Consider the following 57,671-nt stretch of genomic DNA (forward strand, 5'->3'; position numbering starts at 1 on the left):
ATCCTGCGTCGGGTGCCGCCCGCGCGTCGCGCAGAACTCCACCCATTCCCAGCGAACCCCTCCGAGGGGCGTTGTCACATCAAATTGGTCGATTGCATCACAACTTGTATATAAACGCAATGGCGTTTATTTCCTATGTATAAATGTACCTCTAAACTACGATAATTTTAAAAAACTCAAAGGACTGGGGGTTCCTAAAATATGAGGATTGCTAACATGTGTATAGATCTCTGTCGTCTTACTGCTATTATGCCCCAGCAGCACTTGAATACTGCGCAAACTCACACCATGTTCGTACAAGTGGGTGGCATAGCTATGACGCAAGGTATGAGGCGTCACTTTTTTTATGATCCCTGCTTTTTTGCAGGCGCGATAAAGGATCTTTCTAACGCTGCTTGCCGAATACGGACAAGGAACTTCCGAATGATGGGCGCTTGGAGTTTCAAAGAGATACTCTTTTGGGCGATATCGCTTGTAATAGCTACGCAAGAAGGTCAATAACTCTATGGGCAGTGGCACCAAACGGTCTTTACGGTTCTTACTTTGCACGACTTTCAAAAGCATACGCTTGCCATCAATGTCTTCTAGCTTCAAGTTCAATAGCTCGCTGATGCGTAAACCGCAGGCATAGATCGTCTTCAGGATGGCCAGATGTTTTACGTTGTCTATACATTCAAATATTTGCATTACTTCACTAGGGGAGAGGACAACCGGTAATTGCCGCTCTTTTTTTGGTCGAGGAATATCAATCTGCAATCGCTCATGCCCCTCCACCTTTTCCAGGTAGAACTTGATCGCATTGATGGCTTGATTTTGAGAGCTGATGGCATAACCTTCCTCGATGAGCCGTAGGATGAAAGGCTCGATACCGCAATGGAACGTCAGATGATGCGTTCTACAGAAGGCGTCATATCGCTTTAGATAGCTCAAATAGGTGAGTTGTGTATGCTTGGAATAATTCTTTCTTAGCAATAGCCGATGTACGTTGTCTATGTCCATGGACTAAAAATACCTAAAATAATGAAGGGTATTCGTGTACAAACGACAACAAACGTTTTTAACGGTTAAAAACGGATAATGTATAATTTGTACATTTACAGCAGGTTATTTGATGAAAAAGATGGTCAAAAAATGAAAATGAAGCGAAAGTGTAAGATATGTAGCAATCAGCTTAAAGGTCGTCGAGGTCAATTGTTTTGTTCCTTACGATGCAAAAACTATTATCATGTAAACTTACGGAAGACCACAAGTATAGCTAGCGAAAAGATCGATCGTATCCTTCATCGCAATCGCTCCATCCTGCTCGAATTGATGGGTAAGCATATCACCCAGAAAAAGATACCTCGCATATTGTTAGAGCAAAAGAAGTTCCGCTTCAAATATCTCACACATTTCCATATCAATAGCAAAGGAAAGACCTACCACTGGGTCTATGACTTTGCATGGGTAAGCTTTTCGGACGATGAGGTGATGATCGTTAGAAAGAAGACTCCTCCCACATAGAAGATCAGAGCTATTTTATTTCGCAGTATGCCGCTCTACCCATTTCCTTGCATTGATAAAGGCCTCCAACCATGGCGACACTTCATCTCTTCGTTCTGGGTAATATGCCCAGTTCCACGGAAAGGTCGAACGCTCGATATGCGGCATGGTCACCAGATGACGCCCGGTCTTATCGCAAAGCATGGCCGTATTAAAATCACTTCCATTGGGATTGGCAGGATAGCCTTCATAACCATATTTTGCGACGATCGCATACTGATCCTCGTCATAAGGCAGATCGAACTTGCCTTCACCATGAGAGATCCAAACCCCCAAAGTGGTACCCGCCAAAGTCGAAAGCATCACCGAATCGTTCTCTTGAATTTTCACGGAAGTAAAGGCACTCTCGTGCTTGTGCGAATCATTGTAGGTCATCTTCCCATGAACTTCATGGTCGGGGTTGATCAAGTCCAATTCCATAAACAACTGACAACCGTTGCAAATACCAACCGACAGCGTATCCTCTCTCGCAAAGAAATCGGCAATCACTTTGTTGGCCTTTTTGTTGTATTTGATGGCACCAGCCCAACCCTTGGCAGAACCAAGTACGTCAGAATTGGAGAATCCACCGACGGCTCCCAAAAATTGAATGTCTGCTAGCGTTTCTCGACCAGAGATCAGATCGGTCATATGTACATCCTTCACATCAAAGCCAGCCAAATACATGGCATTGGCCATCTCGCGTTCAGAGTTGCTTCCCTTTTCTCGGAGGATGGCGGCTTTGGGTCTGTCATTGCGAGGAGCTCGCGACGAAGTAATCTCTTCATTTTTGACAGATCCCTTCCCCAGAAGCTTCGGGTTCGCGATGACATCTTCGAGTTTTCCTGTAAAGTGTTTTGGAAAGCTATATTGAAGTGGTTGTTGCTTGTAGTTTTCAAAACGTTCGTCAGCCAGACCATTCGCGGTCTGTTGACGGTCCAAAAGGAGGGAGGTCTTATACCAAACATCTCGCAATCTCGAAACTGTCAACGTAAAGACATGGGTGTCATTGATGATGCTGAGTACATCACTTTCGGTCACAGTTCCAATGTTGAAATATTCGATATTGTTCTCATCAAAAATGTTCGCTACCGAAGCGTCGGCCTGAAACACAATTCCCGCATTCTCTGAAAACAACAACTTGATAGAATCCGTTTCTCCCAGATCGCTCAAGTCGAGCTCAGCTCCCAAGTTGTTGTCTGCAAAGCACATTTCGAGCAAGGTGGTGATCAATCCCCCTGAAGCAACATCATGCCCGGAGCTGATCTTCTCTTCCTTGATCAATTGCTGAAGGACATCAAAGGTCTTTTTAAACTGCGAAGCATCTAAAATCGTTGGTGCTTCATCTCCGATCTTGTTAACGATCTGTGCAAAGGACGAGCCACCCAACTTAAAATGGTCCTGAGAGAAGTTGATGTAGTAAATATGACCGCCGCCTTTTTGAAATACGGGTTCTACTACCTTATTGATGTCATTGCAGTTTCCAGCTGCTGAAATGATCACCGTTCCCGGGGATATCACATCTTCATTAGGATATTTCTGCTTCATTGAAAGCGAGTCTTTTCCCGTTGGGATGTTGATGCCCAATTCAATCGCAAAGTCCGAACAACCTTTGACCGCCTCATACAAGCGCGCGTCCTCTCCTTTATTTTTACAGGGCCACATCCAGTTGGCGGAAAGAGATACACTTTTCAAACCATCTTTTAAAGGCGCCCAAACGATATTGGTCAAAGCCTCGGCAATGGAGTTGCGGCTTCCAGCCACTGGATCGATCAACGCACTAATGGGTGAATGTCCAATGGAGGTGGCAATCCCTTCTTTTCCTTTGAAATCGAGTGCCATCACTCCACAATTATTCAATGGGAGCTGTAAGGGCCCGGCGCATTGTTGCTTGGCCACTCGGCCACCAACGCAGCGGTCCACCTTATTCGTAAGCCAGTCTTTGCAGGCCACCGCTTCCAATTGTAATACCTGCTCTAAATATTGATGGAAGTTATTTAAAGTATAGTCAACTTCGGCATAGACGCTATCTACCGATGTGTCATTCATGATGGTCTTTGGCGAACTACCAAACATATCTTCCAAAGCCAGATCCATCGGCTTGTCTCCTTTTGATGAAGACTCGAAGGTAAATTGATGGTCCTTGGTCACATCGCCAACCTCGTACATCGGAGATCGTTCGCGATCGGCTACTCGTTGTAGGATGTCTATATCGCTTTTTCCTATCACTAGGCCCATGCGTTCTTGCGATTCATTGCCGATGATCTCTTTGGCAGATAGGGTAGGATCGCCTATCGGTAATTTGTCCAAGTCGATCTTTCCTCCGGTCTCTTCAACCAATTCTGAAAGGCAATTGAGATGTCCGCCAGCACCATGGTCGTGGATAGAGACGATCGGATTCTCATCACATTCCACCATGCCACGAACGGTGTTAGCGGCACGTTTTTGCATCTCCGGATTGGAACGTTGTACCGCATTCAATTCGATGCCGCTACCAAAGGCGCCAGTGTCTGCCGAGGATACTGCAGCACCGCCCATTCCAATGCGGTAGTTGTCACCCCCAAGAATGACGATCTTATCATTTTCTTTTGGGTTACCTTTAATCGCTTGGTCCGCCTTTCCGTAACCAATTCCACCTGCTAGCATGATCACCTTATCAAAACCTAGTTTTCTTGCTTGCTCCTCATGCTCAAAGGTCAGAACAGAGCCAGCGATCAACGGTTGGCCAAACTTATTCCCAAAGTCCGAAGCACCATTGGATGCCTTTATCAGGATGTCCATGGGAGTTTGATATAACCATTTGCGTTCTTCCACCGCCTTTTCCCAGGGACGATCTTCTTCCAAACGAGAATAGGAGGTCATATAAACTGCCGTTCCAGCCAAAGGCAATGAGCCCTTTCCACCGGCCAAACGGTCTCTGATCTCTCCCCCAGAACCGGTGGCAGCACCGTTAAAAGGTTCTACGGTCGTCGGAAAATTGTGCGTCTCTGCTTTCAACGAAATAACGCTATCGAATGTTTTTTCTTCGTAGAAGTCGGGTTTGTCCGCAGATCTTGGTGCAAACTGTACCACTTTTGGACCTTTAACAAATGCCACATTATCTTTATAGGCCGAAACGATATCGTTGGGATGTTCGGCAGCGGTCTTCTTGATCAATTTGAATAGGGACGACGGCATTTCTTCTCCATCGATCACAAAGGTGCCATTGAATATCTTATGGCGACAGTGCTCGGAGTTCACTTGGCTGAAACCAAATACTTCCGAATCCGTTAACTTTCGGCCTAGTTTTTTGGAAAGGGTCTCCAGATACTCAACTTCATCATCGCTCAATGCTAATCCCTCTTGTTGGTTGTAGGCCGAAATATCCTCGATATCCAAGATCGCTTCAGGTGTAATGTCAATCGTAAACAACTGTTGATCCAGGCCACTGAACTTTTGAAAGATCATCGGGTCGTAATGCGAATGGTCTTCTGCGCAGGCGGTGAATTCTTCGATCCTTATAATTCCGGCGATGCCCATATTTTGGGTGATCTCCACGGCATTGGTGCTCCAAGGTGTGATCATCGCGGCACGCGGACCAACAAAAAAAGCATCGATCGATGCCTTATTTATCTGTGTTAGGTCGCCAAAAAGCCATTGGAGTTTTTGAATGTCTTCGCTTGTGAGCTCAGTATCGGTCTGAACAGCAAAGACCTTATTCGATGGGTTTCCGAAGAAAAGGATCATAATTATTAGTTGTGTTTGTTGTGCCTGACCGCCGAGGCGGTTTGTAAAGCGCAAATTTAACCATTCAAACGAAATAAATTAAAAAAAAGAAAGCCGCGAATTCAACAAATTGATGTTGAAATCTTTGATGCCAAAAAGAGACTGTATAAAAAGTCGTCATTCCGACCTTGAGGGACTCAGGGGAAGGAATCTGTTAAATTTTAACGGATTGATAGACAGATTGCTTCTCTGCCAGAGGCGAATCGCAATGACCCAATATGGTACTTTTTAGACGGTCTTTAGTTATTTTTTTTTGATCTAACACTTTGCTTATGCAGTTTTTGTTTTAACAATCAAAAAAAGTGTTTTCCGAAGACACCATCCTTTGATAGGGTAGTTCAACTACCATTTTTCAGCGGGCATAAATACTCGCTGAAAAGTAGTTCCGCTAGTTCTGTTCTCCCTTCCCAATATTGGGTCGTAGCGCATTGTTGATGTCGGTTAACTGAGTTTGCCCATTCATATCCAAGTCTGCATTGTTATAACCAGCAGTTCCGACCTGTGGACGAAGACTAGACACATCGGTATTTTGAACTTGTCCGTTACCATCGTTATCGCCTGTGATCATTCCATAGCTTCCGTTGGATAGCAATACCACCGCATTGGTATTCCCTACAACATCCGATGCGTTTGTTGCAAGATCTATCGTCGTTGTAGCAGAGGAGAGCGCGTAGGTATTAGTGGAGAGAATGCCCAAATGATTTCTATGTTGGACAAAAATATAATAGTTCCCTGCAGACTGCATAAAGCTCATCGGAGCGCTGCCGTCGGTGGAGACGATATCGCCATCACGCTGCAACAGCGCCGATTGTCCGTCTACCACTAGCGCGTTGTTTGTCGCATCTCGTAATTCGACCCAGACCCAATCTACAATATCGTCTTGGGCCAATCCTATACCAGAAGCTCCTCCTTGATCAAAAGTGGCCGCTATCGTTGTTGCGGCATCGATATATGGACTTGTGGTTGGAATGACTGTTGCGGCTCTAAGATCATCTCGCATCAGGGTTGTTTCATTGATCATCGCTCCTTCCAAAAACACTTTTGGCGAGAGTGATATGTTTGTAGGAGCTGAATAGCAGGTCCAACTCAGATTGTCTATTTTTACCCGATCACCAGTGGCTGCTTTCCCTGTGAAAACAACGATGACATTCCCTTCGATATTGATATCGTTGATGCTAACGGTCTGCTCAACGTCACTATAGGCCACAGTTCCGACCACACTTCCATTTACTTCTACGTCGAAGGTTCCGCTTCCACCACTAAAAACGCGCTGGGTGGTTACGGTTAGATTTCCGATTCCTTCGGTACTCTGTGGCGCTGTAAGGCTTCCATTTCTTATGGTGATGGCTTTTCCGTCGATCGTTTGATCCGTTCTGGCATCGGTTGCCGTCCAACTGCCGCCATCATCGCCCGTCCAATTGCGCGTGCCATATCCCGAACCACTATCTGGAATATTGATGAAGGTCTCAGAAATACTCACCCCTCCGCCACAACTATTGCCACCGCCACCCATTAACGTAGTACCATTGACGGCAGCGCTTTGGGCAGACATGTTTCCAGCGGCATCTTTTGCCAATACGGTTAAACTGTAGGTTGTACTTGCGGAAAGTCCAGAGATCGTCGCAGTGGTGGTCATTACTGTTTGGTCTAAAACACTATCGACATATACCTCATATTCGTTAACACCCACATTATCGGTCGAGGCCGTCCATGACAGATCCAACGAGCTAGAAGTTTCGTTAGATACGATAAGATTTGTCGGTATCGTAGGAGCTTCTGTATCCCCTCCACCAGTATTCCAGCGGTCTTGGGCAGGCGTGCCACCCCAGATCTGTGTGGCGAGGTATGGGTTGTCGATAAATGGATTTCGATTTCCCTGGGCATAGATACCTGTGCTATCGTGATAGGTGTTACGGGCATCTTCGAGCGGGGACACCGGGTCGGCGGCATTCCAGTCCAACAGCAGGTCGATCATATTGCTGTCGACGGTATTGTTAGACCCAACGGCCACATTAGAAGGTAAACATTGTGATCCATAACGCAGATACATATACATCATCATTCGGGCCACGTCACCGATCCACTCGTCACCTGGATACCAGCCTCCACTTACATTTCCAGAATTGCCAGAGCCACTTGCAAAAAGCTGACTTCCACGGCTTCCATTGCGCTGCACATCGGTAGGGCGTAGGTGATGGGCATCCGATCCAGGACCGGAGGAACCAAGGTCTGGATTTCCCAAAGATCTTGGGTAGGAGTGCTCCCTGTTCCAATCGCAAGCATTACCACCATTAAGGGTCTTGCTTCTAGAGCGGTCGTTGGTACAATCACTGTCAGATCCTGCTTCCCAACCATATAGCAATACCACATTGCTAGTGTTGGTAGCATCCTCATCGGTGATTCTGCTTACATCCCAGATCTCACTGTAGCTTAAGAAATTGGTATGTGTACTCGTGATCTTTGTCGCTAATTCGTCTCTAAGAGCGGTCCCGGTCAAGGTTAGATTTACGTCGTTATAGTAGTCATCGGGAGCGCCATCTTGCGCGTAAGAAAAAAGGCCAACGACTAAAAATAGTAGGGATAATAGTCTTTTCATTCTTGTAGTGATTTAGATCTGGGGTCTATTTCTTCTTTAACAATGCCATGTAAAATCCGTCGTATCCTGATTTTGAGGCAAGTATCTTTCTGTCTTTGACAAAGGTAAAATCTTTTCCGAATTCTGAGGCTAAAAATTCGTTAACCTGTTCTTGGTTTTCGGAGGGAAGTATCGAACAAGTAGCATAGACCATCTTTCCTCCAGGTTTCACCATCTTGCTATATTGCTGTAAGATCTCTTGTTGTGTTTTCTTGATGTTATCGATAAAGGATGACTCAAGTTTCCATTTGGCATCTGGATTTCTTTTTAGTACACCCAAACCGCTGCAAGGAGCATCGATCAGGACCCGATCCGCTTTTTCATGCAATTTCTTGATCACCTTGGTCGAATCGATATGTCGCGGTTCTATGTTATGAGCCCCGTTTCGTTTAGCTCTCCGTTTCAATTCCTTTAGTTTATTCGCATAGATGTCCATGGCGATGATCTGCCCCTTATTTTCCATTAAAGCTGCCAGATGCAGCGATTTCCCACCTGCGCCAGCACAAGCATCGACCACCCGCATACCTGGTTGTACCTGTAGAAATTCAGCGACCAACTGGGAGGATGCATCTTGTACTTCGAAAAGTCCATTTTTAAAGGCCTCGGTTGTGAAGACATTAGCACGTTCCTTAAGCTGTAAAGCGTTTGTATATTTTTTGAGCGGAAACGATTCGATTCCTTCTTCACGAAGTTGTTTTTGTAGAAGCGCTCTGCTCGTCTTAAGCGTATTGGCTCTTAGAACCACTTCGGCCTGTTGGTTCAAGGCGGTGATCTCTTCGGTCCATTTTTTCTCGCCAAGTTCGGAGACTCCTAGTTCATCCAACCAATCGGGGATGGACTGGCCAATTCTTCGATCTTTCTTGGCTTCATCAAACTTTCCTTTGATACGTCTTTCTGGAGTGCTTTGTATCTGTTTCCAGCCTGTAGGTAGTTGATATCCTCTTAGCACTGCCCAAACGGCAAACATTTTCCATAGGTTGGGACGGTCGAAGTGATTTCCAGCTTCTGCAATATGCGCATACAACCTTCTCCAGCGCACGATGTCGTAGACGGTCTCTGCAATAAAGGCTCGATCTCTTGCACCCCATCGCTTATCGCGCTTTAGGAGTTTTTCAACCTCTTTGCTGGCATATTCGCCATTGTTAAAAATATTGAAGAGTCCGTCGATGACGGCCAGCACTAAATTTCTATGTAGTCTCATTAGCTGAAAAAATTCGGCAGCAAAGATAGGTTAAATTAATGGTTTATGATGATTGTGTACTAATGACTTTAATAGCTCTCATCCCGGTAGTTCGGTCTGGGAGTTTTTATTTATATTAACATAAGTTCGTTGTAAAAATCGATTTGCTCAAAAACTGTCACTTCGAGTAATTTTTTTAGAAAAATTGTATCGAGAAGAAGTTTTTGGACGTAAATTGTTTGTTCTCGATACACCACGCCTTGGCATGGCACTCGAACTGACACAATTTCCTTAAGTCGTATCTTATTCAAAAAACCGGTCGGCAAACTCAATAGCATTCTCCGCAACCTTTTTTCCAACCCGTCTGCCTTCGATATCATCGACAGGAGGATGAATGCCGCCCCAGATCCGCGATAAACAGGTTTCTATGGCCGCATCGTAAAAAGTGGCCCATTGCAGGGTAATATCTTCCGAGGGCCCCTCTTCGAATTGAAGGAACTCATTTTTTGTTGCGGTGAAGGTTTCCAAGCCATTGGGAAAATAAGGAGAGCCTGTGATATGGTGTAGCATCACGGCACTGGCAGTAGAGAAAGTAGAATGCCCAGACACATAGCCCGCAAAAGGGGGGGTAGCAAAAGTATAGCGTTGATAGGGCCACCAATTCTCGGCCAATATCCATCCAACACCGGCCGTATCGGTCAAAGGATCATTCACCGCATCGGGTCCTCGCCATGCCTTGATCTTGATCTTGTTCAAATGTTCCTTATTTGCCCCAACTAAAGGATCATCGATTGTAACCAATTCGGTGATGCCCTTGGTTAATTTCAAGCCAAATGGATTGTAATTAGGCAGCTCGGGATTTGAAGATTGCCCGACATCTGCTAGAAAGCGAATCGCAGTGATCGGTCGCACATAGTCATAATGATTTTTGATACTCCAAGCGGCAATCCCAGCATCGTGCAAGGTGCCGGTCATTAAAAAGTAGCTTTTCACATCCCATTCCAATTGCGAAAGCGACGGCCCCTTGCCCTTCCATTTTCGTTTAAAATCTGTGTGATAGGAAACCTTATTCAAAAATTGAAGCCAATGTCCAGGGGGGGATGAGGTATTGGGACCATCGACCCAAAATTCGGCGATGGTTCGCACATAGTCGCCCTGTTTTACTTTGTTCTTTGCATACTTTTTCCCTGTAAAGGGATTTTTTGCAGCTTTTCCGCGTTCGTTGTTTTCTGCACGCTCAAAGTAGGCCTTGTATTCGTCAACGGTCCTGGGAATTTGACCTTCCATACTCGTGATACCCCGTGGCGAAATATCCCATATCTTCGTTTTGTCCGGGTCCAAATAGCTCGACCAATGTTGCACCAATTGAAAGCCCCAACGATAGTTCTTGGAAGAGATGGTGTCTCTAGAATCGAGATAGGGAGGTGCCCCCGGATCTAGATGAATTGGAAACGGGCCTTCCTTATCTTCAAGCGCAAAAGGAATGACCTCTCCCCAAAAGTTGGTCAAGAACTCCGTATTGCCAGGAATTAATAGGAAATTCCAATCCTTTAAGGTTTTATCACTTCCTTTTTCTCTAATATAATGTTGAATCTCTACGGGCTGCCAGTGATTGGGGTCTCTAAGTTCTCCGACACCAGGTAATTCGGGGCGTAGATTTGGGTTGATACGGCGATAACCTTCAGATTCATGACGATCTTCTTCTCTAGAGCCATCGTTCAAGCCCAGTTCCAGCACATAGTTGCCGATATAGTTGCCTAGTGCCTCCGGACTCCCCTCAAGATAATCATCATCCATATATTTTTGATCTCCACCATTGCGCTCAAATTCATCGATGATAAAATCGATCGTACGGCCTTTACTCCCGTAATCTTCGTAGCGCATTCTCAATATCATAAACGCCGCATAATTGATGGCGATATTTCGAAGGCTATCGACATTTGTAGAGATCTTTTTAAATTTTGAATCAAATGGCAACTCCAATCCGCGTTTGTTCTTTCCTAAAAAATAGGTTTCCTGTTTCGAGTCATAGGCCGCCCATGCATCATATATGGCGGCGGATGTATGAAAATAATTCCTCGCCTGTACCGTTGGCCCTTGTCCATCTTCTTGAACGATACGTAACATCACATCCATCCATCGCCTAGCGATCGAATGATCTTCCTGTGAACGACCTTGGCCACAAAGGAAAAGCAAAATCAAGAAGATAAAAAAGCTGAATCTCATGATCGCGAAAATAAAAATTTAAGTGCAGCCACTTCCTCGTTTTCACGCAACCGCCGATAAACAGCAGCGATCAAACGATCTTCAGGCCATTTCTCTAAATAGCTTGCGCTATATTGCTCCGCCTCGCTATACATGGCGGCTTCAAGCGCACAATGGATTCCGAAGCGTAGCGATTGTTTTTCACTCGGATGTTTAAGTTTGACCAACTTCCTTGCTTCGTTAAAGGCTGCTTTATGATCCTTTTCAAAAAAGAAGACCTCCATCTTGTACATTGGTAGATCGGGATTGTTAGGTTGAAGGCTCTCAGCCTTATCGAATAGCGCTATGGCAAGTGGGTAGTCTTTCATTTCTCGGGAAGCCTTCAACCCAAGATATATCAATTCTTCAACTTCTTTTCTTGTATGTTCAATAGCTTTTGAAGTTGATTTCCCTCGAAGTAAGAGGGCCTCATTTAAATATTTTAAAATAAGGCTATCGTTTGGAAAATAATGATCGGCTTCCTCCAAAATGATGGTTGCTTTTTCATGATCATTCCTTAGTAGCGCATTTACTCCATCATCTAAAAGCAGATACGCATATTTTTTATCGTTACCTTCCACAGCAATAGGTTTTAATCGTTCTAAAAGGGCTTCTTTTCGCTGTTCATAAAGGGCGTGATCATTTGGGATCATTTGAAGTGCCTTCAGCATGTAAGCATCACTATGTTGGTAATAGGTTTTATAGACATGTGTTGCAACACGCTCCATGCGGTAAGAATGCATTGTTAAGCTGGACTTTACAATAAATACTGGAAGGGAAAGTATGGAAAGCCCTAAGCAGATCGGTAAAATCTTAACCGCGATCGACTCATCCCTTAATTGGCTAAATATATGAAGAAGAATCACTAGCATTATGATCGCTGGGAAACAAAACAGGTCCCAATCCATAGGTAATGACAACAACGGATTAATGACGATGAGCAACATCATAAAAAGTACGAAGGAAAGCCCCAAAAGTAAGAGGGTTGGCGATTTCCAATCGATTTTTTTTCGACTTTTGAAAAGGACAGCTATGAGGAATAATAGTACTGGTGACCAGTAAAAAAAGGTATTGAATAGGTCTAAAATATGATTCCAGCTTAGCAAGGTGTACTTGTCCAACGGCGCTTCAGGGGCGAATAAGGGTAAGAACAATCGATCGATGGCCGGCGTATCGTTCTCGAGTATCATTGGGTCGATATGATCTTCAAAGACAAAGAAATAACCGTAAAGTCCAAAGATGATCGCTGGCAAAAGGATGCCAAGACCAATTCCTTTCAGGGAGATGACTTTTTTTGTCCAGTTCGCCTTCGGGCTAAATATCAAAAATGCGGTCAAAAGCAAGGAGGGTACAAATAGCAGCATCAACAAATGAAAACGCAAAGCTATCAGCAATAGGATGGGCAGTAGCCAAAACAGTTTCTTGTTTTTGGTCTGTACTATTTTTACCAAGGTCAATAACCAAATCAATGTCAACAAAAATATGAAGCCATACGATTCTAAATGACCAAAATAGACCATAAGAAATGGCGCGGTAGAGCCTGTCAACATCAGAATTATCTGCCAAATCCTTGTTTTAACAAAATATAGAACCGTCCAGAGCCAAATAATGATAAAGCTGCATCCGAAGAACGCATTAAGCAACCTAAATGCTTTTTCATGAGTAATATCGAATAGATATGAGCTTGCGGTGACCAATTTGAAGAAGGTCCATCGCGTTTTGTCATTGTCCAGTTCAAACACAAAAAGGTCTGCGACAAAATTTTTAGGAAAGGATGTGGCAATTTGTTCTGAAAAGGGAATAAAGCTTCGAGCATTGCCATAGTAATCCTGTGCGATTGGAAATGCATAGAACAACAATCCGTAAGTTGCGCCCACAAGGACAACATTTCTGTATCTTAAAAGGGGCATTTTACACCATTTTTGAATGGTCTCTTGTAATCGCTCACTTCCCGATAAAAAGATCGATGCAATGGCGATCAAAGGGATCGTCAGTTTTATACCAATGGGTAAAAAAGCCAAAAAATGCACGCCCCAGAGGCACTCACTGAATAGTATTCCTAATAGATATATAAGCACGATGACCATCGCGACCATGCCGTAGTAAGAAGAAATCGTATTTCTAATTATTTTCAACTTTGTAGAATCCTTTGAAAAATACAAAAGTAACAGCTAATCATCCAATTTGTTCATTTGCGTTGGGAATAATTGTTATTTTGCTGTCCAAATTAGATCAATGCTAACCGATTTAAGATCGTTTTCTAGTTATAAATTAATAGGCCTGGCCGTTTTGGCGAGTATCATCTGTTTGTCTCCAACACTTTTTAACCATTGGGTAAGTTGGGACGATCCCACCTATCTCTTGACCAATCCGCTGATCAGGGATCTGTCTTTCGAAGGGATAAAGAAGATCTTTACCACAGAGCAGATCGCGGGTGCTTATGTGCCACTGGTGGTACTTTCATGGGCGATAGACTACGCTTTAGGCGGTTTGGACCCTACCGTTTTTCATATAACGAACCTCATTATTCATTTATTCAATGTGGTTTTGGTGTTCTATCTTGCCTTCATCTTATCGAAACGTAGATGGGTGGCTTTTGCGGTGGCAGTCTTGTTTGGGATGCACCCGATGCACGTGGAAGCGGTAGCATGGATCACGGCCAGAAAAGACCTGCTTTACACTTTTTTCTTCCTGGGGGCATTGGTGGTATATCATGCTTATAACCAGAAGCGAGACAGCAATGTCGGTTATCTATACTTATTTCTGATACTTTTGTTGTTTCTATGTTCCTTGCTGTCTAAAGGAACGGCGGTCATCTTTCCGCTTATCCTTTTTGTGTTCGATTACTTTTACAGAAGGAAGGATTGGAAACGTTTGCTCTTGGAGAAGCTGCCTTTCTTTTTCGTCGCTGTGATCTTCACCATCGTGGCGATTGGCGCGCAGGAAAGTGGTGGCGCGTTGGAAGAAGGTAAGGCGATGAGCTTTATCGATCGTTTGGCGGTAGGATTTTACGGATATTTCATTTATATGGTAAAAGCGATGCTACCTTATGATCTTAGCGCATTTCATCCCTATGTGAACAAATTGGGACAGCCGAGTCCATGGTACTATTATGCCGCAGCGATTCCTGTAATTGCTACATTCTTGATGCTGGTTCTCAATTGGAAGCGTTGGCGCCTTCTCAACTTTGGCTTTGCCTTCTTCTTTATTTCTTTGATTCCTGTAATTCAGGTGCTTCCTTTCGGCAGTGCCGTGACCGCCGATCGATTCACCTACTTGCCTTATTTTGGCTTGTTCTTCATTATGGCTATCGGTCTGGGTTGGCTGTTTGATAATTTTCGAAATCATCGACGGTTGATCGCGATGTGTATCGCCTTATATTTTGGATTATTGGGATCAAAAACATTCAATTACTCCAAAACATGGAAGAATGGGCATACCTTATGGAGCAATGTCATAGAGATATATCCCAACGATTTCCTCGCTTATGCCAATCGATGTGGTGATCTTCTTGCTACCAAAAAATACGAGCAGGGTATCGAAGATTGCTCAAGGTCGATCCATCTAAATCCGTTGCATGATATCGCCTACTACAATCGCGGGGTCATTTACTCGAGAACAAAGAAGAAGAATTTGGCGGTTGCCGATTTTAATATGGCTATCAGCTTGGACAGCGCCTATATTCCTGCCATTCTGAATCGAGGTATCGTCTACACAGAAAATAATGAATTGCAAAAGGGTTTGTGGGATTTCAATAGAGTGATAGCCCTCGATTCGCTAGAGGAAAAGGCCTACTACAATCGGTCGATAGCCTACAAGAAAATGGGAAAACTTAGTCTTGCGTTGAGAGACCTTGATTTTTTGGTCAATAGAAATACGCCTTTTGCGGAGGTATATTTTCAAAGGGGATTGGTGCTGTTGGAATTTAAAAAAGAAAAGGACGCACTCATGTCTTTTGAAAAGGCATTGCAGCTAGACCCGAATATGACCAAAGTTCATGCGATACGCGGAGGTATTTATTTTAAAAGACAGTTGTTCGATCTTGCACTTTCAGAATTGACCAAGGCGATCATCGGTGGAACAAACAGGGTTGAGGTGTATATCAATCGAGGCATCATTTACATGAATCGCGGAGATTATAATCAGGCATTATCCGATTTCAATCGGGCCGAAAAGATAGCCCCCAACCATTTATTGGTATTTTTGAACCGAGGGGTCTTATTCAAGGCACAGGGCTTGTGCGAACTTGCGATAGAGGATTTCGAGAAATGCTTGGTCTTGGTCCCAGATTATCAACCAGCGATCGAGGAGATCGATCAGTGTGAGACATTACTTTCTAAGAACCGACGACCATAATATTGAAAACTATCCATAGCTATATACACCTTTTTCGAGTTCATCAATATGTGAAGAATCTCTTTGTCTTTGCGCCTTTATTCTTTGTATTCGATCTTAGCCCTGATACCATTGGTAAGGCAATGCTAGCATTTCTTCTGTTTTCTTTGATTGCTAGTGCCGTCTACATCATCAATGATATTTCTGATGTCTATACGGACAGGGCTCATCCAATAAAACGCTTTCGTCCAATCGCTTCAGGAGCCATCGCCGTTCCCCATGCTTTACGAATCACCCTTTTTCTATTGATCAGTGGTATGATCATTGCCTTTTTGTTCGACCGTGATGTTTTTTTCGTCTTAAGCAGCTATTTAGTGCTCAATGTTTTATACACTTTTTGGCTGAAGCATGTCCCTGTATTTGATGTTCTTATCATTGGTCTTGGATTTGTCTTGCGAATTTTAGCCGGCAGTTATGCAACTGATATTGCTGCCTCCAATTGGATATTGGCCATGACCTTTTTACTGGCCATTTTCCTGGTATTTTCAAAACGAAGGGCCGATCTGGTCTTGATGCAACAAGAGGGGCAGAATTCAAAAAAAAATCTGCGATTATATTCGATCAAGTTTTTGGATAGCATCATGGTCTTTCTTGGAGTGGTGATCTGTGTGAGCTATCTCTTCTACACGCGGGATCGCCTGGTGATAGAGCGCTATGGCAATATTTGGGTGTTGCTCACTACGCCTTGGGTGGTATTCGGAGTGTTTCGGTATCTATTTTTCTCAAGGTCACATAGCGAATATATCGATCCTACCTCGATCATCTTAAAGGATTCATGGCTGCAGGGAATCATTACCGGATGGATCATTACCTTTGTGGTCATCAGATTTATATGAAAGCAGGAAAACATCATTCCATCATCCGATCTTGGGGAAATTCTCAGAATACGAAGGGAATAGTTCACGATTTGCAGTCAATACAGCTGCCAAGCACCTTAAGTGAAGTCCCTGATTTTATTACCTACGGAAATGGCAGAAGTTATGGCGATTGTTGCCTGAATAAGAACGTACTCAACGTGCGTAATGCCGATAAAGTGATTTCCTTCGACTCAGAAAATGGAATCATTCACTGTCAATCGGGGATCCTATTAAAGCAGCTATTGGAAATCATAATTCCTAAAAAATGGTTCTTGCCAGTGACGCCCGGTACCAAATATATTACTCTAGGAGGCGCCATTGCCGCAGACGTACACGGGAAGAACCATCATGTGGAAGGCACCTTTTGCAACTATGTGAATTGGTTGCTGCTGCTGCTACCCGATGGCACCGTTTTAAAGTGTTCAAGAGAACAACATGCCGATCTATTTCATGCGAGTTGCGGAGGCATGGGCCTTACCGGAGTAATTCTCGAAGCCGAGTTCCGTTTAAAACCAATAAAAAGCGCTTTCATCCAACAGGATTTGAGGCAAACGGATAGCCTCTCGGAAACCATCGATCTCCTTGATGCCAATAATAAAAGCACCTACGTAGTGGCTTGGATAGATGGTTTTGCAAAGGAACATACCCAGCAGAAAGGACTTGTTTTTCTGGGAGAGCACGCAGATGAAGGAAGGTTGCATTTCTCTTTCAAGCAACCTATATCCATCCCAAGGGCGTTTCCTTCTTTTTTGCTGAATGATACAAGCATGAAACTATACAATCAGCGATTTTTGAATGTTAATAAAGCAGGGAGGCGTTCAGTTAACATCGAAGCATTCTTTTATCCTTTAGACAGAATAAAAAACTGGAACCGCATCTATGGAAGTCAGGGTTTTATTCAATATCAGTTGGTAATACCTTTCCAAAATGCCAAAGAAGTACTCGGAGCTATTGTAAATAGAGTAGCTGAAAGTGATCATCGTTCGTATCTGTCCGTCCTAAAGCAATTCGGCGAGGCAAATGCCAATTATTTGTCATTTCCTATGGAAGGCTATACCCTTACCATGGATTTTAAGATGAAAGATGGATTGCTTCCTTTTTTAGAGGAACTCGACCAGATCGTTTCTGCAGGAAAAGGCAGAGTATATTTGGCAAAAGATGGAAGAATGTCTAGAGAATTCTTCGAAAAGGGATATCCCGCCTTAGAGAAATTTCGTGAGGTTAGAAAAAAATATCAACTAGAAAAGTTACAATCCTTTCAGTCCAAAAGATTAGGTTTGTAGACAGAACGATACGGTTATGCAACATCTGTTGATTCTTGGAGCAAAAAGTGATATCGCAATGGCCATCGCCAAAAAATATGCGGCAAATGGCTACCATTTATTATTGGCTGGAAGAAACATCGATGATCTGGATACATTTAAAGAGGACCTCAAAGTGACCTACAAGATATCTGTAAGTCTGCTAGAATTCGATGTTTTAAAAGAGACAACGCATACTTCGTTTTTCAAGGCGCTTCCAATACAACCCGCTGGTGTTATTTGTTGTATTGGCTATTTGGGCGATGAGGCCTTGGCCCAAACCAGCTTTGAAGAGGTCGATCGTATCATCAGAACCAATTTCCTTGGATGCGTCAGCATTCTGAATGTCTCGGCTGAGTATTTGGAAAAACAAGGTGAGGGTTTTATTGTTGGGATCAGTTCTGTGGCTGGAGAACGAGGAAGGGCAAGCAATTATCATTATGGCAGTGCAAAAGCCGGATTCACCGCTTATTTAAGCGGACTAAATGCTCGATTATCGAAAAAAGGAATTCATGTTCTTATAGTAAAGCCCGGTTTTGTAGATACCAAAATGACCGCACACCTTAGCTTACCTAAGCGATTGACCACAACCCCCGATGTAGTGGCAAAGAAAATCTTCAGCGCACAGCGGCGCAAACGTAATGTCATTTATGTCAAAGCCATCTGGAGGCCGATCATGTTTGTCATTCGCATTTTACCAGCATTTATCTTCAAAAGACTGAATCTATGACGGTCGCTTTCTTTGATTTTGATGGGACCATCACTAAAAGGGATAGTCTTATAGATTTCATCACCTATTACAAAGGAAAAAGAGCGCTATACTTAGGGTTAGTTCGGTATGGTTTTTTTATGGTGGGGTACAAGCTAGATCTGGTAAGCGGAAAACGGGCGAAAGAGCTATTGTTGAAACATTTTTTTCATGGTATGGAGTTGGAAAGCTTTAATAGCCTTTGTGAGCGCTATGCCAAGGAGCAATTGCCCAAGATGATTAAGCACAATGCTCTGCAAAGGATAGACTGGCATCAAAGGGAAGGCCACAAGGTGGTGGTCGTTTCAGCTTCTTTGGAAAATTGGATCGAGCCATGGAGTTCTCAGATGGGCTTGCAAGTTATCGCATCAACATTAGAGGTCGTTGAGAACAAGGTCACAGGAAGATTATCAGGTAACAACTGCAATGGTCTTGAAAAGGTAAGACGAATTAAAGAATCGCTGGATACACAAACCATTACCTATAGTTATGCCTATGGCAATAGCAGCGGTGACAAGGAGATGCTGGCTTTTGTCGACGAAGGTTTTCTAAATCGTTTTTCTTAGTTGCTTCTTTGAAAAAGTGTTTTGATCTCGTCAACACGATCTTTCGACTTCAATCGCGTATAAACCTCTCTTACCGTAATGTCTTCGGGCCAATTTCGGACATAAAAGGTGGCAATTTTTTCCGCTTCAGCGTAGAACCCCGCTTCTAACGCACAATGTAAACTGGCACGATAGGCTTTCTGTTCGGAGGGATAGGAAAATGTGATAAGTTCTTTGGACACCTCATAGGCCTTATCATAGGCACGATCTACAAAATATGCTTCCAAGGTCAATAATTTCACATCGTATAACTCATAGTATTTAGACGACCTTTCGAAGTAATCCAGGGCTATTTTGGGCTCTTTTCTCGTTCGCAGATGATAACGGCCCTGCATAAAAAGGAACCTGCCAAATTCATAATCGATCAATTTGGTCGAGTGAGGTGCTATAGCGCGAATCACTTCCTCGCCTCTGAACTTTCTACTTTGCTCGTAATTGGGATCTGCCTTTAAAACATCATCATAGAATTTCGCGCTTCCCTCATAGTAGGTCTTATAAAAATGAACGGCTATCGTATCCATTCGGTCGTTTAAACTATTTTGGTCATTGTGTACCAAGACGATAGGAATTGAGAGCATTGCCAAGACCGAAGCCACATTGATGACACCTTTAGGCGCGAGGTCCATCTCAGTCTCGCTGACCAATGCTATCGAGAAAAACAACAATGCAATGCTTGGAATACTAAAAAGGTCCCAATCGATAGGCATACTTAACAGAGGATTGATCATAAATAGTAATGACGAGAAAAGAATAAGAGATGTGCCTGTAAAAACGACAGCGGTAGCATTCCAATTCAATTTTTTAGGTTTTATGATCGAAATTAGCAGTATTACCAACAAAGCGATGGGCGACCACATTAAAATAGCGTTCAAATAATCCAAGATATGATTTACACTTAATAGGTCATAGGTATCCAATGGCGGTTTTGGAGAGAACAGGGGAAGAAATAGATGGTCATATTCAAAGGCTTCTGTCCTTAAGCTTCGGTCGTCGATATGGTCTTCAAAATAAAAGAAGTATAAAATAGCCCCGATCACAAAGATCGGCGCTAAGATGTAATTTGCAGCCGATTTCCAACTTGGTGATGACCCTTTAAGATGTTTCCAGAGCAATATCACATAACCTGGCACGAGTAAAAGATTGATGGCATGCACTTTTAAACAGACAAGTAAGAGTACAAATAGCCAAATGAGCAGCGATGTTTTTTCTGTACTCAAATATTTGAAGGCCAATGTAAACCACCAAAGCTGCATAAAGAGTAGCATCGCATAAATTTCTGTGTGGCCAAAGAAATTGAGCATAAAAGGTGCAGTGATCCCTGCCAATACCATTACGATCTTCCAAACATTATTCTTTAAGGTCTTTAAGACAAAAGAGACCCACAAGAACACAAAAGCACCACCAAAAAAGGCGTCAAAAACGATAAAGGCCCATTTATAGGAAAGCTTAAAGAATACCGCTACGTAGGTGACCAATGAAAAGACCGTTGCCTGTCCGGCCCATGCGCCTAGGCTAAAATCGAAGAAGGCCTCGTTGGCGCCATCGGGGATACTGGGAGGAATTTTGTTTAGATGTGGTGCTACGCGATACGAGTCTCCATAAAAGTCATAGATCATTGGAAAAACGAGCATCAATATCATATATGTTAGAGCAAGGCCGGAGGCCCAAGTGATCTTGTAGTCCCATATCTTAGAATCCAAGATCGTACGGCGCGATGGTATAAAAAAACGGTATAGAAACAGTCCGCAACAAAAGAGGATGATGGCCTTTGCCAGAGGGGAGATGAACGCTATGAAATGGAGACTCCACCAAGGTTCTGGGAATAGCCATCCAAAAATATATAAGCTTGAAAATATAACCAGAAGCAATAACAAGATTTTATTGGATCGATCCATGAAGGCGAATACTGTTTTTGGTGGCAATATACTCTAAAAACTGCGATCGCAACAAGCCTTCTTTTTGCACGCCTAAATGAATTTTAGCCCAAAACTTTTTAATTGTAAGAAAATACGTTAATTGTTTAGGGGTAATTAAACCCATTTTTTGACTTTTCGGCGGTAAAATTTCAGTTAATCAGGTAGTTGAGTATATATTTACCAAAGTAAATAAATTCCCTTCCAAAATGAAACCAACACCAAACCAACTCGTTTTAACAATTTGCCTAATTCTATTTACCCTTCCTTTTTATGCACAGACCAACAACCAGGCGCTAGGTACGGCAGCCGGAGCTTCCATCACATCGGGAGATAACAATGTGATGATCGGTGATTCTGCCGCTACGAGCTTAAGCTCGGGTTTAAATAATACCATGGTAGGCTACAGGGCTGGCCGAAGACAGACCAGTGCCAGTGACAATATCTTTATAGGTAAAGATGCTGGATTTTCGAATACCACCGGTACAGATAATGTGTACATTGGGGTAGAGGCTGGCTTTAATAGTACAGCAACCGACAACGTATTCATTGGTACGGAAGCTGGAGAATTTAACACTACCGGATCAGATAACGTCTTTATTGGAGAAGAGGCTGGACAAGCCAATATAGCAGGTAGAGACAATGTCTTTATCGGGGAAGATGCTGGTTATAATAATGACAGCTCTGGTCTTGGGCTTGCAGACGAAAATACCTTCGTCGGTAATACCGCAGGACGACAGAATACCGATGGTTATAAGAACGCCTTCTTTGGAAATGAAGCGGGTTACGACAATACCACAGGATTTCATAATACCGCAATAGGAGATTCTGCCGGAATCGACGCTAGTGATGGTCACAACAATACCTATGTCGGACATGCCTCAGGTGCTGCCAATGAGCATGGCGATTATAACACCTTTATAGGTTCGTATGCTGGATACGACAACAACCGTCTCAATTCTACCACAAATGCTAATCGAAATACCTACGTTGGGTTTCAAGCGGGCTATACGAATAGAGATGGAGAGGATAACGTTGGTATGGGATATGATGCCGATTTCACGGTCACTGTCAACCAAAGGGCCACCTTTATAGGTTCTACGATCGACCTAGATGCAGATGATGCAGTACTGATGGGCTACGGTATCGATGTTGCCAATGCCAACAGAATGGTGGTGCTAGGTGCCAATTCACAGTCGTATGGAGATGGGGATGTTATCATTGGTTATAATGTGAATAACGATTTTACAGATGCCATCGACTTTAAGACTGCTATTGGATATCAGGCCAATGTTAGAGGAAATTTTGGCATTGGAATCGGATATCAAGTAAATATTGATAATCTTCAATCGATTGCGATCGGAGGAAATTCAACCGTTCAAGCAGATGGGAGTATCGCCATCGGTCAAAATGCTAGAGCCGATGGGACCAACGCAGGTGGAACATCGAATATTTTAAGTGTCGCCTTGGGCCACTCGGCCAGAGTTACCGATTCGTTGGGTATTGCCATAGGGTTCAATGCGAGAAGTAACGCAGCCAATTCTATAGCAATAGGTGCCAATGCTCAAGCAAATACTGAGAATGTCTTATTGCTTGGTGGTGCCACGCTTCCGTTAAGTGTGGGTGTAGGAACCAACAATCCAAGCGCCAATGCCTCTATGCACCTGGCAGATACCAATAAAGGTTTCTTGGTCAATAGAATGACGACCGCTTTGCGTACAACACTTGGGAGTGGATTAGGTGTTGCCGATGACGGATTGATGGTATATGATACCGAAGACAAAGGACTTTATACCTGGGACGGCTCTGCCTGGCAAAGTGCCGGAGGAGGCGCTGATATGGACAATCAAGAATTATCATTTGATGGAAGCATCTTAAGTATTTCTGGCGGTGTCAACACCGTCGACCTTACAACACTTACCACCGATCTAGAAGCAAGGGTCACGGCTTTAGAAAGTGCAGCCTCGACCACCACCGGAAATACACCAGAACAGTTCAACTTCCAATCGGTGATCAGGGATGGTGCAGGAGATGCCATAACCAATCAGTTGGTCGGCATGCGTATCAGTATATTGCGAGGTGGACCTACAGGCGCCGCCGATTATATAGAAGAACATTCCTTGACGACCAGTGATAAAGGACTCATCAACCTCGTTGTTGGCGGCGGAAGCGTTACCAGTGGTACTTTCGATGCTATCGATTGGTCTTCCAATACCTTTTATCTTCGTGTGGAAGTCGACACTTCGGGAGGTACGTCGTATGTGAATATTGGCACCTCACAATTGATCAGTGTGCCTTATGCCTTGCATGCCAAGACAGCAGAATCTATTACGGGTGTGAGTGCGGCTCGTATCAATGAGCAAATGGATATCAAGCAACAAGAGGTAGATGCGAAGATCAAAGAGATCAACGAGCTTCGTGAAGAGCTGAATAGCTTGAAACAACAGATGCAAGAGGTGCTGTCTTCCTTAGGAAAGCAAGAAAAAGAATAGTCAAAGTATTTCGAAAAAATAACAAGATCAGGAATTTGGCGTCCGTTTAAGATGATTTAATTTTCATCTTAAACGGGCGCTTCTTTATAGGAAATTTATCATGATTCCCATAAAATATTGAAAATGATTCATGTGTAGGTTTTTAAGCACGTATTCCTACCTGTTTGTCTAATTTAATTTGAAGAGATAATCAAATTAAGGTACATTTGCCCAAACTTTCACACCTTTCACAATGAAAAAACAACTACGCCTTTTGGTGGTCGCCCTCCTTTCGCTATGCGGCACCACCTCCATCAACGCACAAACCTTGAACGAATCTTTGGGTACGGGAGCGGGAGCTTCCATCACCACTGGAGATTATAACACCATGATCGGGGATTCTGCGGCAACTACATTGTCTTCTGGATCACAGAATGTGATGGTGGGTACACGAGCGGGTTTTAGTCAGACTTCTGCTCAAGATAATGTGTTCATCGGACGTGACGCAGGTTATTCAAATACCACGGGCACGGACAACGTCTATATCGGACGATCTGCTGGTTTCTTAAGTACTTCCACGGACAATGTTTTTGTGGGTACTGAGGCTGGTCTTAGCAATGTTGCTGGCTTTGATAATGTCTTTGTCGGAGAACAGGCAGGTTTTCGAAATGCTGGTGGCGACAGAAATACGTTTATCGGTGAAGATGCTGGATATAGCAATACCGAAGGAAATGAGAACACTTTCGTGGGACGTACAGCAGGTAGGAACAATACCGATGGTTATAAGAATGCCTTCTTCGGAAACGATGCAGGCTATGATAATACGACAGGGTTTCACAATACGGCTATCGGAGATTCTGCGGGTACTGATATGGGCGGAGCGCATAACAACACCATGATTGGTCATGCAGCGGGTGCGGCCACTGAACATGCCGATTACAACACTTTTGTAGGATCTTATGCTGGTTGGGATAATAATAGAACTAATGCTACCAACAATGCTAATCGAAATACCTATGTCGGTTTCTATGCCGGGTATTCCAATAGAATTGGAGAGGACAATGTTGGGATGGGGTACGATGCCAACTTTACTGTAACCTCTAATAGTAGAGCGACCTTTATGGGTGCTAGTATCAACTTGGATGCCGATGATGCGGTATTGATGGGATATGGTATCAATGCAGATGGTGGTAATAAGATGATCGTTCTTGGTGCTTTTGCGCAGGCCTATGGCGAAGGAGATATCGTTGTAGGATATAATGCTTATAACGACTTTACTGGGAGCTTTGAGAATTACAAAACAGCCATCGGATATGAGGCCAATGTACGACAAAACTATTCCATAGGGATAGGTTATCAGGTAGATGTGGACAATACACAAGGGATTGCTATAGGTGGGTCTTCTGTGGCTCAAGGTGATGGTGCCATCGCTATTGGATATAACGCCAAGGCAGATACGATCACTAATGCTAGTGCGTATAGCGTTGCCATAGGACATTCCTCGCGTGCAGTAGATACCCTATCCATTGGTTTAGGATATAAAGCGTATGCCAGTGGAAAATATAGCGTAGCCATTGGTCCAGAGGCTAGGGCAGAGCAAGATAATACCATGGTACTTGGAGGTGCTACCTATCCTTTAAGTGTAGGTATCGGTACCGACACTCCAAACGCCAACGCTTCCTTAGAGTTGGCAGATACCAACAAAGGATTCTTGGTCAACAGAATGACCGGCGCCTTACGAACTACTTTAGAAGGCAGCTTGGCAGCCGCAGATGAAGGGTTGATGGTCTATGACACGGATGACAAAGCGTTATACGTTTGGGACGGCGCTGCTTGGATCGGGGCCACCACAGATACTGATACCGATGATCAAACATTGAGTATCGTCAATGACAGTCTTTATATACAAGACGGCAATTTCGTTCTTCTAAATCCTTACCTAGATAATACCGACAATCAAACACTGGCTTTGACGGTCAATGACCTTACGTTGACCAGCGACGACGGTACGGATACCGTAGACCTTTCTGGCTATTTGGATAATACCGATGCACAGGATCTAAGTCTTACAGGCAACACCTTGAGTTTGACCAATGATGGTACAACAGTAGATCTTTCGGCCTACGTAAATACCGATAGTCAGAATTTAACTTCGGCAAGCCTTAGTGGTAATACACTTACAGTTGCCATTGAAAACGGAACTTCTGTAGATGTAGACCTGTCACCGATATTATCAACCTTGGAAGCCGAAAATACAGCACAGCAAGCGCAGATCGATGATCTTCTGGCAAGAGTTACGACCATTGAGGCCTGTGCCTGTGGAGGAACGCTCAGAACTGATGAATTTGGAGCCAGAGCAAATAAACCAGTGCTTTATCAGAACATTCCAAATCCATTTAAGAATACTTCGAGCATTGCCTATTACTTACCACAGAATGTCTCTAATGCCAAGATGGTATTCAGTGATGGTAACGGGAAGATCGTTGCGCAGATGGATATCGCCGAAAGAGCTGAAGGCGAAGTAAATATCAATAGTCAAGGTCTAGCGGCCGGAGTTTACTTCTACACCCTTTGGGTAGATGGGAAAAAGGTCGATACTAAAAAGATGGTAGTAGAGTAAAACTACACATCCAAAATATTATAAGTGAACCGTTCTCTTTATGAGAGCGGTTTTTTTATTTTTACACATATGAGAGCGATGCACGTCGATACTTTAAACACCTTTCTTATTCTGCTGTCGTTGATATTGGCCTATATGTTACCCTTCGAGTTGTTTCTATTGGCCTATGCCATTCTAGGGCCCTTGCATTACCTCACCGAAATACAATGGATACAAGGCAAGAAATACTTTGTGAAGAGCAAGAGCTGGAAATACTTGATCATCGTTTTTGCTTTTACTTTTTCTATACCTATAGTCTTGTCACTTTCATATTTTGATGGGATTGAAAACGAATGGTTTCAATTCCTAAAATACGATGCAAGGACCTATCTCAACGGACTCTTATTTTTAGCCTTGGTGACAGCCTTGTCATTGGTTGTTTTTAAGAAGGAGAAAGTACAATTGATAGCCATAGCTGTTGGAATTGTCATCGCCATACTCTTGAATCAGTTCATGGAATACCACGTTGTCGTAGGTATCTTTTTACCGACCATCATCCATGTCTTTCTCTTTACGCTGCTCTTTATGTTATATGGCAACCTAAAGACGCATAGCAAGACGGGGTATCTCAATGTCGTTTTGATGCTATTGATACCTTTCTTTATTTTAAATCTAAGCTTGCCCGACGCCTTTTATGAGTTTTCTAACGAAACGAAGGAGATCTTTACCGAGAACAGTTTTTTTGTACTCCCAACACAACTGTCGAGAATGTTGGGCTTTAGTGACGGCTCTCAATTCTTCTTTTATGATCAGTTGATGATCAAGATCCAAATATTTGTATCCTTTGCCTATACCTATCACTATCTCAACTGGTTCTCTAAGACGACCGTTATCGGATGGCATAAGCAGCTAACTACCAAACGATCTTTAATTATCCTTGCGGTTTGGATCGCATCGATGCTGTTATACGCATATGATTATAAATTGGGTTTAGCTTTATTGCTATTTTTGAGTGTGCTTCACGTTTTTATGGAATTTCCTTTGAACGTTATTTCGATAAAAGGTATTGGGCAGTTCGTTTACAGTAAATTCAGAAGTGGATAGATCAACTATAATATTTATATCATTCAATTGATGAAGAACATCATATTTTTCTTTTTGATACTATTTCTTTCCTGTGGAAAAGAGCATCGCGCTCCTCGTGATTTCAGTCACGTTGAGGTGGAAGTGATCTACAAGAACGAATCTGCCAGTTTTAGGGCTATCGAGATCGATAAGCAGGAAAATTTGGTCTTTGCTGACAACAATGGCATCGTCGGTATCATCGATGTAAAGAACGATCGTTCTAAATTCATTCAAACAAAACGCGACACCTTGGTACCCCATTACCGATCGCTGGCCATAGCTAATGGTCATCAACTTGCGTTGAGCATCGCCAATCCCGCTTTGCTCTATCATAGTGAGCAAAAAGATTTCGTCTACACTGAGGAAAACGAGAAGGTATTCTACGATGCCATGCACTTCTGGAATGATGAAGAGGGGATTGCGATGGGAGATCCAATAGAAGATTGTCTTTCGGTGATCATCACCAGAAATGGTGGTCACTCTTGGCGGAAGGTCTCTTGTGAAGTCCTTCCTAAAACTGAAGAAGGAGAAGCGGCATTTGCAGCCAGCGATACCAATATTGCCATTGTTGGAAATGATACGTGGTTGTTTTCAGGTGGAAAGAAAAGTCGGGTATTTTATTCATCAGATAAAGGAATAACTTGGACAGTGTTCGACACACCTATCATTCAAGGAGAGCCTGCACAAGGAATTTATTCAGGGGATTTTTATGATGAGAATCATGGGATCGTGATAGGAGGGGATTATACAAAGCCCGAGGAAAATACTGCTAATAAAGCGATCACAAAAGATGGAGGCAAGACCTGGCAATTGGTGAGCAGCGGGAAAGAACCTGGTTATAAGAGTTGTGTCCAATATGTGCCTTGGGGAGATGCAAAGGAAATAATGGCAGTAGGTTTTACCGGGATTTCATATAGCAATGATGGAGGAGAGGAATGGACGGCGCTTTCAGATGAAAGCTTTTACACGCTTCGATTCCTAAATGATACAGTGGCCTATGCCGCCGGAAAAGGCAGAATAGCCAAGTTGACATTTAAGCAGATCTAAAGGTGTTTGCTCTCAAAAACGAATAAGAAAAGGAGAGCTTTTCTGCTCTCCTTTCTAACTAACCAACTAACTCAAAATCAAAGTCAACCTTCAATTAAACATTGACCACTATATATCTTTTTCCGGATCTTTTATAGTAGACGCCACCACTTTTGTAGTACCTTACACCTCTTACTTTTACGACCTTGTAACCTCTAGGCAATTTGGTTACCGCTGCGCCGACCGGAGCCTTTATTGTAATGTATCTTCCGTTGCTCTTTTTGTACCATACACCTTTGGAGATATAGTACCTGCTGTTGTTATGTACTACAACTCTGGGGTTATGTACTTTGGTGACGACCACGGTTTTTGCAGGTCGTACCGCTACTGCGGTGCGAGTGGCGCAGGAGGTAAACGCTATTGCTAAAACAAGGGTGGTAATAATGGATCTTAGGGCTTTCATAATATTTTTGTTTTTATTGTTGATATAAGTAAGACCTGCTCAACAAGGAAAGGTTTAACCAAGAGGCAAAAAAAAGAACAGGCATATGACCCGTTCTTTATGAATAATAGTGAACAATCTTTTATGGCTAATCAATTATTACCGAAACGTCTTTTGCGTTGTTCTCTGAACTTTTTAATGATCTCTCTGTTGAAGTCATCCTCAGCTTTTCTGAGCAGAATAATTTTCCTTGCAGAAATCACTTTTCGAAGATCAGTAACGAGCTTTATGCGTTCGGCATGTAAGTTCTTTTCAATGTCCAACATCTCCTGAAGAAGTTGTTCGGCTTCGTTGTCGGAGATATCTCCACCGCTGGCTCTCAGTTGCCGTTTGATCTTTCCAAGATCTTCGTTTTTCAACTTATAGCTGGCCTCATCAAAGGCATTGTAGATCGGCCAAAATTGTTGCGCTTCCTTGCTAGAAAGGTCAAGCCTTTCTGTAATGAAGGCAACTTTCAGGGCTTTTATCTTTTCTTTTGCTGGGCGCTGGGCAAACAACGACGTTGATGCGAGCAATAACATCACAGCGAGTATAGTAAATCTAGGTTTCATTCGTTAGGCTTTTTTTCTCTGTAATAATCTTATTTTTAATTAACTGACCAATAGTAATCATCGGTTCTATGGCCGTTTTATGTACAAATCAATTTGTTTGGCTCGTTTCATATAGATAATCGTCTACACTTTCTATATTGTTATTTATGAACTCGATCACCTCTTCATCGGAATATTCCTCTTCAATGATCTCGGCATAATCTAATGTCTCCGTGCCAAATACCTCTGCAATCTCATAGCTATTTAAAGTGGTGCCTGTTGCGATGTACTTCTCGATGTCTTCATTTTCGATCTGCGCCCATTGCTTCTCTAGGTCTGATGCTCCCGGAAATGCAAATTTGATGGCGACGAAGAGCAAAATGGCGGCAGCTACGCCAGATATCGCATAATAATATTTTTTGTACGAGTGAAGCTTCACAACTTTGGTGGACGATGCCTTATCTTGGTTCAATTTATCGAACAGCCGTTCTTCAAAGCTTGAAAAATAACCGTCGGGAACGCGCATCCCTTCCTTTGCTGGAAGCTTTTCTGTAAGCATCTTTTCATCCAACTGTTCATTCATATTTTCAAAATAACCGCTTGGGACGGACATGCCATCATCCTTTGGTAGACTGATTTCTGAACTATTCAATTTATCAAAAAGAGCATCTCCAAAAGTTTCAAAGTATCCTTGGGGTACCTTAAAACCGTCTTTTTTATCGGCGTTATGTGATTTTTCTTTACTCATTTACAGGTTTGACATTAAAATCGCTTTAAGGTTTAATGCTCATTTGTTAAATAAAACTCAATTTTTTTTACAGCATGATGGTAGGAGGCCTTTAAGGCTCCTACTGAAGTGTCCAATACATCCGACATATCCTGGTACTTCATATCTTCGAAATACTTCATATTAAAGACCATGCGCTGTTTTTCGGGTAAAGTGGCTAAGGCTTTTTGCAGTTTTAGCTGTATCTCATCCCCTTCAAAATATACATCGGATTGGAGGTTGTTCACTAATTGTTGATATACCTCTTCACTAGAGATACCTTGCTTTTTGGACCTATTATTGATAAATGTGATGGCCTCATTGGTCGCTATGCGGTACATCCAAGAGTATAGTTTACTTTCTCCTTTAAACTTGTCAATACTCCTATATACTTTTATAAATGTATTTTGCAGAACGTCATCAGTGTCATCATGATTCATTACCATGCGTCTAATATGCCAATACAGACGCTCTTGGTACAAGGCCACCAACTTGCGAAACGCAACCTCTTGGGTTTGCCGGTCCTTGAGTTCTTCGATAAGGGTAAATTCTGTTGTCAATGCGTACGATTTGGTTCTTTGACTAAAGATATTGAAAAAGGTTTAAAACTAATTTTTGTAGGATTTATGGGGCAGGAAACTACCTGTTAATAAAAATATGATGTCATTAATCGATTTTTTTTAACTTTTTATCGATAGTTTCAGATAAAATTATATCTTAGCAAAGCAATTCACATTTTATATTACAGTGTATTAGTTAGGTTTTCCAAGTAACCAAAATTGCGTCCCTACAATTTTAAAGGATGAGGAAGTAAGACACCCTCATCCTTTTTTTGTGCCCCATCCTTATAGTCTTCTGTCTTTGTTCGGAGCTCGAGATAATTTAGAGGTAGATGTTGTGAAAAGGTCATATTTTGTTGTGAACTGTCAGAAAAGTGTTGTTAACCGAAAAAAACGTGCATTTCGCCTTTTAATCTATTTTATAGGTTTATTCGTCCAAAATAATCGAGATGTATGATTCTTCTGTTGCATATTTGAAGTGTTGAATGATTATTTGCCTTAACCATTAAAACATACGGATATGACAACATTACTACTCATCAAGAATATTTTTTCTAGTGCTTTTAACCAGATCGAGAATGCTTTTTTAGCGTTTCTATTTAAACTGGCAACATTGTTTTGCGTGGTACTCATCGGAACAATTATCTATGCGTTTGTGTATAGACTTGCCACAGGATTCGCATTCTAAGCTGTCGATAAAACCAAATACGCACACGAAAAATAAAATCTTGAGTTGGCCAAGCTCAAGGTTTTTTCCTGTTTTACAACTTCCCTAAATGGTCACATATAGTCATTCAAAAGATTGCATCTCTACCAGCTTGCTATAAGTTCCTTTGTTCGCCATCAATTGGTCGTGCGAGCCTTGTTCTACGATCTTGCCTTTCTGCATCACTACGATAGTGTCTGCATTCTGTATGGTGGACAGTCGGTGGGCGATGACGATAGAAGTTCTATTCTTCATCATATTCTCTAGTGCGATCTGCACCAACCGTTCGGATTCGGTATCAAGGGCCGAAGTCGCCTCATCCAGTACCATGATCGGTGGGTTCTTGAGTACGGCTCTCGCTATGGAAAGGCGTTGTTTCTGCCCTCCACTAAGTTTGTTGCCACTATCGCCTATATTGGTATCTAAACCTTGGGGGAGCTCCATGACAAATTCGTAAGCATTGGCAATTTGTAAAGCTTCGATGATCTCTTCTTCCGCAGCGTTCTCCTTTCCCAATAGAATATTGTTGCGCACGCTGTCATTGAATAAGATAGAATCCTGGGTGACCATACCCATAAGACCACGAAGCGAGGCTTTTTTAAGATCTCTGATGTCAATACCATCAATATTGATACTTCCTTCGTTAACATCATAGAACCTCGTGACCAGATTGGCGATGGTGCTCTTTCCACTTCCAGATTGTCCTACCAACGCGATCGTCTTTCCTTTTGGGACGACTATTGAGAAATTTTTTAGCACATAATCATTCTCATACTTGAAGGAAACATTCTCTATCGTGATTCGTTCATCGAAGGTATTTTTAGCTATAGCATCAACTTTGTCTTCGATCGGATTTTCGGTCTCTAGCACTTCGAGTACTCTGGTCGCTGCGGCATCACCACGTTTTACGCTATAACTCGCCTTTGAAATGGCCTTTGCAGGTGTCAAAATATTGTAGGCAAGCATAATATAGCCCAGGAAAAAACTGGGCTCCATGGTTTTTTCGACAAATACCAAATAACCGCCATAGACCAAAAGAACGCCTATCACTATAATGCCTAAAAACTCACTGACCGGCGAAGCAAGATTCTGGCGATTCATCACCGCGTTGGAATATTGATAAAAGCGATCTTTAGATTCGGCAAATTTCTTTTCGAAGATGCCTTCGGCGGTGAACGCTTTGATCACCTTGAGCCCCCCCAAAGCTTCTTCTACGATAGACAAAAAGGTGCCCTGTTCTTTCTGAAGTTTGGTCGAGGAGCGTTTTAATGACTTTCCTATCCTAGAGATGATAATTCCTGTTACTGGAATAAAAACGAAAACGAACAAGGTTAATTTTACACTGAAGATGATCATGGTGATCAACGAAAACAGGATGGTCAGAGGTTCCCTAAATATCATTTCCAATACCGAGAGAAAAGAATTACGGATTTCATCTACATCGCTCGAGAGCCTAGCTATGGTATCTCCCTTGGTCTTATCGGAATATTGTCCAATAGGAAGGGAAATGACTTTTTTGAAAAGACGATTACGAAGATCTCTCACCACGCCATTTCGTAAGAACGTAATAAAGAACATCGCGGCATAATTGAAGAGATTCTTTAGCATGAAGATCGTGATGATCATCCCTATCATGTACAACAACACCTTGAATTCACCATGTTCTTCTACTTTAGTTGAAATAAAATAATTGAGATAGCTCTGCAAATAGTCTTTCAATTCATAAAATCCTTTATAGACAGGCGCTGCATATTTTACTCTTTCTTTAGAGAAGATGACCTGTAAGACCGGTATCAAGGCCACAAACGATAGGGTGCTGAAGAGCGCGTACAGAATATTGAAAAAGATGTTAAGGTAGGCGTACTTTTTATAGGGCCCTGCAAAGCGCAGTATTTTTCTGAAATAATTCATTAAACTAAATTAAGTTCCTTGACTATTCGATCGATCTTAGCCTCTAATACTGATTCAACTTCTGAAAACTTTGTAGTGGATGCCAACTTTTGGTGTACGCTAAAGTAAAACTTGATCTTAGGTTCTGTGCCACTGGGACGTGCAGCAATTTTGGTCCCGTCTTCGGTATAATAGATAAGGACATTGGATTTTGGTACTGTAAGCGCTTCTTCTATTCCGGTGATCATATTTTTTGACACCGAACTTTGATAATCCTCTATCTTCACCACTTTAGCACCATCTATAGTTTCAAGTGGCCGCTGGCGCAGGTCGATCATTGTCTGTTTTATCTCTTCAGCTCCGCTGATGCCCTTACGCACCAAAGAGATCAACCTTTCTTTGTACAGGCCATGCTTCACATACAATTCGATCAGCTGCTTGTATAATGAGCTTCCGCTAGCTTTTGCCTGAGTGGCGATCTCGCATGCCAGTAAGGATGCGGTCACCGCATCTTTATCTCTTACAAAATCACCTGTCATAAATCCAAAACTCTCTTCCCCGCCACCGATAAAATCTTGTTCTGGATGGTCCTTGATCATCTTTGCGATCCATTTAAAGCCTGTGAGTCCAATTTTGCATTCCACATTGTAGGCTTCCGCCAGGCGCTCCATCATCGGTGTAGAAACAATGGTAGAGCCTATGAATTCGTTCCCATCGATCTTCCCTTCTTTTTTCCACTGTTCCAGCAAAAAGTGGGTCATCACGACCATGGTCTGATTTCCATTGAGCAAGATCATCTTGTTGTCTAGGTCCCTAACGGCAATTCCCAAGCGATCACTATCTGGATCGGTACCGATCACCATATCGGCATTGGTCTCTTCGGCTATTTTCAACGCCATTTCCAAGGCTTCAGGCTCCTCGGGATTTGGTGATTTCACGGTAGGAAAGTTGCCATCGGGTTTGGCCTGTGCTTCAACGATGTGTACGTTTCCATAACCGGCACGTTTCAATACTTCGGGCAAAATGGTGATCGACGTACCATGCAATGAGGTAAAAACGATCTTGAACTGATCCTTTCCTTTTACGTTAAAACTAGCATTCGCTATAGATGCTTCAATGAAAGCTTCGTCGAACTCCTCGCCGATCGTCTGAATCAAAGAAGCGTCAGATTCAAATCTTATATCCGAGAACTTCAATGAATTGATCTCATTGATGATCTCGGCATCTTGTGGAGGAACGATCTGTCCGCCATCGGTCCAATACACCTTATAGCCATTATATTCTGGTGGATTGTGAGAAGCTGTAAGTACGATTCCACAATGGCAATCGAGATATTTTACCGCAAAGGACAGCTCTGGTGTTGGCCGCAATTCTGAAAACAAGAACACTTGGACCCCGTTTGCAGAGAAAACATCCGCGACCACTCGGGCTAGCGTATCACTATTATGACGACAATCATAGGCGATAGCTACTTTTAGGGCTTCGTCTGGATATACGTTCTTAAGATAATTGCTAAGTCCTTGGGTATTCTTGCCTAATGTATATTTGTTAATGCGATTGGTGCCTACGCCCATTACGCCTCTCATCCCTCCGGTACCAAATTCAAGATCCTTGTAGAAACTTTCCACAGCCTCTTCGGGTTTCTGGTCTAGGAGTTCTTTTACTGCTATTTGCGTTTCGTGATCAAAAGTTGGAGAAAGCCACTCGTTGGCTCTTGTGAGTATTTCCTTGTCCATAGGATTTTACAGCAGAATTTGTACCTGCAAAAATAGGCTTTTACGCGGAACTGGAATTTTAAAGCACATGATAATTTACTCTATATATTCGTTTGTTGGGAAATTTTATAGCGTTCGCCACTTCTTTTTGTTCGCAAAATGATTTCGCCCAGAAAGCCTGCGAGAAAAAATTGTGTCCCTAGGATCATCGTTGTCAAAGCGATATAAAATTCGGGACGTTGCGTAATAAGGCGCCCTAACTTTTCTATAAAAAGTTTATCGATTCCCAGATAGACGGCAAACAAGAGTCCCACAGCGAACATGATAGAACCGATGAGTCCAAAAAAGTGCATGGGACGCTTTCCGAAGCGAGACATGAACCAAATGGTGATCAGGTCGAGAAAGCCGTTGATAAATCGGTCCATCCCAAATTTAGTATGTCCATATTTACGCGCTTGATGTTGAACCACTTTCTCTCCGATCTTTGAAAACCCAACATTCTTGGCCAGCACAGGAATATAGCGATGCATTTCTCCATGAACATCGATGCTCTTTATCACAGTGTTTCGATATGCTTTTAGCCCACAATTAAAGTCATGCAGTTTTAGGCCAGAGGTTCTCCTCGCAGCCCAATTGAAGAGTTTGGAAGGTAGATTTTTGGAGATTACAGAATCATAGCGTTTTTTCTTCCAGCCAGATACAAGATCGTATTGATCCTCGACGACCATCTTGTAAAGCTCTGGAATTTCTTCCGGATTATCTTGTAGGTCTGCATCCATGGTAATCACCACGTCTCCTTTGGCAGCGGCAAAACCGGCATGTAAAGCCTGTGATTTGCCAAAATTCTTTAAAAACCGAATTCCTTTTACCTCCTTCTGTTCTTTAGAAAGTCGGTCGATGATACTCCAGGACGCGTCGGTGCTGCCATCGTCGATAAAAAGAATCTCGTATGTAAAGCGATTGGATCGCATTACTCTTGCGATCCAATCGTATAGTTCTTGTAGCGATTCTGCTTCGTTAAGTAGTGGTATTACTACTGAAATGTTCATTTACTATACATTAGTATGAACGGTAAAAATAGTGATTTGTTAGTAATCTGGCTGCGCTTTTTTAAGGATTAGACCTCCAACCAGGCCAACAACTAATCCGAAGAGAACATACATGATCAAAATTACTGGATATCCTATCCAAAAGTACTTGATTCCCATTTCCTTTTGCTGTTGCATTTGTTCTGGAGTAATATTCGATTCTTGAGCAGCTTCGGCCAGTTTAAAGTCCATGACCTTTGCGGCAAACTCTGGATCAAGTACATTCGATAGCAAAATGGTGTATAAGATCATCAGTATGCCGGTAATAACCATTATTCCTGTGCCCATCTTCAATCCTTGAGAGAGCTTCAAGAATCCATCGTTCGCTTTTCTAAAGCTATAAATAGCCCAGATAATAAGGCCAGCCGCGATGATCATTTGCGCTATTCCAGCTGCAGAATTTTCTCGATAAATCTTTTCAGGGAAATAGAACATTGCACTAAAAGCAACTCCTAGAGATCCTAAAATAAGACCATAGGTCCATGCAAATTTACCTGTTTTTGGTGGTTGTTTTTCCATAATTTAGTTTGTTTACAGTTATCAAGTTAGTAAACATTCTTAAGGTTTTGTTACAGTCTTTAAATTTTTCATGTAATTTTACTTTTAGCGTCTTGGAATTTTATAAAAAAACAGTACATTTGCACCCGCCTAAACATAGTTGACAGGCCTAAATAGAAAAACGATATTTAAAGATATACTAAGATGAAAAAGGGAATCCATCCAGAGAACTATAGAATGGTAGCGTTTAAAGATATGTCCAATGATGATGTGTTCTTAACGAAGTCTACTGCTGATACCAAAGAGACCATCGAGATCGACGGTGCAGAGTATCCATTGATAAAGTTGGAAATTTCTAGAACATCACATCCATATTATACTGGTAAATCCAAGTTGGTCGATACCGCTGGACGTATCGATAAGTTCAAGAACAAATATGCAAAATTCAAAAAGTAAATTCTCTTACTTTTACAATATATGAAACCTCCGAATTTTCGGAGGTTTTTTATTTTACAAGAATCATCGTTGATCGCAGCTCCGTTAAATCAGCTATATTTACTAAAAAATTTGAAAGATGAATTATATTCTCTTTGATGGGCCTTCCCGCAATGCATTGCTGCCATTTACTTTTACCCGACCCGTTGCCGATATCCGCATTGGAATACTCTCCATTAGAGAAAAATGGGAGAAATATTTGGGTTACACGACAACGACCGTCACTGAGGAATATTTGTCCGAAAAATGGCCTATGGTCGAGTTAGAAGAGAATGTGATGCTCAATGCCTCCTTTTTGCCCAATGAAGAGATCGTGGCCTTGGTGAAATCCTTAGAAGAAAATCAGGCAGTGTTCTGTGGGGAGGAGGTCATCGCGTTTTTCACTACCTCGGCTCAAGAAGAGGTAGATTTAGAAAAATATGAGGCCATAGAATATGATGGCGATGTTTTACGCGTAGAAAATACATGGGATATCTTCTCTAAGAATGCTATGGCTTTAGAGGCAGATTTCGAGTTGCTGACCAAAGGAAGAAAATCGCAACCGATTCCGACAAGCAACAATGTGATCGCTGCCGAAAATATTTTCTTAGAGGAAGGGGCGAAGGTAGAATTCTGTACGTTAAATGCATCCACCGGGCCGATATACATAGGGAAAGGGGCAGAGATCATGGAAGGCAGCATCATCAGAGGTGGCTTGGCCATGTGCGAGCATTCGGTTCTAAAACTAGGTTCCAAGATCTATGGTGCCACGACCGTAGGTCCGTATTGTAAGGTTGGAGGAGAGGTAAACAATTCGGTTTTGTTTGCTTATTCCAATAAGGGGCACGAAGGCTTTTTGGGAAATTCGGTATTAGGCGAATGGTGCAACCTTGGTGCAGACACCAACAATTCTAATTTGAAGAACAACTACGCACCGGTACGATTATGGAGCTACGAAACAGAGAACTTCGCTAAAACTGGTTTGCAGTTTTGCGGGCTAATGATGGGAGATCATAGTAAGTGTGGTATCAACACCATGTTCAATACAGGAACAGTGGTAGGGGTAAGTGCCAATATCTTTGGGAGTGGCTTTCCTAGAAATTTCATCCCGAGCTTTGTCTGGGGAGGCGCCTCAGGATTTACCACCTATCTACCAAAAAAAGCCTATGAAACCGCTAGAGCAATGATGGCAAGGCGGGATATTGCGTTCGATGCCAAGGAGCAGGCCATCTTAGACCATATATTCGAGGAAACCAAGAAGTGGCGAAAGGATTAATCCTTTGCAATAAGAACATCTGATCTAGGGGTCTTCCTTACTTTTTTCAATGTCAATAGGTTAATTGGATTGATTCCCAGCCCATGAACATTCTTTCGTGTAAATCGAACCACCTCGTCATAGTATAGCGGTACCACAGGAGCCTTGGACATCACCAGCGAGTCCATCTTGGTATATAGCGCCTCTCGCTTTTTTTTGTCCGTGATCGTAAAAGATCTTTCGAAAAGTGGATCAAAGGCCGGGTCTGAAAAGTGGGTATAGTTTGGCCCGTTGGGTGTGAAGTTCGGGGTGTAAAATACCGAAAGGTAATTCTCAGGGTCAGGATAATCTGCGATCCAACTACCTCTAAAAACATCCAATTGACCAGACGATTTTTTTTGTCTCAGCGTTGGTGCAGGCATTACCTCGACAGCGATTTCCAACCCCAGTTTTCCCAATTCGCGTTGAATGTATTCACAAAAATCTTGATATTGACTGTTTGTGCCGATAGCGATGCTCGGATTTTGGTCGCCTGTCAGTGCCTTGTATTCCTCGATGAGCGCCTTGGCCTTCTTTGGTTGATAGTCATAATAGACAATGTCCTTATAACCAGGCATTCCCTTTGGAATAAACCCGGCGTAGGCAGGGTAACCAACACTATTGCGCAAATACTTCATCATCTTATCCCTGTCGAAACCGTAGTTTACGGCCTTTCTTATAAGCTCTGAGTTTACTGCAGGCGTCTTACTGTCTAAATAGAACCCTAAGAATTCTGTATTTAGAAAAGGACCTTTTTGCATGTTCACTTCCTCTTGGTACTTTTCTCGAAGTTTTCCATCTGCGGTGAGGATCTCGTCGATATAGGAGTTGTCCAAACTATTCAAAAAATCGATATTTCCCTGGGCGAATTGTAAGAACTCACTCTGCTTATCTGGAAGGAAGGTCACTGCGATGGCTTCGAGATAGGGGAGTTGTTGCCCCTTATCATCCTTTTCGTAGTACAACTCATTACGGCGCATCACCAATTTCACATTCTCTTCCCATAGTTTGAATTTAAAAGGACCTGTGCCTATTGGATGAGAACGAAAATCATTTCCAAAATGTTCCGCTACTTCATGGGGTACCACAGCTACATATTGCATGGTCATCAATCCCAAGAAAGCGGGGAAAGGATTTTTTAATCGAATGCGAAAAATTGAATCATTGATAGCGCTGTATTGCGCGACATTATTTAGTACCCAACCGCCGGGAGAAGCTACCTTCGCATCTTTCAATCGGTCAAAACTATAGACAAAATCATTGGCGACCACAGTACGGGTGCTATCTTTTCCAAAGAGAGGTGATTTATGAAAGTAAACATCGTCTCTAAGAAAAAAATCATAGGTAAGACCGTCTTCACTGATTTCCCAGCGTTTTGCCAAATCCGGGACAGGGGTGAGGTCGTCCTCGAGTTGCAGCAAACTGCTGAACATTTGGTTGATTGGCCAAATATTGGGGGGATTCCTTGCAAAAGCCGGATCTAGCGAGGTAGTGTTGGCGTGTTCGTTGTACCTAAAGACCAGATGGTCACGACTGGATGTTGATTCACTTTGACAGGAAATACATAATACAAATAGACAACCTATTGAAAAATAAGTGATTATTTGAGATTGGAAGCTAATGTTCGATTTTAACAAGACGATAATTGTTGGTATCTTTGCACGCTTATTTTAGTGAAGCTGTGGCCCTTTTCATTTCAGGGTGTTAAGTTAATATATTTGTAAATGATTTTTAATAGAACTTTTACAAGTTCATTCGAATGATATGAGCACCAATAAGAAAGTTGCATTCTATACCTTGGGTTGTAAGCTGAATTTTTCGGAGACCTCTACCATTGCGCGAACCTTTAGAGAGGAAGGTTTTGACAGGGTTGATTTTTCTGAGAAGGCAGATATTTATGTGGTGAATACCTGCTCGGTCACTGAGAATGCTGATAAGCGATTCAAGACGATAGTAAGACAAGCGCAAAAGGTAAATCCTCAGGCTTTTGTCGCTGCTGTTGGTTGCTATGCTCAGTTGAAACCAGAAGAATTGGCCGCCGTAGATGGTGTGGATCTAGTATTGGGTGCTACCGAAAAATTTAAGATCACCGATTATTTGAATGACCTTTCTAAAAACGATATGGGAGAGGTGCATTCTTGTGAGATCGAAGAAGCGGATTTTTATGTTGGAAGCTATTCGATCGGAGACCGCACTAGGGCCTTTCTAAAGGTTCAGGACGGCTGTGATTATAAATGTACCTATTGTACGATACCGTTGGCAAGGGGTATCTCTAGAAGTGATACGTTGCATAATGTATTGAAGAATGCCGCAGAGATCTCGGCTCAGAATATCAAGGAGATCGTGTTGACAGGGGTCAACATTGGAGATTATGGTAAAGGAGAATTTGGCAATAAAAAGCACGAACATACCTTCTTTGAGTTGGTTCAAGCCTTGGATGAGATAGAAGGCATAGAGCGTTTGCGCATTTCTTCTATCGAACCTAATTTATTAAAGAACGAGACGATCGATTTTGTGTCTCAAAGCAGGACCTTTGTACCTCATTTTCATATTCCATTGCAGAGCGGTAGTAACGAGATCTTAAAGTTGATGCGTCGCCGTTACTTGCGAGAGTTGTATCTGGATAGGGTTTCCCGAATTAAAACGGTGATGCCACATGCTTGTATTGGGGTGGACGTCATTGTTGGCTTCCCTGGGGAAACCGACGAACATTTTTTGGAAACCTATAATTTTCTTGCTGAGTTGGACATTTCATATCTTCATGTATTCACCTATTCCGAGCGGGACAATACCTTGGCGGCAGAAATGGAAGGTGTGGTGCCCAAGAATGTGCGTCATAAAAGGAGTAAAATGCTTCGAGGGCTGTCTGCCAAAAAACGCAGAGCCTTCTACGAAAGTCAGCTTGATAGTGAAAGAATAGTGCTTTTTGAAGGGGAGAACAAGGAGGGTTATATTCACGGTTTTACCGAGAATTATGTAAAGGTAAAAGCTCCTTGGAATCCTGAATTGGTGAACACGCTACATACGGTAAAGCTAACAAAGATAGATGAGGATGGTCTTGTGCGGTTCGAGTTTTTGAATGTCAAAGAGACTGTTTAGAATACGAAAGAAGACCTTGTGTTCTTACAAGGTCTTCTTTTTTTAAATATGGTCTGCTGCACTTCTAGATACGCACTCCAACGGGCAACAGATCTTTAAATTCTTTATGTTTTCTGAGAAAGCTGGCTACCTTTGGGCTGGTAGGCACCACGCGAAGGTTGGTCGTTTCGATATGCCTTAGCACGGCAGTGATCAATTCTTCTTGAAACTCTGGGGTTTCAATGCTTTCTGGAATTACCACCTTGGTGAGAAATACTTTTCGCTCTTGCGTAGAGTATTCGATTTTAGCCAGCTCGCCATTCACTTTTGCTTCATACTGGCGCAGGAATTCATTGTCAAGAATCTCAACTTCACTCATTTTCCTAAAATTTTAATTCATTGGTACTTTTATCAATAGATAATCGGGTATTCACATAAGCTTTCAATGCGAAAGCTTTTATCCCACACTTTCAAGATCAGCTCTTGTAAAGTTATTTATCACTCACCGGAACTATATCGTTGATCTATAGATTCGATCATTTCCTGTAAGTACTGTCGTTAAATTGTTAATCAATTTCCTTGCCAGTATTCAAATTACCAATATTAAAGTAGGCTGGTCGATATATTTAGGTGTCTTGCCGAGACCATAATATGCTTTAAACGTTGGCGTTTCGTAGACATAAGATATCAGCAAGTATGTAAGGCACTGCATTTGGTACATTGGGGATTAAAAAAACGTGCAAGACTAGGCGCATCTTCAATATAAATTATCTCGTAGTCTGCGAGCCATCATGTCTATGCTTACCTCAAGATTTTTCATTTAGTTGTTTCCTTGTTTTGCAGAACTAATGGTTATTTTTACTCTATAAATTTACGAAAAATATCGCGATAATAGTTTCACTATTAATGAAAGAATCCAAGCTTCACGTATATCTAATGCCAGGAATGGCGGCAAATCCTTCAATCTTTGAACGCATTTCGTTGCCAAAGGACCGCTATGAGTTGCATTTGCTTTCGTGGATTTTGCCATTAAAGAATGAGTCGCTACGTGATTATGCTTTGCGAATGTGCGAAAAAATAGTGCATCCTAACGCGGTGCTGGTCGGGGTTTCCTTTGGAGGTGTTCTGGTACAGGAAATGAGCAAACATTTAGATTTGAAAAAATTGATCATCATCTCTTCTGTAAAGAGCAAGCATGAACTTCCCAAAAGAATGAAGATCGCAAAAAGAACAAAGGCCTACAAAATATTACCGACAAGTTTGATCAAGAATTTTGACGCATTGGCCAAGTATGCTTTTGGAGAAACCGTTGTAAAACGCGTAGAACTGTATAAAAAATACCTATCCGTTCGCGATAAGGCCTATTTGGATTGGGCCATTCACAACATGGTAAATTGGGATCAAGATGCACCCATCGAAGGGATAGTACATATCCATGGAGAGAAAGATGCGGTATTTCCCGCGGGACATCTAGATGGCTATATCGAGGTCAAGGGTGGTACACATGTAATGGTCATCAATAAATTTAAATGGTTCAATGAAAATCTGCCCAAGATAATTGAAGCGTAAGCCTTGTTTTGTTATATTTATCAAAAATAGCGAGTTATGATAGGATTTTTGAAGAAAGGATTGTTGTTTTTGGGAGCATTTTTCGTCGTCGGAATATTGATCAACGCGTTTCAAACCTCTGACGAAAAGCAACCTGTTCTGAAGGCCGTCGACGCCAAATTGATCGAGGAGGAGATGGGTGACGATTATAATGTATATGCCCTGGAAGTGCCAGAAGGATTGAATTTTGCCGGAGAGTTGGTGCCACTGAACATTCCAGATGTTCGCGAACGGATGGACCGAGAGCTCTTGGTAAACACCTATTGGCAGTCTAACGGCTTGCTGCTTATAAAGCGCGCCAATAAATATTTCCCTATCATAGAACCGATCTTAAAGAAAAATGGCGTTCCTGAGGACCTTAAATATTTGGCGGTGATCGAAAGTGGGCTCATGCAAGCTAGGTCGCCAGCAGGCGCGAGTGGTTTTTGGCAAATAATGAAGGCCACGGGAAGAGAAAATGGACTGGAGGTGAATGATAATGTGGACGAACGTTATCATATAGAGAAAGCGACAGAAGTCGCCTGTAAATTTCTAAAGTCGGCCAAAGAAAAATTTGGAAGTTGGACGTTGGCCGCCGCTGCCTATAATGCGGGTAGAACCGGTATCAATCGCCGTTTGGATGAGCAACAGGTCGATTCGTATTATGACCTGCTATTGGGCGAAGAGACAGGCCGCTATGTCTTTAGGATCATCGCGCTGAAGGAGATCATGACCAACCCGGATACGTACGGTTTCAACTATAAGGAGGAGGATCTATACAAGCCCATCCCAACACGTAAAATTGCCGTGGATACGGCTATCGAAAGTATGGCGGATTTTGCAAAGCAACATGGCATTAACTACAAAATATTAAAGTTGCACAATCCTTGGCTTCGCGAAAAGAACTTAAACAATAGTTCTGGAAAAACATATTATATAGAAATTCCAGAGAAAGGATATTACTAATCGCCCTTTCTTCCGTTTATGAATATCTATATCGTCGTTTCGCTCATTGTAATTGGGATTCTAGCAGGAGTACTCAGCGGAGCTATAGGTGTCGGCGGAGGTATTGTTATGGTCCCTCTATTGCTTTTGTTCTTAGGGTTCAGTCAACATGAAGCACAAGGCACGAGTTTGGCCGCAATGCTTCCGCCAGTGACGTTGCTGGCAGTATTGAACTATTATAAGGCAGGACATATCAATTGGAAATATGCGCTTATCATCTCCGCGACCTTTATCATTGGAGGTTATTTTGGATCGAAGCTGGCGATCGCTATCGATCAGAAATTATTGAAGAAAATTTTTGGAGGAGTGATGCTGGTGGTTTCTTTGAAAATGATCTTTGGTAGATAAAAAAAGAGCAATGTTATTTCTTTTCTTCATTGACCTCTACCACGGCGTCACTTTTTACTGTACTCTTTCCTTCTGCTGAAAACAATGCGCCGACGTTGTCGGTATACCACTGATGATATTTCATATAGGCCTTTTCGTCATCATCTGAAAAGCTGGTCTTTACTTCCTCACTATTTCTCTTAATGGAAACAACTTTCTTGTCTTTGTCGATAAACAAGGTCACAGGATTTCCCAGGGTATGCTTTATCGCCTCTACCAGACTTGCATTTCTATTGTCGCGCTCGTCCACATAGACAACAATAATATTTTCATCATAATGCTCCGCGATTTCCTCCACCTTCTCTTTTCTTCCCCAATATAGAGCGATCACCTTTAGTTTCTTCTTATTCGTGTGCGCCACATCATTCAATGCTGGAATCTCTCCTTTTGTGGGGTCTAGCACACACCATGTGGTGTTGGTGGTGAGAATCATAGGGATGTCGATGTCTTCTGTGAAGAGTTTTCCCTTACCTATGGTATTAAGCTTGAAATTTTCTAGATAGGTACCCGTAAGACAGTGTTGGACGAGTGAGTCGTATAAGAACTTCGCCTGCTCATAGTCCTCGTCCATGTAAGCAACATTGGAACGAATAGCGTATTTTTTGAGATGTTTGATAGCAGTCTTCGTAAAGGACTTCTTATCGGCATAAGAAGTGCCAATTACAGATTGTCCGTACGAAAGAAACATGCTCGTAAGTAAAATAACCGTAGTTATTGATCTCATAGTTCAAAATTTGGGCACCAAAATATGTTATAAATATCCAATGTACTGAAAATCAAGGAAATAATAATCGATGAAATACAGTTTTCTAGGTCAAGATACATATTTATCGCAATAAATGTACTGTAAAACCCTCGTTTTACCAAATAAATAGCCTCATCGACGGGTATTTAGCGGTATCTTATTTGTTGCCTTGGACCTTTTTTGATCTGCTGTTGCATCATCTTTATCTGCTCGGTAAGCATGCCTCGCTTATCGAGCTTTTTAGCTTCCTTTAGCAGCATGTTGGCTTCGTTCTTTCTATTTTTCTGTGCAGAGATTCCCGCTAGGCTCAATTTGGCCATCGCGACATCATGGTCCATATTCAGACCCAATTTCAATGCTTTTCTGAAATACTTTTCCGCTTGCGTTAGATTGGTTTGAGAAGCCATGATACCATGCAGATAATTGAAATATCCTTGTTGTTTTGTGACCAAGGCTGCTTCGGGATTTTTGATACGGTCCAACCATTTCTTGGTGCCTGCAAAGTCCTGTTTTCTGAGTCGTAGAAAAGCCAAGAGGATCATTTCATTCTTAAAATAGAGAAAGACGAACATTCCTGCGAGCAACACAAGCATAACACCATTGCCTATATAACCTTCAATAAATTGATATACGGCATATGCGATAATGAGAACGGCAATGACCAGTTTTATATTTTTATTGAACATGTTATAGTTTTTTATAAGTTACTGTTTGCTTCAACGTCGTGGGAACTTCAACGCCTCCCATATTTTTTAAAACTGAAACTCCTGTTGTATCTGTATTTATAGTGATCTCTATCGGCAACCCGGTCTTCGCATCTGCCGTTATTTTGGAATTCTGTTCGCCAGAAAGCTTCATCCTCAACGCCTCTTCATCGGTATCCATCAATACGGACGAGGTGCCGTTTATATGAATCAGATCATTGTCAGCGCTCTCTAGGCTCCAAGTGTTTTTTGCTGAAAGACTTCCAGAGTACTCATTTTTCCAAGTATCCCCGACCGACACATCACCGTTGGGGTAAAAATGGCTCATCTGAGAGAAGCTTTCTACCAAAGTAGTGCCACCAAATTCTTTAGCCATTGCTTCTTTCATCAGGTTTTGAGTAAACTCATCCTCTATGTTGGCTTTAGATACCATGTTTTCAATAAGCTGATCAGCTCCATCGATCGAGGTTATTTCTCCATTTCTCGAAAAGACCATGGTCATCTTATAATTGGTGAGGCCAGACATCAACTGTCCCATGATATCATCGCTTGTAGCTTCCTTTTTGGTGTCTAGCTCCATGACGGTTCCTGCAAGATTGGAAACTGATTTCATATAGAACGAATCAAATTTGAAAGTCATCAGATAGTCGTCCTCTCTCACCTCTGTCACCTCAAAAGTATAGACACCGCCAAGGTCGTTCGTAATTTTGTGCGCTGCTCCATTCATATCCATCACCATGTCTTGATGGGCATCTTGGCCAATGGTGAAAGTATCGCCAATCGCCAGATTGTAGGATAATTGTTGTTGTGCTTGCAGGCCCTGCAGAGCTCCTGCCATTAGGAATAGAAGTGCTAATTTGAAATTTTTCATCTGTGTTTTTATAGTGTGCCCAAAGGTAATAAAATTGTGGTTAAATAATTTTGAAAATACGTTTGCCAAAGTGAAAACTTGTAGTATATTTGCACCGCACTTTTAGGAAGGAATCTCGCGTGCAAGCATTAATATTACTATATCACAGCGAATTAAAGATATTTTAAAATGAAAAGAACATTTCAACCATCAAAAAGAAAGAGAAGAAACAAGCACGGTTTCAGGGAGAGAATGGCGTCTGCCAATGGCAGAAAGGTGCTTGCTCGTCGTCGAGCAAAAGGAAGAAAGAAAGTTTCGGTCTCTTCTGAATTAAGACACAAAAAATAATGGCAACAAGCCCATCGAAAATATCAAAGGTGTTACTTTTTTTAAGTAACACCTTTTTTTTAGTCATCAACTAAACTATTTTTATAAATTTTAGAACAACAACACAACAAAAAATGCCAAAAAGAAAAGATCTAAAATGTATCCTCCTCATCGGTTCAGGTCCGATCGTCATCGGACAGGCCTGCGAGTTTGATTATTCAGGTTCACAAGCGCTAAGGTCCTTACGCGAAGATGGAATCGAGACGATCCTTATCAATAGTAATCCTGCCACGATAATGACAGACCCGTCTATGGCAGACCACGTGTATTTGTTGCCTTTGACGACCAAATCCATAGTGAAGATTCTCAAGGAGCACCCGCAGATAGATGCGGTATTGCCTACCATGGGTGGGCAAACAGCCCTGAATCTATGTATTGAAGCCGACGAAAAAGGGATATGGGACGATTTTGGCGTAAAGCTCATCGGGGTAGACATCGAGGCGATCAACATTACAGAAGATAGAGAGAAGTTTAGAGAACTCATGACGCAGATAGGCGTTGGAATGGCGCCACAAGCGACAGCTACCTCTTTCTTGAAAGGAAAGGAGATCGCACAAGAATTTGGTTTTCCACTATGTATCAGGGCATCCTATACATTAGGAGGTGCGGGAGCAGCGATCGTTCACGACGAGGAAGACTTTGACAAATTGTTGCGCCGCGGTCTAGAGATCTCTCCGATTCATGAGGTGATGATCGATAAGGCGATGATGGGATGGAAAGAGTATGAGTTGGAGTTATTACGAGATAAAAACGACAACGTGGTCATTATCTGTTCCATAGAGAACATGGACCCGATGGGAATCCATACTGGCGATTCCATTACCGTTGCACCTGCGATGACGCTTTCTGATCGTACGTATCAGAAGATGCGAGATATGGCGATCAAGATGATGAGAAGTATCGGGGATTTTGAAGGCGGATGTAATGTGCAATTTGCCGTAAGTCCAGATGAAAAAGAAGACATCATCGCCATAGAGATCAACCCTAGGGTTTCAAGGTCCTCCGCATTGGCATCAAAAGCAACGGGATATCCAATTGCAAAGGTCGCTACAAAACTTGCCATAGGCTACTCGTTGGACGAATTGGACAATCAGATCACCAAATCAACCTCGGCATTATTCGAGCCTACACTAGATTATGTGATCGTGAAGATCCCTCGATGGAACTTTGACAAGTTCGAAGGAAGCGATCGTACGCTTGGACTGCAAATGAAAGCAGTAGGGGAGGTCATGGGAATTGGGCGTTCCTTTCAAGAGGCTTTGCATAAGGCGACACAATCCTTAGAGATCAAAAGAAACGGACTAGGCGCTGATGGCAAAGGATATAAGAATTATGCCCAGATCATAGAAAAGCTGACCAATGCTTCTTGGGACCGTGTCTTTGTGATATACGATGCCATTCAGATGGGGATCCCGCTAAGTCAGATCCATGATATCACCAAGATCGATATGTGGTACTTGAAACAATATGAGGAATTGTTTCAGCTGGAAAAAGAGATATCGAAGTTCGATATCGATTCCATCGATAGAGACCTGCTCTTAGAGGCAAAACAAAAGGGTTATGGAGACCGACAAATAGCGCATATGTTGGGTTGCTTGGAAAGCCAAGTGTACAATAAAAGAGATGAACTCAACATCCAACGGGTCTATAAATTAGTGGATACCTGTGCGGCCGAGTTTACGGCAAAGACTCCTTATTATTATTCCACCTTCGAAAATGAGGTGACGACCAAGGAAGGAGAGACCATTACTGCAAATGAAAGTATCGTAAGCGATCGAAAGAAGATCATTGTTCTTGGCTCAGGCCCCAATAGAATTGGTCAAGGGATAGAATTTGATTATTGCTGTGTGCACGGAGTGCTAGCAGCTGCCGAATGCGGTTACGAGACCATTATGATCAACTGTAATCCAGAGACGGTTTCTACAGACTTTGATACAGCAGATAAGTTGTACTTCGAACCTGTTTTCTGGGAGCACATCTACGATATTATTCGCCATGAAAAGCCTGAAGGTGTCATTGTACAACTTGGCGGACAAACTGCGTTGAAACTTGCAGAGAAGCTAGATCGCTATGGTATCAAGATCATTGGTACAAGCTTTAAATCGCTCGATCTCGCTGAAGATAGAGGGAGCTTTTCAACACTGCTGAAAGACAACAATATTCCATATCCAGAGTTTGGGGTGGCAGAAACCGCAGATGAAGCCCTTGCATTGGCCGAAGAACTAGACTTTCCAATCCTCGTAAGGCCTTCGTATGTCCTTGGAGGTCAAGGGATGAAGATCGTCATCAACAAAGAAGAATTGGTAGAGCATGTGGTGGATCTGCTACGGAAGATCCCAAACAATAAATTATTGCTCGACCATTATCTGGATGGTGCCATCGAAGCGGAGGCGGATGCTATCTGTGACGGTGAAAATGTCTATATCATTGGGATCATGGAACACATCGAACCCTGCGGGATCCATTCAGGGGATTCCAACGCTACTTTACCGGCATTCAACCTGGGAGACCTGGTGATGCAGCAGATCATCGATCATACAAATACGATAGCAAAAGCTTTGAATACCGTTGGATTGATCAATATTCAATTTGCCATAAAAGATGACACGGTGTATATCATCGAGGCAAATCCAAGGGCATCCAGGACCGTACCTTTTATTGCAAAGGCCTATAAAGAGCCTTATGTGAACTACGCGACCAAAGTGATGTTAGGCGAGAAAAAGGTGACCGATTTTGAATTTAAACCGCATTTGGAGGGCTATGCCATAAAGCAACCGGTGTTCTCCTTCAATAAGTTTCCGAATGTGGACAAGCGATTGGGACCCGAGATGAAAAGTACAGGTGAGAGCATTCTGTTTATCGATAGCCTGAAGGACGATGAATTTTACGACTTGTACTCTCGAAGAAAGATGTACTTAAGTAAATAAACATGCCGATATCGGTGGGCCTGAAATCATGGCTTAGTCAAATAAAAGTAGCGCACCAATAACAATTGGTGCGCTACTTTCTATTAGTAGATCGTATTACTGAGAAATGGCTACTTTGATGACCGCCCTTTCGCCTGTGTCTGAGGCTACTTCAAGAAGATAAATTCCATTTGGACTATTTAGAGTAAATTCGATTTCGCGCTGATTCAGGTAGTCATTTGTTAGAACAACTTGTCCCATAAGGTTTCGCGCCGTGAGCGTGATATTGTCATAAGACTCATTCAGCATAAAAACAGTGGTGTTTCCGTTAGATTGGTAATAATTCAGCTTCTTTCCAAATGTGTTCTCCACAATTCCAAGCGTGGTATAGGTAACAGAGAGCACTGGCTGGTTGGTTCCTGTGGCTTCAAAACGCTTGGCTGTTCTATCTGTTGATTCGTTGCCAATGAAGATCCATCCAAAGTTATTTGCTGGAGTGGTGATCCAAGCATTGAGGTCGCTCACTAGGCCCGCGGATGACCAAGAATACATTCCTACCCCATCAACAGTAGTAGTTGCGGAAGGGGTGGGATTGAAATCTCCCCCGGGACTGGCCCAGGTCGAAGTGCTGAAAAACGAATGGATCCACGTCGCATCGTTGGTCGTTGCACCAGTGCCATCGCCTTCTCCTCCGCCAGCATCTGAGGTGCCGGAGCCCCAATCGCTAGTAACGCTATGTAAGGAAACATTTTCGGCATCGGCGCGAGTTTGGTTCATATTCAGGGTTAGGGTAGCCGCAGTGACCGTTGCTCCCGCAGGGATTGCAGAGAGGTCAAAATACAACAGACCTCTTCGGGTATTGATCGCATCAGCCTGAAGGGTATTGCCTGCAAAGAAATAACTGCCAGCACCGTTACTTAAGTTTCCGGTAGCAGACTCATAAAGTGTATTGTATCTACTGGGATTAATGTCGATCGTTGTTTGCGAAAATCCAGCAATGCCTATCGCTGAAAAGAGAAAGGTAAAGATCTTTTTCATGTGAAAGGGTTTATGGTTATTGACAAAAACAAAGTTATTAAAATTAAAGATAGGATATGTCGGTGATCTAAGAGCTCAAGGTTTGCAGAGAGTCTGTGTTCTTTTTACTTTCTTTTCAACAGGAAGTTGACATTGACATTCACTTCCTCTGCGATCTTGTTGCTTACTATTTTGGGAATTTCAATATCAAAATCTTCGGGGCGCAGCACGAACGAGCCGGACACAACTAGTTGGTCGCCCTTTTCTTCTAACTTCATTTTGGTACTGATATCCTTGGTTTTTCCGTGAAGGGTTATACTGCCATTCAAGAGATACTCGGATTGAAGGTTGTCAAACTCAAAACTTTCGAGGGTTCCTTTGAAGGTCGCTTTGGGAAACTTGCTCGATTCGATATAATTCTCATTGAAATGTTCTTCCATCAAGGCCACTTTAAATCGAAAGCCTTTAATGAGTGCCAATGCTGCCATCTCCCCATTCTCGGTATTTAAAATGGCCGTTACAGACTCGTTTTTGGCCTTCACCTCTTCAAAAGATGGAACTGAGGCCTCAAAATTGATAGTTCCGTTTTTCGTTAGGTATTTGCCTTGAGAAAATACCATTCCAGAACTTGCCAACAGGAGAAAAATGATCGTGTTTTTCATAATATTCTTATTCTTCAATAAAACCATCGTCTTTCCATTTTTGAAATACTTCCCTAGTAGTTGTCGGAAGAAGCCCCGATGGTGGCATTGGGGCATTTTCATTGTTCACTCTATTCAGTAAAGATCCGTCTTCTACCCAAAATCGCGCTTGGGTGTAAGTGACCAACGACATCGGCGCCCCATTGATCGGAGGGTCTTGATGGCAATTTTGACAGACACTTTGCAAAACAGGTTCGATATTCGTTTTGAATGTTATAGGGTCAGGTCCTTGAGGTGTGGGATCGATAAGGTCGTCCTCACTGTCGTTCGTACACGATAAAAATACTGTTAGAAAACACGTATAGATACTAACTTTAATTATTCTCATCACTGATTGCTTTGTAATAAAACTACGATTTTTACGGTTTTAAAATGATGGAATTAACATAATGTTTAGTGAAAATGTAAAAATTTAAGTTAATTTTATTATCGATAACCTCCTTATGACCAACAATTTGAAACGCATCGCCTTTATAATATTAATTGTTATTATCGTACTGTTCTTTGGTTATAGATACCTGTATCAAGAACATAGAGATGTTGCTCAAGAGAATGCGATCTACAGTGTTTCGGCGGTGACCTTGGGCAAAGAATTCACCGAAAACAATACCGCTGCGACCGCGAAGTATCTAGACCAAACGATAGGGGTCAGTGGAGTTGTAACAGAGGTTGATGCGGAAGGATTTACGTTAGATAATACTATTTATTGCAAGTTATTAGATGTATCTTTCAACTCGCAATCGTTAAAAGGTTCTTTACAGGTAAAGGGAAGATGCATAGGTTATGATGAGCTGTTAGAACTTGTTAAACTAGACCAAGTCACCATTTTAGACCAAACCAACCGATGAAGAATCTTTATTTCTTAGGACTTTTCCTAGTTACTTCACTTCTCTTTGCACAAGACAAGGATGTTTTTGATATTGCACGTAAAGGCTCTGTTTCAGAGTTGAGATCCCTACACCAGATAGAACAGGATATTATCAATACAACCAATGAGGCAGGATATTCTCCCTTGACCTTGGCATGTTATTACAATAATGTTGAGGTTGCCAGCTATTTGATAGCACACGCCGAAGATATCAATGGCAGCAGTAAAATGGGGACGCCGCTTATGGCGGCTACTTACAAAGGGGATGTGGAGATTGTAAGAATGCTTCTAAAAAAGGGGGCCGATCCAAACATCAGCGATCCCAATGGCACCACCGCTCTGATCTATGCCACCATGTTTCAGAACAAAGAAATTGTAAAGATGCTCATCGAAGCTGATGCGGACATCTACCATATTGATAATAAAGGCAAATCTGCCTATGATTATGCGAAGATGCATGATGATAAAGAATTGATAACCATATTCAAAACCAAATAATTATGAAAAAGATTACGCTTTCAATTGTATGCATGTTTTTTACATGTGCGCTTTTATCACAAACTTACTCAACTGGTGATGTGGCAGTAACAGGAGATTATACCGTACGATTTGATGTCGATGTGCCGAACGACTTGGTCACACTTACATTGGTTGGACCAGATAATGTATGGCTGGGAGTTAGCCCCGGAACACCTGCGGGCCTTGGGATGGGAAATCTCGACGACGATGCTATTGTGTACAATTCCAACGGTTTGGAAGACAGGAACATGCCCTCAGGAACGGGAACTCCTCCGCTGGACAATGGCGCTTCGCCTATTGACGAATGGACGCTGGTCAGTGATAATGCTTCGGGCGGTGTCATTACTGTGGTGGCGACAAGGGCCATTAATACGGGAGATCCAGAGGATTACGTTTTTCCCACTTCCCCTGGCAGTTTTGAGTTTCTTTGGGTCAAAGGAAACGGAACCACCGCGTTTGGCTATCACGGATTTAGTAACAAAGGAGGTGCGATGAGCAGCTTTGTATTGGGTATTGATGAGTTTACCTTATCACAATTCAAGATGTATCCCGTGCCTGCAAATGACCTATTGAATATTGAACTTCCAAAAGAGGTGGACGAAGCAGAAGCAGTGGTCTACAATTATTTAGGAAGTGAAGTGCTAAGAGCTGAGATCGGACGCCTAAAGAACGACGTCAACGTGGCTGGACTTTCAACTGGCTTATACATGCTAAAATTGAATGCAGAAGGAAAGAGCAGCACTAAAATGTTTGTCAAACAGTAACTAAATTGAAGAATATAGAGGTTGACTAAGAAGTCTCTAGGTCGGAATGACGACTTCTTAGACAGCCTCCTTTTTTTTGAATAATTCCTTTTGTTTTTATGAATCGCCTGTTCCTTGTTTTTTGCTTTGTTCCTTTGCTTACGCTCGCGCAGGATGATCTGCTGGGCGAGATCGAGCAAGATGCTGATTCCATTCCTACAGAGGTGGATGCCGTTTTTAAGGGTTTAAAGATCATCAATTTCGAATCGACCAAGCTCGCCAAGAAAAAAGACTTTTATTTTATTGTTTCTCATCGTTTTGGGAGCGTAAAGAACGGTTTTGATGATTTTTTTGGCTTAGACAATGCCGTAACAAGGCTGCAATTTATCTATGGTTTTTCGGACGGTTTCAATCTTGGAATTTCCAGAAGTTCCAATCAAAAGATATATGATCTCTCGACAAAGTATAGGCTGGTTAGTCAAAAAGAAAAGGGTTTTCCGTTCACTATGGTCGGTTTTCATCAGTTGGCTATCAATACCGCGCTAGAAAAGGAGTTTCTTCCAAAATTGACATTCAACAATAGACTATCCTATGTGACGCAACTATTGGTCTCTAGAAAGTTCTCAGAAAAACTTTCTTTAGAATTGGCCCCAAGCTACTTTCATGAGAACTATGTGTCTTACGATCCGCAGAGCAATTCGCAATTCGCTTTGGGAATGGGGGGTAGATACAAATTGGGGAAGCGTTTTACCTTAAATATGGACTATGGGTGGCATTGGAACCGTGCTTCCGGTTCGCCATTTAAAAATCCTTTGTCTATTGGCGTAGACATTGAAACAGGCGGGCATGTCTTTCAACTTCATTTCACCAATGCACAGGCCATGAATGAGAGTGGATATCTCGGTCAGGCCACTGGAGATTGGGGCGATGGAGATTTCTTTTTCGGTTTTAATCTCAACCGGGTCTTCTAAGGTCAATTAAAGAATTGATAGGTAATTCCTGTAACAATGGCAAAACCAAAGCTGAGCAAGGTACCTATAAGAATGTATTCGGTCAATTTTCGATCTTTGGCCTTGGTGAGGTCGCTAAATCTGAAGATCGACTTGGCGGCGATCAAGAAGCCAACTCCTTCCCAATGATCGGAAGCGATGAAAATAAACACCAGTAAACGCTCTAGCATTCCAATATATTTTCCGGCATTTTCCAAAGACTCGTCTTCATCCATTTCAGTTTCAGGGGTATAGAAGGACAAAATGGTCTTCAGGATAATAGCGGCGGGAAATGAAAGAAATACGAGCGCGGTGATCATCCCCCAGTTGGGTTCAAAGAAGATAAAGGGATTACCAGAATTCAATGCGGTAAGACCTAGAATGACCGCTATATGAAGTGCTTGGTCAATAAAGAACCAACTGCGTTTGTTCTTTTTCTTTTGAAGGCTTAGTTTCAAGCCATCGATCAGCAGGTGACTTACAGCGATGACCAAAGCGATATGCCATAGCGACCAATCCCACAGGAAAAGAAGGGTCAATACCATGTGAAGGATCACATGCAAATACAGTTGATAGGCACCAAACTTTTTCTTTTCCTTGGCTTTCACCCACGCTTTGGATTGTAAGACAAAGTCGCCCACCAAATGCGCTAATAGCAATTTTAGTAATAGTTCCATGGTTATGGGTTAAGTAGGTTATCTAATTCTTTTCTGAAAACTAGTTGTTCAAAATCATGTATCTCTTTGATGCCAGATCTTTTTAGACGCTCGCTCATGGTATTCTGTTTGATACCCAAGCTGTTGCCAAGAACTTGTTGAGAAGCTAGTGGGTTCTCTATATAGGTCTTTACAGCTTCGGCCGAATTCACTGTCCATTGGTCCATGACGAGCAAGGTCAGAGCAAAACAGGTGTTTAGTGCTTGGTCGACATCTGCGGAGCTCGTTTTTATCAGCAAATTTTGTCTTTTGTTCTCCAAGGCATCGAAGGCCTCACCAGAATTGACGAAGGCACTCCCATTCGCCTCGGCAATACGTTCGGCATCGTTATCTTTGGCGCCTATACCAATTCCGATTCGCACATCCAATCCTGCAATGGTCTTTATACAAGCCTTGATATGAACTGCAGCCAAAAATACCTCTGAAGGAACTGAGATCTCCAGCTGGAAACTGTCTCCTCTATAGATGTCCCAGTCCTTTGGCCGGCTGCCGTAATTGGAAAGGACGCCTTTGAGTTTTCCCAACCAATCCTGCCCTTTTAATGCAGCTCGAGAATTAATAATATCTCCTGTGATGATACTTGTCATGATTATCGTTTTTTAAAGCGATACAATCAAATATCGTGTATTAAAACGATAAAAACAAATATCGTCTTTTAAAACGATAAAAATTCTTTTCTAGTCATTTTCTTCAGCACGCTTCAAAATACTCTCTGGCAACGCTTTTTTCGCTTTCGCCCCCATCTTTTTTATCTTCTCAATACTGGTGATGATATTGCCTTTTCCCTCAACAAGTTTGTTCATGGCACCAGCATATTCCTTTTTTGCCTCGTCCATTCTTTTTCCGACTTTCGTCAAGTCATCGACAAAGCCACTAAATTTATCATAAAGCGCTCCAGCTTGTCTAGCGATCTCAATCGCATTGCGCTGCTGTTTTTCATTATTCCACATCGTATCTATGGTACGAAGTGTAGCCAATAGGGTAGAAGGAGTAACAATAACGATATTCTTTTCAAAAGCTTTATTGTACAAGGTATCATCCTGATTCAATGCAATGGCAAAAGCTGGCTCAATGGGGATGAACATCAGCACAAAATCTGGAGATTCTATTTCGTACAGATCTTCATATCGTTTTCCCGAGAGTTCTTCCACGTGTTTCTTTACGGAAATCAAATGTTCTTTGAGAAAACGTTTTTGATCCTCTTCTTCGGCATTTACATAGCGTTCATAGGCCGAGAGCGATACTTTAGAGTCGACGATCATCTTTTTGCCGTCGGGAAGATGGATGATCACATCGGGCATCGCACGACTTCCATCTTCACGGGTAAAATTTTGCTGCACCGTGTATTCGCGATCTTTTTCCAATCCGCTTTTTTCTAAGACACGCTCCAGTACTAATTCGCCCCAGTTTCCTTGCATCTTACTATCGCCTTTCAATGCTTTGGTGAGGTTTACCGCCTCTTTGCTCATTTGTTCGTTGAGCTCCTTCAATCCTAGGATCTGCTGTCTCAGCGCGGCATGATAATCAATGCTTTCCTTATGGGTTTGCTCTACCTTTTTCTCAAAAAGCTGAATCTTCTCTTGAAGCGGCGTCAAGATATTCTTGATGTTCTCTTTGTTCTGTTCGGTGAATTTCGAGGATTTCTCCTCCAGGATCTTGCTTGCTAAGATCTGAAAGTCCTTATTGAACTTTTCCTGAAGTTTAGCAACCTCCTCTTTATGTTCTTCATTCTTTTGGCTGAGATTATTGTAGGCCTCCCTGTATTTAACAGTCTCAATGGTCAATTGCTCATTCTTATCACGGATCTTTTCCACTTCCAAGAGCATTTCAAGCTTGTCGTTTTCGGCTTGTTCCTTTTGTTGTTCGATCATCTGAAGTTTCCCGTCCAGCAGTTCAACACGGGATCTATTCCGCAATCTGTTGAATGACCATCCGATAATTCCGCCAACGAGAAGCGCTCCCAAAATGATCAAGGATAAAAGTAGGTTTTCGTTCATCATAGAAAGGCTTTAATGTTTTTAAAATTACAAATTACAATAGAAAAATGGGTTTTGAATTGAT

49 protein-coding genes are annotated in these 57,671 nt (G+C 42.4%); 23 read left to right on the forward strand and 26 right to left on the reverse strand.

Annotated elements, in window-relative coordinates:
• Nucleotides 1-156 precede the first annotated feature (156 nt).
• Entirely contained in the window at nucleotides 157-999 is an 843-nt protein-coding gene (locus ACFQ1M_RS08925; protein ID WP_386407114.1) for a tyrosine-type recombinase/integrase, read from the reverse strand.
• Nucleotides 1,000-1,137: 138 nt separating this feature from the next.
• On the opposite strand from ACFQ1M_RS08925, the gene ACFQ1M_RS08930 reads away from it, so the two are divergent.
• Nucleotides 1,138-1,503, forward strand: a complete 366-nt coding sequence (locus ACFQ1M_RS08930; protein ID WP_386407117.1) for a hypothetical protein — start codon at nucleotides 1,138-1,140, stop codon at nucleotides 1,501-1,503.
• Between the two features lie 15 nt (nucleotides 1,504-1,518).
• Here ACFQ1M_RS08930 and purL read toward each other — a convergent pair whose 3' ends face one another.
• The 5 genes from purL to ACFQ1M_RS08955 form a co-directional block, all read right to left on the reverse strand.
• Nucleotides 1,519-5,247, reverse strand: coding sequence for a phosphoribosylformylglycinamidine synthase (gene purL / locus ACFQ1M_RS08935; protein WP_386407120.1), 3,729 nt, complete (start codon nucleotides 5,245-5,247; stop codon nucleotides 1,519-1,521).
• 427 nt (nucleotides 5,248-5,674) lie between these two features.
• Complete coding sequence (locus ACFQ1M_RS08940; protein WP_386407123.1) at nucleotides 5,675-7,882, reverse strand: endonuclease; 2,208 nt, start codon at nucleotides 7,880-7,882, stop codon at nucleotides 5,675-5,677.
• A gap of 25 nt (nucleotides 7,883-7,907) precedes the next feature.
• Nucleotides 7,908-9,122: an RsmB/NOP family class I SAM-dependent RNA methyltransferase gene (locus ACFQ1M_RS08945; protein ID WP_386407126.1), complete on the reverse strand. Its 1,215-nt coding sequence runs from the start codon at nucleotides 9,120-9,122 to the stop codon at nucleotides 7,908-7,910.
• Nucleotides 9,123-9,404: 282 nt separating this feature from the next.
• Nucleotides 9,405-11,327, reverse strand: a complete 1,923-nt coding sequence (locus ACFQ1M_RS08950) for a vanadium-dependent haloperoxidase (protein WP_386407129.1) — start codon at nucleotides 11,325-11,327, stop codon at nucleotides 9,405-9,407.
• Nucleotides 11,324-13,480: a tetratricopeptide repeat protein gene (locus ACFQ1M_RS08955; RefSeq protein WP_386407132.1), complete on the reverse strand. Its 2,157-nt coding sequence runs from the start codon at nucleotides 13,478-13,480 to the stop codon at nucleotides 11,324-11,326. Before ACFQ1M_RS08955 ends, ACFQ1M_RS08950 begins: the two co-directional genes overlap by 4 nt.
• Before the next feature lie 100 nt (nucleotides 13,481-13,580).
• Between ACFQ1M_RS08955 and ACFQ1M_RS08960 the strand changes: the two genes are divergently transcribed.
• From ACFQ1M_RS08960 to ACFQ1M_RS08980, 5 genes are read left to right on the forward strand one after another with little or no spacing between them, the layout of a single operon-like run.
• Nucleotides 13,581-15,701: a tetratricopeptide repeat protein gene (locus ACFQ1M_RS08960; protein WP_386407135.1), complete on the forward strand. Its 2,121-nt coding sequence runs from the start codon at nucleotides 13,581-13,583 to the stop codon at nucleotides 15,699-15,701.
• A 2-nt stretch (nucleotides 15,702-15,703) separates the two neighbouring features.
• The gene (locus ACFQ1M_RS08965) at nucleotides 15,704-16,576 is read left to right on the forward strand and encodes a decaprenyl-phosphate phosphoribosyltransferase (RefSeq protein ID WP_386407138.1); all 873 of its coding nucleotides are present in this window, start codon (nucleotides 15,704-15,706) and stop codon (nucleotides 16,574-16,576) included.
• On the forward strand, nucleotides 16,573-17,880 hold the full coding sequence (locus tag ACFQ1M_RS08970) for an FAD-binding oxidoreductase (protein ID WP_386407141.1): 1,308 nt from the start codon (nucleotides 16,573-16,575) through the stop codon (nucleotides 17,878-17,880). Before ACFQ1M_RS08965 ends, ACFQ1M_RS08970 begins: the two co-directional genes overlap by 4 nt.
• 16 nt (nucleotides 17,881-17,896) lie before the next feature.
• Nucleotides 17,897-18,628 carry an SDR family oxidoreductase gene (locus ACFQ1M_RS08975; protein WP_386407144.1) on the forward strand — a complete coding sequence of 244 codons (732 nt, stop codon included), beginning with the start codon at nucleotides 17,897-17,899 and terminating at the stop codon, nucleotides 18,626-18,628.
• Nucleotides 18,625-19,212, forward strand: coding sequence for an HAD family hydrolase (locus tag ACFQ1M_RS08980; protein ID WP_386407147.1), 588 nt, complete (start codon nucleotides 18,625-18,627; stop codon nucleotides 19,210-19,212). The genes ACFQ1M_RS08975 and ACFQ1M_RS08980 overlap by 4 nt, the downstream gene beginning before the upstream one ends.
• On the opposite strand, the gene ACFQ1M_RS08985 is transcribed toward ACFQ1M_RS08980, so the two are convergent.
• Nucleotides 19,209-21,119, reverse strand: coding sequence for a hypothetical protein (locus tag ACFQ1M_RS08985; protein ID WP_386407150.1), 1,911 nt, complete (start codon nucleotides 21,117-21,119; stop codon nucleotides 19,209-19,211). The two genes, ACFQ1M_RS08980 and ACFQ1M_RS08985, sit on opposite strands and share 4 nt — an antisense overlap.
• A gap of 254 nt (nucleotides 21,120-21,373) precedes the next feature.
• On the opposite strand from ACFQ1M_RS08985, the gene ACFQ1M_RS08990 reads away from it, so the two are divergent.
• From ACFQ1M_RS08990 to ACFQ1M_RS09005, 4 genes are all read left to right on the forward strand, one after another.
• Nucleotides 21,374-23,656, forward strand: a complete 2,283-nt coding sequence (locus ACFQ1M_RS08990; RefSeq protein WP_386407153.1) for a hemagluttinin family protein — start codon at nucleotides 21,374-21,376, stop codon at nucleotides 23,654-23,656.
• Nucleotides 23,657-23,888: 232 nt separating this feature from the next.
• Nucleotides 23,889-26,255, forward strand: coding sequence for a T9SS type A sorting domain-containing protein (locus ACFQ1M_RS08995; protein WP_386407156.1), 2,367 nt, complete (start codon nucleotides 23,889-23,891; stop codon nucleotides 26,253-26,255).
• A 24-nt stretch (nucleotides 26,256-26,279) separates the two neighbouring features.
• Nucleotides 26,280-27,338, forward strand: coding sequence for a hypothetical protein (locus tag ACFQ1M_RS09000; RefSeq protein ID WP_386407159.1), 1,059 nt, complete (start codon nucleotides 26,280-26,282; stop codon nucleotides 27,336-27,338).
• A 30-nt stretch (nucleotides 27,339-27,368) separates the two neighbouring features.
• Nucleotides 27,369-28,406: a WD40/YVTN/BNR-like repeat-containing protein gene (locus tag ACFQ1M_RS09005; RefSeq protein ID WP_386407162.1), complete on the forward strand. Its 1,038-nt coding sequence runs from the start codon at nucleotides 27,369-27,371 to the stop codon at nucleotides 28,404-28,406.
• A gap of 94 nt (nucleotides 28,407-28,500) precedes the next feature.
• Here ACFQ1M_RS09005 and ACFQ1M_RS09010 read toward each other — a convergent pair whose 3' ends face one another.
• From ACFQ1M_RS09010 to ACFQ1M_RS09025, 4 genes are all read right to left on the reverse strand, one after another.
• Nucleotides 28,501-28,848 carry a DUF6515 family protein gene (locus ACFQ1M_RS09010; protein ID WP_386407165.1) on the reverse strand — a complete coding sequence of 116 codons (348 nt, stop codon included), beginning with the start codon at nucleotides 28,846-28,848 and terminating at the stop codon, nucleotides 28,501-28,503.
• A 131-nt stretch (nucleotides 28,849-28,979) separates the two neighbouring features.
• The gene (locus ACFQ1M_RS09015) at nucleotides 28,980-29,438 is read right to left on the reverse strand and encodes a Spy/CpxP family protein refolding chaperone (protein WP_386407168.1); all 459 of its coding nucleotides are present in this window, start codon (nucleotides 29,436-29,438) and stop codon (nucleotides 28,980-28,982) included.
• A gap of 88 nt (nucleotides 29,439-29,526) precedes the next feature.
• Nucleotides 29,527-30,165: a hypothetical protein gene (locus tag ACFQ1M_RS09020; RefSeq protein ID WP_386407171.1), complete on the reverse strand. Its 639-nt coding sequence runs from the start codon at nucleotides 30,163-30,165 to the stop codon at nucleotides 29,527-29,529.
• 32 nt (nucleotides 30,166-30,197) lie between these two features.
• On the reverse strand, nucleotides 30,198-30,743 hold the full coding sequence (locus tag ACFQ1M_RS09025; protein WP_386407173.1) for an RNA polymerase sigma factor: 546 nt from the start codon (nucleotides 30,741-30,743) through the stop codon (nucleotides 30,198-30,200).
• Between the two features lie 520 nt (nucleotides 30,744-31,263).
• On the opposite strand from ACFQ1M_RS09025, the gene ACFQ1M_RS09030 reads away from it, so the two are divergent.
• The gene (locus ACFQ1M_RS09030; RefSeq protein ID WP_386407176.1) at nucleotides 31,264-31,431 is read left to right on the forward strand and encodes a DUF6747 family protein; all 168 of its coding nucleotides are present in this window, start codon (nucleotides 31,264-31,266) and stop codon (nucleotides 31,429-31,431) included.
• 102 nt (nucleotides 31,432-31,533) lie between these two features.
• Here ACFQ1M_RS09030 and ACFQ1M_RS09035 read toward each other — a convergent pair whose 3' ends face one another.
• The 4 genes from ACFQ1M_RS09035 to ACFQ1M_RS09050 all read right to left on the reverse strand — a co-directional run bounded on the left by ACFQ1M_RS09035 (nucleotide 31,534) and on the right by ACFQ1M_RS09050 (nucleotide 36,661).
• Nucleotides 31,534-33,360: an ABC transporter ATP-binding protein gene (locus ACFQ1M_RS09035; RefSeq protein WP_386407179.1), complete on the reverse strand. Its 1,827-nt coding sequence runs from the start codon at nucleotides 33,358-33,360 to the stop codon at nucleotides 31,534-31,536.
• The gene (locus tag ACFQ1M_RS09040) at nucleotides 33,360-35,075 is read right to left on the reverse strand and encodes a phospho-sugar mutase (RefSeq protein ID WP_386407183.1); all 1,716 of its coding nucleotides are present in this window, start codon (nucleotides 35,073-35,075) and stop codon (nucleotides 33,360-33,362) included. The genes ACFQ1M_RS09035 and ACFQ1M_RS09040 overlap by 1 nt, the downstream gene beginning before the upstream one ends.
• Nucleotides 35,076-35,155: 80 nt before the next feature.
• On the reverse strand, nucleotides 35,156-36,103 hold the full coding sequence (locus tag ACFQ1M_RS09045; protein ID WP_386407186.1) for a glycosyltransferase family 2 protein: 948 nt from the start codon (nucleotides 36,101-36,103) through the stop codon (nucleotides 35,156-35,158).
• Nucleotides 36,104-36,142: 39 nt separating this feature from the next.
• Nucleotides 36,143-36,661, reverse strand: a complete 519-nt coding sequence (locus ACFQ1M_RS09050; RefSeq protein ID WP_386407189.1) for a DUF4199 domain-containing protein — start codon at nucleotides 36,659-36,661, stop codon at nucleotides 36,143-36,145.
• 183 nt (nucleotides 36,662-36,844) lie between these two features.
• On the opposite strand from ACFQ1M_RS09050, the gene ACFQ1M_RS09055 reads away from it, so the two are divergent.
• Nucleotides 36,845-37,096 (forward strand): type B 50S ribosomal protein L31, encoded by a 252-nt coding sequence (locus tag ACFQ1M_RS09055; protein WP_386407192.1) that lies wholly within the window; start codon nucleotides 36,845-36,847, stop codon nucleotides 37,094-37,096.
• A gap of 118 nt (nucleotides 37,097-37,214) precedes the next feature.
• Nucleotides 37,215-38,390, forward strand: coding sequence for a GlmU family protein (locus tag ACFQ1M_RS09060; protein WP_386407195.1), 1,176 nt, complete (start codon nucleotides 37,215-37,217; stop codon nucleotides 38,388-38,390).
• Here ACFQ1M_RS09060 and ACFQ1M_RS09065 read toward each other — a convergent pair.
• Nucleotides 38,387-39,841 carry an ABC transporter substrate-binding protein gene (locus ACFQ1M_RS09065; protein WP_386407198.1) on the reverse strand — a complete coding sequence of 485 codons (1,455 nt, stop codon included), beginning with the start codon at nucleotides 39,839-39,841 and terminating at the stop codon, nucleotides 38,387-38,389. The genes ACFQ1M_RS09060 and ACFQ1M_RS09065 overlap by 4 nt on opposite strands.
• Before the next feature lie 331 nt (nucleotides 39,842-40,172).
• Between ACFQ1M_RS09065 and mtaB the strand changes: the two genes are divergently transcribed.
• The gene (mtaB, locus tag ACFQ1M_RS09070) at nucleotides 40,173-41,507 is read left to right on the forward strand and encodes a tRNA (N(6)-L-threonylcarbamoyladenosine(37)-C(2))-methylthiotransferase MtaB (RefSeq protein ID WP_386407201.1); all 1,335 of its coding nucleotides are present in this window, start codon (nucleotides 40,173-40,175) and stop codon (nucleotides 41,505-41,507) included.
• A gap of 64 nt (nucleotides 41,508-41,571) precedes the next feature.
• Here mtaB and ACFQ1M_RS09075 read toward each other — a convergent pair whose 3' ends face one another.
• On the reverse strand, nucleotides 41,572-41,865 hold the full coding sequence (locus tag ACFQ1M_RS09075; RefSeq protein WP_386407204.1) for a GNAT family N-acetyltransferase: 294 nt from the start codon (nucleotides 41,863-41,865) through the stop codon (nucleotides 41,572-41,574).
• A gap of 527 nt (nucleotides 41,866-42,392) precedes the next feature.
• On the opposite strand from ACFQ1M_RS09075, the gene ACFQ1M_RS09080 reads away from it, so the two are divergent.
• From ACFQ1M_RS09080 to ACFQ1M_RS09090, 3 genes are read left to right on the forward strand one after another with little or no spacing between them, the layout of a single operon-like run.
• Nucleotides 42,393-43,055, forward strand: coding sequence for an alpha/beta hydrolase (locus ACFQ1M_RS09080; RefSeq protein ID WP_386407207.1), 663 nt, complete (start codon nucleotides 42,393-42,395; stop codon nucleotides 43,053-43,055).
• 36 nt (nucleotides 43,056-43,091) lie between these two features.
• A complete protein-coding gene (locus ACFQ1M_RS09085) occupies nucleotides 43,092-44,039 on the forward strand; it encodes a lytic transglycosylase domain-containing protein (protein WP_386407210.1) in 948 nt (315 codons plus the stop codon).
• An 18-nt stretch (nucleotides 44,040-44,057) separates the two neighbouring features.
• The gene (locus ACFQ1M_RS09090; protein WP_386407213.1) at nucleotides 44,058-44,426 is read left to right on the forward strand and encodes a sulfite exporter TauE/SafE family protein; all 369 of its coding nucleotides are present in this window, start codon (nucleotides 44,058-44,060) and stop codon (nucleotides 44,424-44,426) included.
• A gap of 13 nt (nucleotides 44,427-44,439) precedes the next feature.
• Here ACFQ1M_RS09090 and ACFQ1M_RS09095 read toward each other — a convergent pair whose 3' ends face one another.
• From ACFQ1M_RS09095 to ACFQ1M_RS09105, 3 genes are all read right to left on the reverse strand, one after another.
• On the reverse strand, nucleotides 44,440-45,189 hold the full coding sequence (locus tag ACFQ1M_RS09095; RefSeq protein ID WP_386407216.1) for a hypothetical protein: 750 nt from the start codon (nucleotides 45,187-45,189) through the stop codon (nucleotides 44,440-44,442).
• A 167-nt stretch (nucleotides 45,190-45,356) separates the two neighbouring features.
• Nucleotides 45,357-45,896: a DUF2892 domain-containing protein gene (locus tag ACFQ1M_RS09100; RefSeq protein WP_386407219.1), complete on the reverse strand. Its 540-nt coding sequence runs from the start codon at nucleotides 45,894-45,896 to the stop codon at nucleotides 45,357-45,359.
• Nucleotide 45,897: 1 nt separating this feature from the next.
• On the reverse strand, nucleotides 45,898-46,785 hold the full coding sequence (locus ACFQ1M_RS09105) for a DUF6263 family protein (protein WP_386407222.1): 888 nt from the start codon (nucleotides 46,783-46,785) through the stop codon (nucleotides 45,898-45,900).
• A 168-nt stretch (nucleotides 46,786-46,953) separates the two neighbouring features.
• On the opposite strand from ACFQ1M_RS09105, the gene rpmH reads away from it, so the two are divergent.
• Together rpmH and carB are read left to right on the forward strand one after the other, a co-directional pair.
• Nucleotides 46,954-47,112, forward strand: coding sequence for a 50S ribosomal protein L34 (gene rpmH / locus ACFQ1M_RS09110; RefSeq protein ID WP_386407225.1), 159 nt, complete (start codon nucleotides 46,954-46,956; stop codon nucleotides 47,110-47,112).
• Nucleotides 47,113-47,225: 113 nt separating this feature from the next.
• Nucleotides 47,226-50,078: a carbamoyl-phosphate synthase large subunit gene (gene carB, locus ACFQ1M_RS09115; RefSeq protein WP_386407228.1), complete on the forward strand. Its 2,853-nt coding sequence runs from the start codon at nucleotides 47,226-47,228 to the stop codon at nucleotides 50,076-50,078.
• A gap of 96 nt (nucleotides 50,079-50,174) precedes the next feature.
• Here the strand turns inward: carB and ACFQ1M_RS09120 are convergent, their stop codons facing one another.
• From ACFQ1M_RS09120 to ACFQ1M_RS09130, 3 genes are all read right to left on the reverse strand, one after another.
• Nucleotides 50,175-51,095 carry a DNRLRE domain-containing protein gene (locus ACFQ1M_RS09120; RefSeq protein ID WP_386407231.1) on the reverse strand — a complete coding sequence of 307 codons (921 nt, stop codon included), beginning with the start codon at nucleotides 51,093-51,095 and terminating at the stop codon, nucleotides 50,175-50,177.
• A 104-nt stretch (nucleotides 51,096-51,199) separates the two neighbouring features.
• The gene (locus ACFQ1M_RS09125) at nucleotides 51,200-51,736 is read right to left on the reverse strand and encodes a YceI family protein (protein WP_386407234.1); all 537 of its coding nucleotides are present in this window, start codon (nucleotides 51,734-51,736) and stop codon (nucleotides 51,200-51,202) included.
• Between the two features lie 7 nt (nucleotides 51,737-51,743).
• Nucleotides 51,744-52,103 carry a hypothetical protein gene (locus tag ACFQ1M_RS09130; RefSeq protein ID WP_386407236.1) on the reverse strand — a complete coding sequence of 120 codons (360 nt, stop codon included), beginning with the start codon at nucleotides 52,101-52,103 and terminating at the stop codon, nucleotides 51,744-51,746.
• Between the two features lie 115 nt (nucleotides 52,104-52,218).
• On the opposite strand from ACFQ1M_RS09130, the gene ACFQ1M_RS09135 reads away from it, so the two are divergent.
• The 4 genes from ACFQ1M_RS09135 (at nucleotide 52,219) to ACFQ1M_RS09150 (ending at nucleotide 54,876) form a co-directional block, all read left to right on the forward strand.
• The gene (locus ACFQ1M_RS09135) at nucleotides 52,219-52,623 is read left to right on the forward strand and encodes an OB-fold protein (RefSeq protein WP_386407239.1); all 405 of its coding nucleotides are present in this window, start codon (nucleotides 52,219-52,221) and stop codon (nucleotides 52,621-52,623) included.
• Nucleotides 52,620-53,141, forward strand: coding sequence for an ankyrin repeat domain-containing protein (locus ACFQ1M_RS09140; protein WP_386407242.1), 522 nt, complete (start codon nucleotides 52,620-52,622; stop codon nucleotides 53,139-53,141). Before ACFQ1M_RS09135 ends, ACFQ1M_RS09140 begins: the two co-directional genes overlap by 4 nt.
• Nucleotides 53,142-53,143: 2 nt before the next feature.
• The gene (locus ACFQ1M_RS09145; protein ID WP_386407245.1) at nucleotides 53,144-53,926 is read left to right on the forward strand and encodes a T9SS type A sorting domain-containing protein; all 783 of its coding nucleotides are present in this window, start codon (nucleotides 53,144-53,146) and stop codon (nucleotides 53,924-53,926) included.
• A 98-nt stretch (nucleotides 53,927-54,024) separates the two neighbouring features.
• Complete coding sequence (locus ACFQ1M_RS09150; RefSeq protein ID WP_386407248.1) at nucleotides 54,025-54,876, forward strand: DUF5777 family beta-barrel protein; 852 nt, start codon at nucleotides 54,025-54,027, stop codon at nucleotides 54,874-54,876.
• A gap of 2 nt (nucleotides 54,877-54,878) precedes the next feature.
• Here the strand turns inward: ACFQ1M_RS09150 and ACFQ1M_RS09155 are convergent, their stop codons facing one another.
• The 3 genes from ACFQ1M_RS09155 to ACFQ1M_RS09165 form a co-directional block, all read right to left on the reverse strand.
• Nucleotides 54,879-55,571, reverse strand: a complete 693-nt coding sequence (locus ACFQ1M_RS09155; protein ID WP_386407251.1) for a DUF3307 domain-containing protein — start codon at nucleotides 55,569-55,571, stop codon at nucleotides 54,879-54,881.
• A gap of 2 nt (nucleotides 55,572-55,573) precedes the next feature.
• Nucleotides 55,574-56,197 carry a SatD family protein gene (locus ACFQ1M_RS09160; RefSeq protein ID WP_386407254.1) on the reverse strand — a complete coding sequence of 208 codons (624 nt, stop codon included), beginning with the start codon at nucleotides 56,195-56,197 and terminating at the stop codon, nucleotides 55,574-55,576.
• A 90-nt stretch (nucleotides 56,198-56,287) separates the two neighbouring features.
• Nucleotides 56,288-57,607, reverse strand: a complete 1,320-nt coding sequence (locus ACFQ1M_RS09165; RefSeq protein ID WP_386407555.1) for a DNA recombination protein RmuC — start codon at nucleotides 57,605-57,607, stop codon at nucleotides 56,288-56,290.
• Nucleotides 57,608-57,671 lie beyond the last annotated feature (64 nt).

Origin of the sequence: Sungkyunkwania multivorans, assembly GCF_042675645.1 — a bacterium.
Classification (GTDB): domain Bacteria; phylum Bacteroidota; class Bacteroidia; order Flavobacteriales; family Flavobacteriaceae; genus Sungkyunkwania; species Sungkyunkwania multivorans.

Bases quoted from the DNA above. Each gene is read 5' to 3' on its own strand.
- ACFQ1M_RS09010 (WP_386407165.1), bottom strand. From the start codon at position 28,848: ATGAAAGCCCTAAGATCCATTATTACCACCCTTGTTTTAGCAATAGCG.
- ACFQ1M_RS09130 (WP_386407236.1), bottom strand. From the start codon at position 52,103: ATGAGAATAATTAAAGTTAGTATCTATACGTGTTTTCTAACAGTATTT.
- ACFQ1M_RS09095 (WP_386407216.1), bottom strand. From the start codon at position 45,189: ATGAGATCAATAACTACGGTTATTTTACTTACGAGCATGTTTCTTTCG.
- ACFQ1M_RS08970 (WP_386407141.1), top strand. From the start codon at position 16,573: ATGAAAGCAGGAAAACATCATTCCATCATCCGATCTTGGGGAAATTCT.
- ACFQ1M_RS09145 (WP_386407245.1), top strand. From the start codon at position 53,144: ATGAAAAAGATTACGCTTTCAATTGTATGCATGTTTTTTACATGTGCG.
- ACFQ1M_RS08940 (WP_386407123.1), bottom strand. From the start codon at position 7,882: ATGAAAAGACTATTATCCCTACTATTTTTAGTCGTTGGCCTTTTTTCT.
- ACFQ1M_RS09080 (WP_386407207.1), top strand. From the start codon at position 42,393: ATGAAAGAATCCAAGCTTCACGTATATCTAATGCCAGGAATGGCGGCA.
- ACFQ1M_RS09090 (WP_386407213.1), top strand. From the start codon at position 44,058: ATGAATATCTATATCGTCGTTTCGCTCATTGTAATTGGGATTCTAGCA.
- ACFQ1M_RS09135 (WP_386407239.1), top strand. From the start codon at position 52,219: ATGACCAACAATTTGAAACGCATCGCCTTTATAATATTAATTGTTATT.
- ACFQ1M_RS09005 (WP_386407162.1), top strand. From the start codon at position 27,369: ATGAAGAACATCATATTTTTCTTTTTGATACTATTTCTTTCCTGTGGA.
- ACFQ1M_RS08930 (WP_386407117.1), top strand. From the start codon at position 1,138: ATGAAGCGAAAGTGTAAGATATGTAGCAATCAGCTTAAAGGTCGTCGA.
- ACFQ1M_RS08925 (WP_386407114.1), bottom strand. From the start codon at position 999: ATGGACATAGACAACGTACATCGGCTATTGCTAAGAAAGAATTATTCC.
- ACFQ1M_RS09020 (WP_386407171.1), bottom strand. From the start codon at position 30,165: ATGAGTAAAGAAAAATCACATAACGCCGATAAAAAAGACGGTTTTAAG.
- ACFQ1M_RS09100 (WP_386407219.1), bottom strand. From the start codon at position 45,896: ATGTTCAATAAAAATATAAAACTGGTCATTGCCGTTCTCATTATCGCA.
- rpmH (WP_386407225.1), top strand. From the start codon at position 46,954: ATGAAAAGAACATTTCAACCATCAAAAAGAAAGAGAAGAAACAAGCAC.
- ACFQ1M_RS09065 (WP_386407198.1), bottom strand. From the start codon at position 39,841: ATGTTCAGCAGTTTGCTGCAACTCGAGGACGACCTCACCCCTGTCCCG.
- ACFQ1M_RS09035 (WP_386407179.1), bottom strand. From the start codon at position 33,360: ATGAATTATTTCAGAAAAATACTGCGCTTTGCAGGGCCCTATAAAAAG.
- ACFQ1M_RS09125 (WP_386407234.1), bottom strand. From the start codon at position 51,736: ATGAAAAACACGATCATTTTTCTCCTGTTGGCAAGTTCTGGAATGGTA.
- ACFQ1M_RS08980 (WP_386407147.1), top strand. From the start codon at position 18,625: ATGACGGTCGCTTTCTTTGATTTTGATGGGACCATCACTAAAAGGGAT.
- purL (WP_386407120.1), bottom strand. From the start codon at position 5,247: ATGATCCTTTTCTTCGGAAACCCATCGAATAAGGTCTTTGCTGTTCAG.
- ACFQ1M_RS09120 (WP_386407231.1), bottom strand. From the start codon at position 51,095: ATGAAAAAGATCTTTACCTTTCTCTTTTCAGCGATAGGCATTGCTGGA.
- ACFQ1M_RS09150 (WP_386407248.1), top strand. From the start codon at position 54,025: ATGAATCGCCTGTTCCTTGTTTTTTGCTTTGTTCCTTTGCTTACGCTC.
- ACFQ1M_RS09055 (WP_386407192.1), top strand. From the start codon at position 36,845: ATGAAAAAGGGAATCCATCCAGAGAACTATAGAATGGTAGCGTTTAAA.
- ACFQ1M_RS09045 (WP_386407186.1), bottom strand. From the start codon at position 36,103: ATGAACATTTCAGTAGTAATACCACTACTTAACGAAGCAGAATCGCTA.
- ACFQ1M_RS08960 (WP_386407135.1), top strand. From the start codon at position 13,581: ATGCTAACCGATTTAAGATCGTTTTCTAGTTATAAATTAATAGGCCTG.
- mtaB (WP_386407201.1), top strand. From the start codon at position 40,173: ATGAGCACCAATAAGAAAGTTGCATTCTATACCTTGGGTTGTAAGCTG.
- ACFQ1M_RS08995 (WP_386407156.1), top strand. From the start codon at position 23,889: ATGAAAAAACAACTACGCCTTTTGGTGGTCGCCCTCCTTTCGCTATGC.
- ACFQ1M_RS09085 (WP_386407210.1), top strand. From the start codon at position 43,092: ATGATAGGATTTTTGAAGAAAGGATTGTTGTTTTTGGGAGCATTTTTC.
- ACFQ1M_RS09160 (WP_386407254.1), bottom strand. From the start codon at position 56,197: ATGACAAGTATCATCACAGGAGATATTATTAATTCTCGAGCTGCATTA.
- ACFQ1M_RS09105 (WP_386407222.1), bottom strand. From the start codon at position 46,785: ATGAAAAATTTCAAATTAGCACTTCTATTCCTAATGGCAGGAGCTCTG.
- ACFQ1M_RS09165 (WP_386407555.1), bottom strand. From the start codon at position 57,607: ATGAACGAAAACCTACTTTTATCCTTGATCATTTTGGGAGCGCTTCTC.
- ACFQ1M_RS09030 (WP_386407176.1), top strand. From the start codon at position 31,264: ATGACAACATTACTACTCATCAAGAATATTTTTTCTAGTGCTTTTAAC.
- ACFQ1M_RS09060 (WP_386407195.1), top strand. From the start codon at position 37,215: ATGAATTATATTCTCTTTGATGGGCCTTCCCGCAATGCATTGCTGCCA.
- ACFQ1M_RS08975 (WP_386407144.1), top strand. From the start codon at position 17,897: ATGCAACATCTGTTGATTCTTGGAGCAAAAAGTGATATCGCAATGGCC.
- ACFQ1M_RS09015 (WP_386407168.1), bottom strand. From the start codon at position 29,438: ATGAAACCTAGATTTACTATACTCGCTGTGATGTTATTGCTCGCATCA.
- ACFQ1M_RS09140 (WP_386407242.1), top strand. From the start codon at position 52,620: ATGAAGAATCTTTATTTCTTAGGACTTTTCCTAGTTACTTCACTTCTC.
- ACFQ1M_RS09075 (WP_386407204.1), bottom strand. From the start codon at position 41,865: ATGAGTGAAGTTGAGATTCTTGACAATGAATTCCTGCGCCAGTATGAA.
- carB (WP_386407228.1), top strand. From the start codon at position 47,226: ATGCCAAAAAGAAAAGATCTAAAATGTATCCTCCTCATCGGTTCAGGT.
- ACFQ1M_RS08950 (WP_386407129.1), bottom strand. From the start codon at position 11,327: ATGAGATTCAGCTTTTTTATCTTCTTGATTTTGCTTTTCCTTTGTGGC.
- ACFQ1M_RS09155 (WP_386407251.1), bottom strand. From the start codon at position 55,571: ATGGAACTATTACTAAAATTGCTATTAGCGCATTTGGTGGGCGACTTT.
- ACFQ1M_RS09050 (WP_386407189.1), bottom strand. From the start codon at position 36,661: ATGGAAAAACAACCACCAAAAACAGGTAAATTTGCATGGACCTATGGT.
- ACFQ1M_RS09040 (WP_386407183.1), bottom strand. From the start codon at position 35,075: ATGGACAAGGAAATACTCACAAGAGCCAACGAGTGGCTTTCTCCAACT.
- ACFQ1M_RS08990 (WP_386407153.1), top strand. From the start codon at position 21,374: ATGAAACCAACACCAAACCAACTCGTTTTAACAATTTGCCTAATTCTA.
- ACFQ1M_RS08945 (WP_386407126.1), bottom strand. From the start codon at position 9,122: ATGAGACTACATAGAAATTTAGTGCTGGCCGTCATCGACGGACTCTTC.